General features: G+C 60.4%; 53 protein-coding genes (2 of these 53 running past the window's edge). 25 read left to right on the plus strand and 28 right to left on the minus strand.

Annotated elements, in window-relative coordinates:
• The 6 genes from dinG to L8I05_RS09840 all read left to right on the plus strand — a co-directional run.
• Positions 1-438: the 3' portion of an ATP-dependent DNA helicase DinG gene (gene dinG / locus L8I05_RS09815; RefSeq protein ID WP_159954700.1), read on the plus strand. 1707 nt of this gene lie to the left of the window's left edge; the window shows 438 of its 2145 coding nt (coding positions 1708-2145); its start codon lies off the left edge, out of view; its stop codon occupies positions 436-438.
• A 98-nt stretch (positions 439-536) separates the two neighbouring features.
• The gene (locus L8I05_RS09820; RefSeq protein ID WP_242168609.1) at positions 537-2834 is read left to right on the plus strand and encodes a beta-galactosidase; all 2298 of its coding nucleotides are present in this window, start codon (positions 537-539) and stop codon (positions 2832-2834) included.
• A gap of 82 nt (positions 2835-2916) precedes the next feature.
• Positions 2917-4062, plus strand: coding sequence for a serine hydrolase domain-containing protein (locus L8I05_RS09825; RefSeq protein WP_159954702.1), 1146 nt, complete (start codon positions 2917-2919; stop codon positions 4060-4062).
• Positions 4063-4217: 155 nt separating this feature from the next.
• Complete coding sequence (locus L8I05_RS09830) at positions 4218-5393, plus strand: OmpA family protein (protein ID WP_242168611.1); 1176 nt, start codon at positions 4218-4220, stop codon at positions 5391-5393.
• A gap of 27 nt (positions 5394-5420) precedes the next feature.
• Positions 5421-6068 carry a pyridoxamine 5'-phosphate oxidase gene (gene pdxH, locus L8I05_RS09835; RefSeq protein WP_242168613.1) on the plus strand — a complete coding sequence of 216 codons (648 nt, stop codon included), beginning with the start codon at positions 5421-5423 and terminating at the stop codon, positions 6066-6068.
• 261 nt (positions 6069-6329) lie between these two features.
• Positions 6330-6794 (plus strand): glycine zipper 2TM domain-containing protein, encoded by a 465-nt coding sequence (locus tag L8I05_RS09840; RefSeq protein ID WP_056857494.1) that lies wholly within the window; start codon positions 6330-6332, stop codon positions 6792-6794.
• A gap of 91 nt (positions 6795-6885) precedes the next feature.
• Here L8I05_RS09840 and L8I05_RS09845 read toward each other — a convergent pair whose 3' ends face one another.
• The 3 genes from L8I05_RS09845 to nhaA all read right to left on the minus strand — a co-directional run bounded on the left by L8I05_RS09845 (position 6886) and on the right by nhaA (position 10719).
• A complete protein-coding gene (locus tag L8I05_RS09845) occupies positions 6886-7095 on the minus strand; it encodes a DUF6124 family protein (RefSeq protein ID WP_347341218.1) in 210 nt (69 codons plus the stop codon).
• Between the two features lie 628 nt (positions 7096-7723).
• Positions 7724-9346: a methyl-accepting chemotaxis protein gene (locus tag L8I05_RS09850; RefSeq protein ID WP_242168615.1), complete on the minus strand. Its 1623-nt coding sequence runs from the start codon at positions 9344-9346 to the stop codon at positions 7724-7726.
• Between the two features lie 197 nt (positions 9347-9543).
• Entirely contained in the window at positions 9544-10719 is a 1176-nt protein-coding gene (nhaA, locus tag L8I05_RS09855; protein ID WP_242168617.1) for a Na+/H+ antiporter NhaA, read from the minus strand.
• 216 nt (positions 10720-10935) lie between these two features.
• Between nhaA and L8I05_RS09860 the strand changes: the two genes are divergently transcribed.
• On the plus strand, positions 10936-12030 hold the full coding sequence (locus L8I05_RS09860) for a PLP-dependent cysteine synthase family protein (protein WP_242168620.1): 1095 nt from the start codon (positions 10936-10938) through the stop codon (positions 12028-12030).
• A 135-nt stretch (positions 12031-12165) separates the two neighbouring features.
• Here L8I05_RS09860 and L8I05_RS09865 read toward each other — a convergent pair whose 3' ends face one another.
• Together L8I05_RS09865 and L8I05_RS09870 are read right to left on the minus strand one after the other, a co-directional pair.
• Entirely contained in the window at positions 12166-13779 is a 1614-nt protein-coding gene (locus tag L8I05_RS09865) for an NAD(P)/FAD-dependent oxidoreductase (protein WP_242168621.1), read from the minus strand.
• A gap of 106 nt (positions 13780-13885) precedes the next feature.
• A complete protein-coding gene (locus L8I05_RS09870) occupies positions 13886-14557 on the minus strand; it encodes a hypothetical protein (protein ID WP_242168624.1) in 672 nt (223 codons plus the stop codon).
• 184 nt (positions 14558-14741) lie between these two features.
• Between L8I05_RS09870 and L8I05_RS09875 the strand changes: the two genes are divergently transcribed.
• Positions 14742-15122 carry a hypothetical protein gene (locus L8I05_RS09875; protein ID WP_242168626.1) on the plus strand — a complete coding sequence of 127 codons (381 nt, stop codon included), beginning with the start codon at positions 14742-14744 and terminating at the stop codon, positions 15120-15122.
• On the opposite strand, the gene L8I05_RS09880 is transcribed toward L8I05_RS09875, so the two are convergent.
• Positions 15107-15706, minus strand: a complete 600-nt coding sequence (locus tag L8I05_RS09880; RefSeq protein WP_242169347.1) for a short chain dehydrogenase — start codon at positions 15704-15706, stop codon at positions 15107-15109. The two genes, L8I05_RS09875 and L8I05_RS09880, sit on opposite strands and share 16 nt — an antisense overlap.
• A 103-nt stretch (positions 15707-15809) precedes the next feature.
• Here L8I05_RS09880 and L8I05_RS09885 point away from each other — a divergent pair, with 103 nt between their 5' ends.
• Positions 15810-16724 (plus strand): LysR family transcriptional regulator, encoded by a 915-nt coding sequence (locus L8I05_RS09885; RefSeq protein WP_177016223.1) that lies wholly within the window; start codon positions 15810-15812, stop codon positions 16722-16724.
• Here L8I05_RS09885 and L8I05_RS09890 read toward each other — a convergent pair.
• From L8I05_RS09890 to L8I05_RS09930, 9 genes are all read right to left on the minus strand, one after another.
• Positions 16715-17200, minus strand: coding sequence for a DoxX family protein (locus L8I05_RS09890; RefSeq protein WP_159954713.1), 486 nt, complete (start codon positions 17198-17200; stop codon positions 16715-16717). The two genes, L8I05_RS09885 and L8I05_RS09890, sit on opposite strands and share 10 nt — an antisense overlap.
• A complete protein-coding gene (locus L8I05_RS09895) occupies positions 17197-17973 on the minus strand; it encodes a DNA-binding domain-containing protein (RefSeq protein ID WP_242168628.1) in 777 nt (258 codons plus the stop codon). The genes L8I05_RS09890 and L8I05_RS09895 overlap by 4 nt, the downstream gene beginning before the upstream one ends.
• Entirely contained in the window at positions 17970-18848 is an 879-nt protein-coding gene (locus tag L8I05_RS09900) for a DUF692 domain-containing protein (RefSeq protein ID WP_242168630.1), read from the minus strand. Before L8I05_RS09900 ends, L8I05_RS09895 begins: the two co-directional genes overlap by 4 nt.
• 22 nt (positions 18849-18870) lie before the next feature.
• Entirely contained in the window at positions 18871-19170 is a 300-nt protein-coding gene (locus tag L8I05_RS09905) for a DUF2282 domain-containing protein (RefSeq protein WP_242168632.1), read from the minus strand.
• 287 nt (positions 19171-19457) lie between these two features.
• Complete coding sequence (locus tag L8I05_RS09910) at positions 19458-20159, minus strand: ABC transporter ATP-binding protein (RefSeq protein ID WP_017844798.1); 702 nt, start codon at positions 20157-20159, stop codon at positions 19458-19460.
• 1 nt (position 20160) lies between these two features.
• Complete coding sequence (gene livG, locus L8I05_RS09915; protein WP_003193538.1) at positions 20161-20928, minus strand: high-affinity branched-chain amino acid ABC transporter ATP-binding protein LivG; 768 nt, start codon at positions 20926-20928, stop codon at positions 20161-20163.
• Positions 20925-22178 carry a high-affinity branched-chain amino acid ABC transporter permease LivM gene (locus tag L8I05_RS09920; protein ID WP_159954718.1) on the minus strand — a complete coding sequence of 418 codons (1254 nt, stop codon included), beginning with the start codon at positions 22176-22178 and terminating at the stop codon, positions 20925-20927. The genes livG and L8I05_RS09920 overlap by 4 nt, the downstream gene beginning before the upstream one ends.
• Complete coding sequence (livH, locus tag L8I05_RS09925; RefSeq protein WP_159954719.1) at positions 22175-23098, minus strand: high-affinity branched-chain amino acid ABC transporter permease LivH; 924 nt, start codon at positions 23096-23098, stop codon at positions 22175-22177. The genes L8I05_RS09920 and livH overlap by 4 nt, the downstream gene beginning before the upstream one ends.
• Before the next feature lie 229 nt (positions 23099-23327).
• Entirely contained in the window at positions 23328-24455 is a 1128-nt protein-coding gene (locus L8I05_RS09930) for a branched-chain amino acid ABC transporter substrate-binding protein (RefSeq protein ID WP_242168634.1), read from the minus strand.
• Between the two features lie 340 nt (positions 24456-24795).
• Between L8I05_RS09930 and L8I05_RS09935 the strand changes: the two genes are divergently transcribed.
• Positions 24796-25104: a DUF2288 domain-containing protein gene (locus tag L8I05_RS09935; protein WP_242168637.1), complete on the plus strand. Its 309-nt coding sequence runs from the start codon at positions 24796-24798 to the stop codon at positions 25102-25104.
• 292 nt (positions 25105-25396) lie between these two features.
• Here the strand turns inward: L8I05_RS09935 and L8I05_RS09940 are convergent, their stop codons facing one another.
• From L8I05_RS09940 to L8I05_RS09950, 3 genes are all read right to left on the minus strand, one after another.
• On the minus strand, positions 25397-27574 hold the full coding sequence (locus L8I05_RS09940; RefSeq protein ID WP_242168639.1) for a hypothetical protein: 2178 nt from the start codon (positions 27572-27574) through the stop codon (positions 25397-25399).
• Positions 27575-27777: 203 nt separating this feature from the next.
• Positions 27778-30042: a bifunctional diguanylate cyclase/phosphodiesterase gene (locus L8I05_RS09945; RefSeq protein WP_242168641.1), complete on the minus strand. Its 2265-nt coding sequence runs from the start codon at positions 30040-30042 to the stop codon at positions 27778-27780.
• A gap of 139 nt (positions 30043-30181) precedes the next feature.
• Positions 30182-30547, minus strand: coding sequence for a YkgJ family cysteine cluster protein (locus L8I05_RS09950; RefSeq protein ID WP_159954723.1), 366 nt, complete (start codon positions 30545-30547; stop codon positions 30182-30184).
• Positions 30548-30798: 251 nt separating this feature from the next.
• On the opposite strand from L8I05_RS09950, the gene L8I05_RS09955 reads away from it, so the two are divergent.
• Positions 30799-32145 carry an MFS transporter gene (locus tag L8I05_RS09955; protein WP_159954724.1) on the plus strand — a complete coding sequence of 449 codons (1347 nt, stop codon included), beginning with the start codon at positions 30799-30801 and terminating at the stop codon, positions 32143-32145.
• Between the two features lie 56 nt (positions 32146-32201).
• Here the strand turns inward: L8I05_RS09955 and rapA are convergent, their stop codons facing one another.
• A complete protein-coding gene (gene rapA / locus L8I05_RS09960; protein WP_177016215.1) occupies positions 32202-35048 on the minus strand; it encodes an RNA polymerase-associated protein RapA in 2847 nt (948 codons plus the stop codon).
• Positions 35049-35342: 294 nt separating this feature from the next.
• Here rapA and L8I05_RS09965 point away from each other — a divergent pair, with 294 nt between their 5' ends.
• Positions 35343-35684, plus strand: a complete 342-nt coding sequence (locus tag L8I05_RS09965; RefSeq protein ID WP_159954726.1) for an aspartate-semialdehyde dehydrogenase — start codon at positions 35343-35345, stop codon at positions 35682-35684.
• Here the strand turns inward: L8I05_RS09965 and L8I05_RS09970 are convergent.
• The 3 genes from L8I05_RS09970 to L8I05_RS09980 all read right to left on the minus strand — a co-directional run bounded on the left by L8I05_RS09970 (position 35681) and on the right by L8I05_RS09980 (position 38293).
• Complete coding sequence (locus L8I05_RS09970; RefSeq protein ID WP_242168643.1) at positions 35681-36862, minus strand: aminotransferase class V-fold PLP-dependent enzyme; 1182 nt, start codon at positions 36860-36862, stop codon at positions 35681-35683. The two genes, L8I05_RS09965 and L8I05_RS09970, sit on opposite strands and share 4 nt — an antisense overlap.
• Entirely contained in the window at positions 36859-37329 is a 471-nt protein-coding gene (locus L8I05_RS09975; RefSeq protein WP_242168645.1) for a RidA family protein, read from the minus strand. The genes L8I05_RS09970 and L8I05_RS09975 overlap by 4 nt, the downstream gene beginning before the upstream one ends.
• Before the next feature lie 91 nt (positions 37330-37420).
• A complete protein-coding gene (locus L8I05_RS09980) occupies positions 37421-38293 on the minus strand; it encodes a LysR substrate-binding domain-containing protein (RefSeq protein ID WP_242168647.1) in 873 nt (290 codons plus the stop codon).
• A gap of 22 nt (positions 38294-38315) precedes the next feature.
• On the opposite strand from L8I05_RS09980, the gene L8I05_RS09985 reads away from it, so the two are divergent.
• Complete coding sequence (locus L8I05_RS09985; protein ID WP_242169374.1) at positions 38316-38588, plus strand: hypothetical protein; 273 nt, start codon at positions 38316-38318, stop codon at positions 38586-38588.
• A 143-nt stretch (positions 38589-38731) separates the two neighbouring features.
• A complete protein-coding gene (ccoM, locus tag L8I05_RS29515; protein ID WP_017137226.1) occupies positions 38732-38848 on the plus strand; it encodes a cytochrome c oxidase subunit CcoM in 117 nt (38 codons plus the stop codon).
• 252 nt (positions 38849-39100) lie between these two features.
• On the opposite strand, the gene L8I05_RS09990 is transcribed toward ccoM, so the two are convergent.
• Entirely contained in the window at positions 39101-40576 is a 1476-nt protein-coding gene (locus L8I05_RS09990) for an inorganic phosphate transporter (RefSeq protein WP_159954731.1), read from the minus strand.
• A 323-nt stretch (positions 40577-40899) separates the two neighbouring features.
• Entirely contained in the window at positions 40900-41100 is a 201-nt protein-coding gene (locus L8I05_RS09995; RefSeq protein ID WP_003189295.1) for a hypothetical protein, read from the minus strand.
• Between the two features lie 547 nt (positions 41101-41647).
• Between L8I05_RS09995 and pcaR the strand changes: the two genes are divergently transcribed.
• The 11 genes from pcaR to pcaC all read left to right on the plus strand — a co-directional run bounded on the left by pcaR (position 41648) and on the right by pcaC (position 52563).
• Entirely contained in the window at positions 41648-42490 is an 843-nt protein-coding gene (pcaR, locus tag L8I05_RS10000; protein ID WP_025855315.1) for a pca regulon transcriptional regulator PcaR, read from the plus strand.
• 144 nt (positions 42491-42634) lie between these two features.
• Positions 42635-43975, plus strand: a complete 1341-nt coding sequence (locus L8I05_RS10005; RefSeq protein ID WP_242168650.1) for an MFS transporter — start codon at positions 42635-42637, stop codon at positions 43973-43975.
• A gap of 300 nt (positions 43976-44275) precedes the next feature.
• Entirely contained in the window at positions 44276-45133 is an 858-nt protein-coding gene (locus L8I05_RS10010) for a CoA transferase subunit A (protein ID WP_242168652.1), read from the plus strand.
• Complete coding sequence (locus tag L8I05_RS10015) at positions 45133-45912, plus strand: CoA-transferase subunit beta (RefSeq protein ID WP_242168654.1); 780 nt, start codon at positions 45133-45135, stop codon at positions 45910-45912. Before L8I05_RS10010 ends, L8I05_RS10015 begins: the two co-directional genes overlap by 1 nt.
• On the plus strand, positions 45909-47111 hold the full coding sequence (pcaF, locus tag L8I05_RS10020) for a 3-oxoadipyl-CoA thiolase (RefSeq protein WP_174245669.1): 1203 nt from the start codon (positions 45909-45911) through the stop codon (positions 47109-47111). Before L8I05_RS10015 ends, pcaF begins: the two co-directional genes overlap by 4 nt.
• 17 nt (positions 47112-47128) lie before the next feature.
• Positions 47129-47833 (plus strand): protocatechuate 3,4-dioxygenase subunit beta, encoded by a 705-nt coding sequence (pcaH, locus tag L8I05_RS10025; RefSeq protein WP_159954736.1) that lies wholly within the window; start codon positions 47129-47131, stop codon positions 47831-47833.
• Position 47834: 1 nt separating this feature from the next.
• On the plus strand, positions 47835-48401 hold the full coding sequence (pcaG, locus tag L8I05_RS10030) for a protocatechuate 3,4-dioxygenase subunit alpha (RefSeq protein ID WP_242168656.1): 567 nt from the start codon (positions 47835-47837) through the stop codon (positions 48399-48401).
• 189 nt (positions 48402-48590) lie between these two features.
• A complete protein-coding gene (locus L8I05_RS10035; RefSeq protein ID WP_159954738.1) occupies positions 48591-49886 on the plus strand; it encodes an MFS family transporter in 1296 nt (431 codons plus the stop codon).
• A gap of 10 nt (positions 49887-49896) precedes the next feature.
• Positions 49897-51261: a 3-carboxy-cis,cis-muconate cycloisomerase gene (locus tag L8I05_RS10040; RefSeq protein WP_242168658.1), complete on the plus strand. Its 1365-nt coding sequence runs from the start codon at positions 49897-49899 to the stop codon at positions 51259-51261.
• 10 nt (positions 51262-51271) lie between these two features.
• Entirely contained in the window at positions 51272-52063 is a 792-nt protein-coding gene (pcaD, locus tag L8I05_RS10045; RefSeq protein WP_242168661.1) for a 3-oxoadipate enol-lactonase, read from the plus strand.
• A 104-nt stretch (positions 52064-52167) separates the two neighbouring features.
• Positions 52168-52563 (plus strand): 4-carboxymuconolactone decarboxylase, encoded by a 396-nt coding sequence (gene pcaC / locus L8I05_RS10050; RefSeq protein WP_242168663.1) that lies wholly within the window; start codon positions 52168-52170, stop codon positions 52561-52563.
• Positions 52564-52620: 57 nt separating this feature from the next.
• Here pcaC and L8I05_RS10055 read toward each other — a convergent pair whose 3' ends face one another.
• The 4 genes from L8I05_RS10055 to L8I05_RS10070 form a co-directional block, all read right to left on the minus strand.
• Positions 52621-53505, minus strand: coding sequence for a polysaccharide deacetylase family protein (locus tag L8I05_RS10055; protein WP_242168665.1), 885 nt, complete (start codon positions 53503-53505; stop codon positions 52621-52623).
• Positions 53506-53714: 209 nt separating this feature from the next.
• Positions 53715-54965 carry an OprD family porin gene (locus L8I05_RS10060; protein WP_242168667.1) on the minus strand — a complete coding sequence of 417 codons (1251 nt, stop codon included), beginning with the start codon at positions 54963-54965 and terminating at the stop codon, positions 53715-53717.
• A 179-nt stretch (positions 54966-55144) separates the two neighbouring features.
• On the minus strand, positions 55145-56767 hold the full coding sequence (locus L8I05_RS10065) for a J domain-containing protein (RefSeq protein WP_242168670.1): 1623 nt from the start codon (positions 56765-56767) through the stop codon (positions 55145-55147).
• Between the two features lie 11 nt (positions 56768-56778).
• Positions 56779-57671, minus strand: partial view of a molecular chaperone HscC gene (locus tag L8I05_RS10070; RefSeq protein ID WP_242168672.1) — the 3' portion only. The gene runs 805 nt beyond the window's last position; only the last 893 of its 1698 coding nucleotides appear in the window; the start codon falls outside the window, past its right edge — the gene reads right to left on this strand; its stop codon occupies positions 56779-56781.

Genomic DNA, 57671 nt, shown 5'->3' on the forward strand with positions numbered 1-57671 from the left:
GACGGCCTCGACCGCGACTGGCGCAAGCAGGTGTTTATCCAGGGCAACCTGTCCAAGCAGGAAACCCTCAACAAGCACAAGGCGCGCGTCGATGGCGGCGATTCCAGCGTGTTGTTCGGCCTGGCCAGTTTTGCCGAAGGCGTGGACTTGCCGGGTGCCTACTGCGAACACGTGGTGATCGCCAAGATCCCCTTCTCGGTGCCGGATGATCCGGTCGAGGCGGCTTTGGCCGAGTGGATCGAAGCCCGTGGCGGTAACCCGTTCATGGAAATCTCGGTGCCGGATGCTTCCTTGAAGCTGGTCCAGGCCTGCGGTCGCTTGCTGCGCACCGAAGAAGACCGGGGCACCATCACCTTGCTCGACCGCCGTTTGGTCACGCAGCGCTATGGCAAAGCTATCCTGAATGCTTTGCCGCCTTTCAGGCGCGAAATTTCTTAAGCCACCGTGGGCGAATTTGCCCACTTCGTGGTCTATCTCACTGCCAACGCTTTACGTCATCAGGCCAGTCACCGGCCGTTTGGGAGAACCTTGTTCGTATGATTCGCACGCTGCCCGCTCTTTTTGCCTTGTTGTTCGCCGCACCCTTGATGGCCGCGCCTGCCGGGCAACAAACGCTGTTCAACTTCGTCCGGCCTGCCGATGTGGTCAAGGTGGCGACCCAGGACGCCAGCCTGCCGCAATACAACGCCGAACAAACCCCTGAAGGTGAGGTGCTGCGCCGCATCACGTTCAACCCGGCGGCTGAACCGAGCCTGGTGCTCAGCCCGCAGGCCGGCGTGTGGGACTGGTCGCAGTCCGGCGCCATGAGCCTGCGTATCCAGAGTGCCATGGACTGGGCGTTGACCCTCTACGTCAAGGTGCAGAGCACCGACGGCAAAACCCTGGTCAGCCGCATCGACCTGCCGGCCGGCCCGGCCCAGACCCTGGTGATTCCGTTGCAAGCCAACTCGCCGCTGAGCCAGGGCATGAAGGCCGGCCCGCCGATGCCGATCACCGTGGATGGCCAGCGCGTATTGCTGGCCGGCAGCGCCGGGGAAATCGACCGCAGCCAGGTGGCGTCTGTGACGCTGTCAATGCTCAAGCCGAACGCCGCCCAAAGCATTTTGCTGGAGCGGTTTGGCGTGCAGGACAGCGAGCCGGTGCTGAAAGCGGCCTACAGCGAACTGGTGGATGCCTATGGCCAGTCCACCCGCGCGCGCTGGCCGGAAAAAGTCAGCAGCGACGACCAACTCAAAGCCGCCGCCGCCAAGGAGCAACAGCAGCTCAAAGGCTGGTTGGCTGAGCGCAACAAATCATCCCTGGACCAATATGGCGGCTGGAACAAAGGGCCGGCGTTCGAAGCCAGCGGCTTTTTCCGTACCGAGAAACGCGACGGCCGCTGGTACTTGGTGACGCCGGAAGGCCATCCGTTCTATTCCTTGGGGGTTAACACGGTTGCGCCGGATAACAACCAGACCTATGTGGCCGGGCGCGAGTGGATGTTCGCCGCGTTGCCCAAAGCGGGTGAGCCGTTCGACAAGTATTACGGCAGCAGCGACAACCGAGGCGGCAACGGCGCCGATCAGGGCCGGGGCTTCAATGTGGGGCGTTGGTACGACTTCTATGGCGCCAACCTGCAGCGCACGTATGGCACCGAAGGTTTCGACCAGAAACGCTGGGTCACACACACCCTCGACCGCCTCCAGGCCTGGGGTTTCAACACCGTTGGCAACTGGAGCGACGAGAGCCTCGCCCGCGCCGACCGCGTGCCGTACACCTTGCCGCTGTCGATTGTCGGCGACTACGCCAGCATCAGCACCGGCACCGACTGGTGGGGCGGCATGCCTGACCCGTTCGATCCGCGTTTCGCCATGGCCACCGAGCGCGCCGTGGCGATTGCTGCCCGCGATCACCGCGATGACCCGTGGCTGATCGGCTTCTTTGCCGACAACGAGCTGGCCTGGGCCGGCCCTGGCGACGATGCAAAATCCCGCTACGCCTTGGCCTACGGCACGCTGCGCATGACCACCGACGTACCGGCCAAGCGCGCGTTTCTCAAGCAACTGCGCGACAAGTACCGCAACGAAGAAGGCCTGTCGAAGGCCTGGGGCATTCACTTGGCAGGTTGGGAGCTGATGGAAGACCCAGGTTTCGAGCCGCCAATGCCAAGCCCCGAACACCCGGAAATCGAAGCTGACTTCAAATACTTCCAGAAGACCTTCGCCGATGCCTATTTCAAGACCATTTCCGACTCCTTGAAGTGGCACGCGCCCAACCAGCTGTTGCTGGGCGGTCGTTATGCCGTGAGCACCCCGGAAGCCGTGGCCTCCTGCGCGCAGTATTGCGATGTGCTGAGCTTCAACATGTACACCCTCAAGCCCCAGGACGGTTATGACTTCGCCGCCCTGCGCGCGCTGGATAAGCCGGTGCTGATCACCGAGTTCAATTTCGGCTCCGCCGACCGTGGCCCGTTCTGGGGCGGCGTGACGCAGTTGGCCAAGGAAGACGACCGTGGCGTGGCCTACGGCAACTTCCTCAAGCAGGCCATGGCTGAGCCGTCGATTGTCGGCGTGCACTGGTTCCAGTACCTGGACCAGCCGGTGACCGGCCGTTTGCTGGACGGTGAGAACGGTCACTTCGGCCTTGTCGGCATTACCGACGTACCGTTCCAGGGCTTTGTCGACAGCGTGCGTAAAAGCAACCTGGCGACAGTCGACCAGTTGGGTAAAGAGGCGGAAAAGGCCAAGGCGGCCAGCGTGGTTCGCGAGAACGAAGCCGGCAAGGGCGGGCATGAAGGCAAAGGCGCAGGCCAGGGCGCCGGACACGCCGGTGGGCACTCTGGAAATGGCCATTGATTCATCGTTGACGGGTTCACAAAACCCCTAATGACTGGAACAATGTCGGCCACTTCCTACAGTGTTGTTCAAGGCGGATCAGGTGCAGATTCAGGGTCATTACGAGCTCCAGTTCGAAGCGGTACGTGAAGCGTTTGCCGCGCTGTTCGATGACCCGCAGGAGCGTGGTGCCGGGCTGTGTATCCAGATCGGCGGCGAAACCGTCGTCGACCTGTGGGCCGGCACTGCGGACAAGGACGGCGCCGAGGCCTGGCACAGCGACACCATCGTCAACCTGTTCTCCTGCACCAAGACCTTCACCGCCGTCACGGCCCTGCAATTGGTGGCCGAGGGCAAGCTGAAACTCGATGCGCCTGTGGCTGACTACTGGCCCGAGTTCGCGGCAGCCGGTAAAGAAGCCATCACCCTGCGTCAGTTGCTCTGCCACCAGGCCGGGCTGCCGGCAATCCGCGAGATGCTGCCGACTGAAGCCCTGTACGACTGGCAATTGATGGTCGACACCCTGGCAGCCGAGGCACCATGGTGGACGCCGGGCCAAGGGCATGGCTACGAGGCCATCACTTACGGCTGGCTGGTCGGTGAATTGCTGCGCCGCGCCGATGGGCGCGGGCCGGGGGAGTCGATCGTCGCACGGGTCGCGCGGCCGTTGGGCCTGGACTTTCACGTGGGGCTGGCAGATGAAGAGTTTTATCGTGTTGCCCATATAGCGCGCAGCAAAGGCAATATGGGCGACGAAGCCGCGCAACGCTTATTGCAAGTAATGATGCGTGAACCTGCCGCGATGACTACACGTGCATTTGCCAATCCGCCGTCTATTCTGACCAGCACTAATAAGCCCGAATGGCGGCGCATGCAGCAGCCGGCGGCAAATGGTCACGGTAATGCGCGCAGCCTGGCGGGTTTTTATAGCGGATTGTTGGACGGTAGTTTGCTGGAAAGCGACATGCTGGAACAATTGACCCGCGAACACAGTATCGGGCCGGATAAAACCTTATTGACCCAAACCCGCTTCGGCTTGGGCTGCATGTTGGATCAACCGCAATTGCCCAATGCCACGTTCGGCCTTGGCCCACGTGCGTTTGGTCACCCTGGCGCCGGTGGTTCGGTGGGGTTTGCCGACCCGGAACATGATGTAGCATTCGGTTTCGTGACTAATACACTGGGGCCTTACGTACTTATGGACCCGCGTGCGCAGAAGTTGGTCGGAATATTGGCCGGTTGTCTGTAAAGAGCTTGCTGTTTTGCGTTTTTTTGTTACAAAGGCGGCTATACAAAATCTAAGCAGAAGGCGCTGAACGAAATTTTGTAACTTTAATGTTCTGTAAGCGTCTGTTTAACGGGTCAACCAGGCCCTCCGGTTTTTTCTCATTTTGTGGATATCTCATGTTATCGAACAAGTCCTTGGCACTGGCGCTGTGCCTCACAATTACTGGCTGCGCACAAACTCCACAAAATGATGCCGAGGGTGGGCATTGGTGGCAATTTGGGGCTGATAAGGCTGCTACCAAGGACGCAGTGACCCAAACCGACGCCAAGCCTGATGCAAAACCTGCCGCTGGCGCTAAGCCCGCCGCGCCGGTAACTGCTGCTGCGCCTGCTCCTGCCGCTGCCGCCGCCGCACCTGCCCCGGTCGCCAAGGCTGACACCGGCTTCAACTGGTGGCCGTTCTCCTCCAAGACCGCCGACGAAAAGGCGGCGGATGCCAAGGCTGACCTGAAAGCCGACCTCAAGGCGGCAACCCCTGCTTCCACACCTGACGCTGCGCCTGCTGTGGCCAAGACCGACACCGAGACCAAATGGTGGTGGCCGTTCGAAAGCAAGCCAAAGCCATTGGCCAAGGTCGACGTGACCAATGTGCCGATGCCCGATCCGAAAATCACCCAAGCCTGGCTGGATGACTATGAGCCGCGCCTGCGCGCCGCCATCAAGGACAGCAACCTGCAGCTGGAGCGTCGCGAGAACGTACTGGTCGTCATCGCACCGGTTGATGGCTCCTACAACCCAAAACGTCCAGGGATGCTGCTGCCAGTGACCCTGGGCCCGTTTACCCGCGTTGCCAAGGCGGTTGAAGGCGATCCGAAAACCGCCGTGCTGGTACTCGGCCACGTCGACACCAATGGTGCCGAACCTGCGAGCCAGGCGTTGACGCGTGAGCGTGCGCAGTCCATCGCGTCGATTTTCAGCCTCAGTGGCTTGAAGCAGGATCGCCTGATGATGCGTGGCATGGGCGACCTTATGCCGCGTGCCGCCAACGACAGCAATCAGGGGCGTGCGCTGAACCGTCGCATGGAAATCATGTTCACTCAGCGTACAACGATGTTGGCCCTGCTGAGCAAGTACAACTCGGGCAAGCCACCGGTTGCTGAAATGGTCGCCGTGCAAACAGCACCAGCCCCCGTTCCGGCGCCGGCTGCGAAAAAGGCAGTACCTGCGAAAAAGGCCCCGGCCAAGAAAGCCGCTGCCAAGCCTGTTGCGAAAAAAGCCGCCGCCAAACCGGCTGCGAAAAAAGCCGCACCTAAGGCTGACGCAGCCGCTGCAAACGACCAGGCGAAAAACTGATCTGCTGAACCAGAAGGATAAAGCCGCATGACCCAGGCACTGGCCGATATGCGCCGTGACTACACACGGGACGGTTTGAGCGAGGCCCAGGCCCCGGGCGAGCCGTTTGCGTTGTTCCACCAGTGGTTTGCCGACGCGGTGAAGACCGAGCAGCCCCCGGTGGAGGCCAATGCCATGACCTTGGCCACGGTCGACCAGGACGGTCGTCCGCACTGTCGCATCCTGCTGCTCAAAGGCTTGGATACACAGGGCTTTACCTTCTTCACCAATTATCAGAGTGCCAAGGGCGAACAGCTCGCGGCACAGCCCTTTGCAGCCATGACGTTCTTCTGGCCGACCCTGGAGCGCCAGGTGCGCATCGAAGGGCGGGTGGTCAAGGTCACGCCGGAGGAGTCGGACGCTTATTATCAGGTCCGTCCTTTGGGCAGCCGCCTTGGGGCTTGGGCATCACCGCAGAGCCAGGTCATTCGTGACCGCGAAGAGCTGCAGGACTTGCTCAAGGCTACTGAGCAGCGTTTCAGCGACACGCAACCCGACTGCCCTGAGCATTGGGGCGGTTATCGCCTGCTGCCTGAGCGCATGGAGTTCTGGCAAGGCCGCGCCAGCCGCCTGCATGACCGCCTGAACTATCGCCTGCAAAACGGCGAGTGGACCCGCGAGCGCCTGGCGCCCTGAGTTTCACCTTTCGTCACTTCTCCTGAATGTTGCCAGTCACACTGAAGTCTCTACCCAAGAGGCTTCGGCGTGCGCTGCTGGACGACTACAATCAACGGGTACGTGACATTCTTTGGAACAAGAATTCAGCTACCGTTCGTCGAGTTTTCTGGTGCTGGTAGTCTGTACTAAGGCTGAATGAAAGGAATTTTCTGACGTGCTTGCCGTGACAGGCGCCAAGCTGCGGCGTCTAATGAACACCTGTCCTTTGGAGTTGATGCTATGCGTAAGTCCGTTTTACTAGTTGCCTGCTTTACCACCCTGTCGTTGCTGTTGGGTGGCTGCGCCTCGAGTCTGACCGGCGACTCGTACTCCCGTGACGAGGCGCGCCGTGTACAGACCGTTCGCATGGGCACCATTGAATCCCTGCGTCCGGTGAAAATCGAAGGCACCAAGACCCCAATCGGCGGCGCTGCCGGCGCAGTTATCGGCGGTGTTGGCGGCAGCGCCATCGGCGGCGGCCGTGGCAGTATCGTCACCGCTGTGATCGGCGCCGTAGCCGGCGGCCTGCTGGGCTCGGCCACCGAAGAAGGCCTGACCCGTACCCAAGGCGTGGAAATCACCGTTCGCGAAGACGACGGCAGCATGCGCGCCTACGTCCAGGCGGTTGAAGAGAACGAAATCTTCCGCATCGGCGACCGCGTCCGCATCATGACCGTTAACGGCACCAGCCGCGTTACGCGTTAAGCAACGGTTGTAGAAACACAAAACCCCAACCGGGTGACCGGTTGGGGTTTTTTGGTTTTTACCGTTTGGGAGTGCCTATAAATTTCTAGCTCTATTCTGTCGGACACCGCTGTTCCATTGCACGATCCACTAACAGTTCCGCCAGTTCGAGTAGCTGCCCAATGGCTAGCAATTGGCTGCGTAGTTTTCCGTCCGTTGTTTCTGCTAAATCAGAAGTCAGCCCGCTTGCGCCTGTCAGGGTCTCGTATGCATTTACCAACAAAGCCTGGGGTTCTCCGGTGGCGCAAAAAGCGCAGGCAATAAAAAACCGCCTTAGTAGGGCGGTTTTTTATTGCAAGCTTGATTTCGACTGGGCTTGCATACTCACAGGACGCAATGACATGAGCCAAATACTACTGTCGCTTGAGGTGGCACGCAAGGTACCGCGATGAGCGGTGACCATTATTTCTGAAGCATCATGTGTCAGCTTTTACAGCAAAAAATGGAAATAACTGTAATCGCTTTTCCTAGCGCTTACTTGTGTTTGGTCACACCTTCACCTGGATGCTCGGTTAGTATCGAGCCCGTTCTTCGCTCGTCATTTTTTGAGTTGGTTGGGTCACTGAACAAGGTTTTGGACCCACCGCCACGGACTAGTAATCCGTGCCGGATTCATGCGGAAGGCCCATCAACCCCGCCACCTCATAGGACGCAATGACAGCATCCGAAGGCTCACATGTTCCGGTAAGTGCGCTGGAGGTAAGGCCCAACTCATGGAGGGCCGAGTATGTCGAAGTTTGTACGACGTACGTGGAACCTCGTAGTGAATGCCCTGCGTGTTTATCACGTATGGGTATTCCTGCGGGATAGCTTCGATGACCTTTAAGGTCTGAGAAGTGGAGCCGCCTCGGCTTGAACCGAGGCGGCTTTTTGGTTTTTAACCTTTCACCTCAAACCTGAAAGTGCTTCACCATCGTGTTCAACTCATGCGCCAGGCTGGCCAGCGATTGCGAGGCCGCAGTCGTTTGGGTCGAGCCTTCCGCCGACTGAATCGACAACTGCTGGATGTTCAGCAAGTTCCGATCAACCGCCCGGGCAACGTCGGCTTGTTCAGCTGCCGCTGTGGTGATCACCAGGTTGCGGCCGTTGATCTCATCGTTGGCCGCCAGTATGTCCGCCAATGCCTGTTGCGCCAGCTCGGCCAGGCCCAGGGTTTGCTGGGTCATGGAACTGCTGTCGAGCATGGTGTTGACGGTGCTGGCGGTGTTGGTCTGGATGCTGCCGATCATCTCCTCGATTTCTTGCGTTGACTGGGCAGTGCGATGGGCCAGTGCACGCACCTCGTCAGCGACCACCGCAAAACCTCGCCCGGCTTCACCGGCGCGTGCAGCTTCGATGGCGGCGTTCAGTGCCAACAGGTTGGTTTGCTCGGCAATGGTACGGATCACATCGAGTACTTTGCCGATCCCTTTGGCCTGCTCGGCAAGGCCGCCGACTTGACCCGAGCTGACTTCAACCCCACGGGTCAGCGCCTGGATCGAATTCAACGCCTCGACCATTCGCTGCTGGCCTTTCAAGGCGATGCTGCGCGACTCTTGGGAAAGGTCGGAGGTCGATGCCGCGTTCCGTGCGACCTCTTCAATCGCAGTGGTCATTTCAGTGACGGCGGTGGCGGCTTGTTCAATCTCGGCGTGCTGCTGTTGCAAGTCCCGGCTACCCTCGGCGGTTACCGCATTCAGTTGTTCTGCCGCCGCGGCCAATTGGCTGGATGAACCGGTAATTTGCCGCAGGGTCTGCACCAGGTTGTTACGCATGGTTTCTTGCGCCCGCAGCAGGCGCGTGGCTTCGTCGTTGCCCGTCGGGTTGATGGGCTGAGTGAGGTCGCCCCTGGCAATGGTTTCGGCCACCTGCACCGCTTCAATGATGGGAACGGTAATGCTGCGGGTCAGCAGCCAGGCCACCAGCACCGTGCCACCGCTCACCAGCAGAATAACGAGGGTGATACCGCCCACGGCATGTTGGTAAGCGGCGTCCGAGGTCTGGCCGGCTTGCTCGGCGCCTTTGTTGGCCAGATCTATCAGCTGGTCGAAGTTCTTGGTCATCTGCTCATAGCTTTCTCGAATACTGTTGAGAAAGTCGCGGGCGCCGGCCTTGTCGCCTGAGCGCGAGCGTTTGAGCATTTCGGTGTGGTTCTTCGCGTACCCCTCGAGGCTTTGGTTGAACACATCGAGGCGCGATTTTTCCTCCGGCGTGCGCAGTAGCGCAGCATATTGAGCCAGCTGTTCCTTGACACTTTTCAGGCGGCCTGCGGATTTGTCTTCGTAGGTTTGCATGTCGGCATCGCTGGACGACAGGATATGCGCCATCTCGCCCAGGCGAAAACGGTCCAGCGAAGCATTGGCCAGGGCCAGGATCCTGACGCGCTGCATCCAGTTATTCTGAATGTCGGCCGCCTGGGACTGGACTTCACCAATCTGCTTCAGGGCGAACAGCCCGAGAAACACACTCAGCGACGCAATAGCGGCGAAGCCGATGAAGGCTCTGGCTGCGATTCTTATATTTCTCAGGAACATGGGATTTTCGCTCGGGCTGGAAACGCGTTGGGGAGCAGTGTCGGGCGGGTGTTCCTGGCGGGAACAGATGGCTCGCCACACTCACTAGTCGGCGGCTGGCAGAAAGTCTTTAGGCAATTGCGGTAAGTGTCATCTTAAGCAAAAGAAAACCCCCAACCAGGCGACCAGTTGGGGGTTGTTGTGGGGCCTTCAGCGCGTCAGGCTTTCTTGCGACTGGCCATCGCCGTCACCGCATAACCAATACACGCCGCCAGGATCGACCCGGTTAGAATCCCCATTCGATCCTCGCCGGCGAACTCACTGGCACCTGGCACAAATGCCAGCGAGCCGACAAACAAGCTCATGGTGAAGCCGATGCCGCACAGGATCGCCACACCAAACACCTGGCCCCAGTTCGCGCCGCCGGGCAGCGCGGCAAGGCCGGTCTTGATCGCAAGCCAGGTGAAACCGAACACGCCGACGGTCTTGCCGATCAGCAGGCCGGCGGCGATGCCCATGGGCACATGGTGGGTGAAGCTTTCCAGGCTTACGCCGGTCAGGGACACGCCCGCATTGGCAAACGCGAACAACGGCAGAATGGCATAGGCCACCCACGGGTGCAGGGCGTGTTCCAGCGTCATCAGCGGCGACGGCTCGGCATTCTTGGTGCGCATCGGAATGCAGAAGGCCAGTGTCACGCCGGCCAGCGTGGCGTGCACGCCACTCTTGAGCACACACACCCACAGGATCAGGCCGATGATCAAATACGGCCCCAGCTTGATCACGCCCAGGCGGTTCATCGCGATCAAGGCAACCAAACAGGCGCCTGCACCCGCGAGTGCGGCACCCGACAAGTCGGCTGAATAGAACACGGCGATGACGATGATCGCACCAAGGTCATCGATGATGGCCAGGGTCATCAGGAACAGTTTCAGCGACACCGGCACGCGCTTGCCCAGCAGGGCCAGAACGCCGAGCGCAAAGGCAATATCGGTGGCCATGGGGATCGCCCAGCCGGAAAGCGCGGCAGGGTAGTCCTTGTTGATCGCCCAATAGATCAGCGCTGGCACCACCATGCCGCCAATCGCTGCGGCGCCCGGCAAGACCACTTGCGAGGGCTTGGACAGGTGGCCATCGAGCAGCTCGCGTTTCACCTCCAGGCCAATCAACAGGAAGAACAGGGCCATCAGGCCGTCGTTGATCCACAGCAGGGCGGGCTTGGCGATTTTCACCGCGCCGATCTGTGCTACCACCGGTACGTCGAGAAATGCGTTGTACAGGTGCGACAACGGTGAGTTGTTGATAATCAGCGCCAAGGCCGCAGCGGCGATCAACAACAGACCGCTGGCGGCTTCCAGCTGGAAGAAACGGGTGAAAGTGCTACGCAGAGGCAAGGGATGCTCTCCAATCAAGGTTCAATAGGTGGCTACCCTAACCCGTACCGTTAGTTGTTAAAACAAAAGTTATATTCTTATTTGTTATAAGCAACTGGCAGAGTTGGCGTCGCGCTTGAGCCTAGCAATTGTGTGTCTAATTGAGACGTCACTGTATCTGTGTGCAGTGTAGGAAACCCCCTAAAATCGGGGCTGAAATCTTCAGAGACGCACCTCATGAGCGACCACCGTACCTGGGCCCGCGAAGCCATTCGTATCATTGAAGCGGACTTTCAGCGCAGCGCCGACACGCACCTCATCCCTTTGCCATTACCGGGGCTGCCGGGTATCGAGTTGTACTTCAAGGATGAGTCCAGCCACCCGACAGGCAGCCTCAAGCATCGCCTTGCCCGTTCACTGTTCCTGTACGCCTTGTGTAACGGCTGGCTCAAACCGGGTGCCCCGGTGATCGAGGCGTCCAGCGGTTCCACAGCGGTCTCGGAGGCGTACTTTGCGCGTTTGCTCGGCCTGCCGTTTATTGCGGTGATGCCGGCCACGACGTCCCAGGCGAAGATCGACCAGATCGCTTTCTACGGCGGCAAAAGCCATCTGGTAAAGGATCCGACGCAGATCTACACCGAATCCGAACGGCTGGCGAAGGAAAGTGGCGGCCACTTCATGGACCAATTCACCTACGCCGAGCGTGCGACGGACTGGCGGGCGAACAACAACATTGCCGAGTCGATCTTCCAGCAAATGCGTTTTGAGCATTACCCCGAGCCAAGCTGGCTGATTTCCAGCCCCGGCACTGGCGGCACCACGGCAACCTTGGGCCGCTATGTGCGTTATCGCCAGCATTGCACCCGCGTGTTGTGTGTCGATGCCGAGCGTTCGGTGTTCTTCGATTACTACCAGACCGGCGACGCCAGCCTGCGCCTGGATTGCGGCTCGCGGATCGAAGGAATCGGCCGGCCTCGGGTTGAGGCATCTTTTTTACCCAAGGTGATCGATGCGATGGTCAAGGTGCCGGACGCGCTGTCACTGGCGGCCATGCATTACTTGGCCGAACGGCTGGGGCGGCGGGTTGGCGGGTCCAGCGGGACCAACCTGATTGGTGCCTTGGTGGCGGCGCAGCAGATGAAAGCGGCCGGGGAGTCGGGGTCGATCGTGGCGATTTTGTGTGATGGGGGCGAGCGGTATGCCAGCACTTACTATGATCAGGCGTGGTTGGCGGGGCAGGGCTATCAGTTGGACGGTTTGATCGCCGCGGTTGCGGCCAGTGTGGAGCGAGGCGAGCCGTTGCCGGAAACGGTCTTGCGCGCCAACATCTGACACAATCCAAAAACCAATGTGGGAGCTGGCTTGCCAGCGATAGCGCAGTGTCAGTCGCCGAATTTATCGACTGAATCACCGCCATCGCAGGCAAGCCAGCTCCCACATTTGATTGGGTTGGCTGTAATAGCCTGATTACGCCTCGATGCCCAACATATCCCGCGCCAACGCCTCGGCAATCCGAATCCCGTCCACACCCGCCGACAGAATCCCACCGGCATAACCGGCGCCTTCGCCGGCCGGGAACAGGCCTTTCACGTTCAAGCTTTGCATCGACTCGTTGCGGGTAATCCGCAGCGGCGACGAGGTGCGTGTCTCGATACCGGTGAGCACCGCATCGTGCAGCGAGTAGCCCTTGATCTGCTTCTCGAACGCCGGCAGCGCTTCACGAATGGCTTCGATGGCGAAGTCCGGCAACGCGAGAGCCAGGTCGCCCAGCGACACACCTGGTTTGTAGGACGGTTCCACACTGCCGATGGCCGTGGACGGCTTGCCGGCGATGAAATCACCCACCAGTTGGGCCGGCGCCTCGTAGTTGCTGCCGCCGAGGATGTAGGCGTGGGACTCCAGGCGTTCCTGCAACTCGATACCCGCCAGCGGGCCGCCTGGGTAATCCACTTCAGGCGTGATGCCGACCACGATGCCGGAGTTGGCATTGCGTTCGTTACGCGAGTACTGGCTCATGCCGTTGGTGACTACGCGGTTTGGCTCGGAAGTCGCCGCCACCACCGTGCCGCCTGGGCACATGCAGAAGCTGTAGACCGAGCGGCCGTTCTTGGCGTGGTGCACCAGTTTGTAGTCGGCCGCGCCGAGTTTCGGGTGCCCGGCGTATTTGCCCAGGCGCGCGGCGTCGATCAGCGACTGCGGGTGTTCGATACGGAAACCCACCGAGAACGGCTTGGCCTCCATGTACACACCACGGCTGTGCAGCATGCGGAAGGTGTCGCGGGCGCTGTGGCCCAGCGCCAGGATCACGTGCTTGGAGAGGATTTGCTCGCCGCCGTCGATGACCACGCCGTTCAGTTGCCCGTCTTCGATCAGCACATCGGTGACGCGCTGTTCGAAACGCACTTCACCGCCCAGGGCGATGATCTGCTGGCGCATGTTTTCGACCACGCCGGTCAGGCGGAAGGTGCCGATGTGCGGCTTGCTGACGTAGAGGATTTCTTCCGGCGCACCGGCCTTGACGAACTCGTGCAGGACTTTGCGGCCGTGGAATTTCGGGTCCTTGATCTGGCTGTACAGCTTGCCGTCGGAGAAAGTCCCGGCGCCGCCCTCACCGAACTGCACATTGGACTCGGGGTTGAGCACGCTTTTGCGCCACAGGCCCCAGGTATCCTTGGTGCGCTGGCGCACTTCCTTGCCGCGTTCGAGGATGATCGGCTTGAAGCCCATCTGCGCGAGCAATAGCCCGGCGAAAATCCCGCAGGGGCCAAAACCCACCACGATCGGGCGCTCGACCAGGCCTTGTGGCGCCTGGCCCACCACTTTGTAGCTGACGTCCGGCGCCGGGTTGATGTTGCGATCATCGGCGAACTTGAGCAGCAGGGCGGCTTCGCCCTTCACGTTCAGGTCGATGGTGTAGATGAAGCACAGCTCCGACGATTTTTTGCGGGCGTCGTAGCTGCGCTTGAACAGGGTGAAATCGAGCAGGTCATCACTGGCGATGCCCAGGCGCTGCACGATGGCAGGGCGCAGGTCTTCTTCGGGATGGTCGATGGGCAGCTTGAGTTCGGTGATTCGTAACATGACGGGATCCGGTAGGCGGCGGACAAAAAGGCCGGCTGTTTTGCAAACCGGCGATTATAAGCCCCAATGGCGGTTTTCCGTCAGGTTAAAACAGCGCAGGGCTGAATCAGTCGTCGCGTGAGCCGCCAAATGCCGCGCAACCACGCTGTACCTGGCCGTTGACGCGCAACTCGGCGGTCATGTGCTGGAGGCTGCCGCTGACCGAGTCGATGCAGCGCTGCGGGGCTACCCACAGTTCGATGTGCTGGTTATTGGCTTCGGTCATCAGGTTGAAACGCCCGTCACCCAGTTGCTCTTCCACAAACGGCACGGCAAGTGGCGGCTGGCCTTCGCGCTCCAGCACCATGCCCTTGGCGGTGACGTTCATTGCCCAGGCGGGTTTATGGCCGTTGGCCCGCAGGACCATGCGCTTGAAGTCCGGGTCGTTGCAGGCTGAGGTCGAACGCTCCATGCGATAGAGCTGTTGCAGGTCCACCGAACCCTGGGTGCCGCTGGCGACCCCGGAGAACTTGCCGCGCAGGTCGGCGAACAGCGCGCCTTGCTGGCCAGCCAGGGAGGCGGCTTCCTGCAGCACGCTGGTGCCACCGGTGTCGTTGACCACGTAGTTGCGTTTGTCGCCGCAAGGCTGGAACAGCAGCTTGCCGCCGACGGCGGTCAACTCACCCTGCATCCGGGTCAAACCTGCGGTAGAGGGTTTGGCCGGCTCGCTTTCAAACATCTGACAAGCGGTGAACAGGGGCAACAGGGCAAACAGAGCAAGGGTACGGACGGCGCGCATTTATCGGGTCTCCAAACAAGTGCCGCCACGTTACGCAGGCTGACGCTGCATCACAAGTGCAGGACCCGGTTTGAACGATGTGTTCGGAACACGCTGGGAAATGACGCGTTGCTAATTGAGATATTTCCTACAGTGAGTGTTGGGGAATCGTAAGAGTGTCGACGTTTTTGGAGGGGGGATTTCAATGAATATCAAATGGAGCCTGTGCGCCTTTCTGCTCTGGGCAAGTGCGGCCTGTTCGGACGAACCTGCCCGGCTCGTCTTTTCGTCAGTTACAGACTTCACAGACATCTGGGTGTCGCTGAAACGGGCCGAGAACCCGGATCCGGACTACGTTGAGGTAAACGTCACGTTGAGTCCTGAAGCCAGGGCAAGGACAAAATCCATCACGCTGCTTACCATCAACAAATACCTGACACTCTACGTAGACGGTTACCCGCTAAGTACTTCAATGGTTCACAGCGAGCTGGGCGGGGAGTTCAGGCTTTTGGTCCCCCGCGCCCTGGTGATTGAATGGATGTCTCAGTTCTCGCGTGAGGCAATTGCCTCTCAACCCACGATGTAGGTCTGGCCGGTCTGCAAGCCCTCGACGCTTTTCGCGTAGGCCAATGCCACTTCGGCGCCAGCAGCCGGTTTGAAACCACGGAAGTAGGGGGCGTAGCTGCCCATGGCTTCCAGCAGCACGGTCGGGCTTACGGAGTTGACGCGCAAGCCGCGTGGCAATTCGATAGCCGCCGCTTTGACGAAGGCGTCAATCGCGCCGTTGACCAGTGCCGCCGAGGCGCCGGTGCGGATCGGGTCGCGGTTGAGGATGCCGCTGGTAAAGGTGAACGAGGCGCCGTCGTTGGCGTACTCACGGCCGATCAGCAGCAGGTTGACCTGCCCCATCAGCTTGTCGCGCAGGCCCAGTTCGAAATCGCTTTCACTCATGTCGCCCAACGCCACGAAGTTCACGCTGCCGGCGGCGCAGACCAGGGCGTCGAACTTGCCGGTCTGTTCGAACAGCTTGCGGATCGAGGCGCTGTCGCTGATATCCACCTGGAAGTCGCCGCTGGTGCGGCCGATGCTGATCACCTCGTGACGTTGGGCGAGTTCTGCCTTGACTGCCGAGCCGACCGTGCCGCTGGCACCAATCAATAGGATTTTCATCATGCTGTTCCTCCAGGGGTAAGTGAAGGTTCAGTCTAGTGTGGCTTTTAAGGTGGATAAACGTGCTAATAGGCAACCTTTGGTTTTCAAATGGAAACAGTCCATGAGCGAGATGGATGACTTGGCGGCGTTTGCCGTATTGATCGAAGCCGGCAGTTTCACCGTAGCCGCCGAACAACTGGGGTGCAGCAAAGGCCAGCTGTCCAAGCGCATCAGCCAATTGGAGGCGCAGTTTTCCGTGGTGTTGCTGCATCGCACCACCCGCAAGCTCAGCCTTACAGCAGCCGGTGCGGCGTTGTTGCCCCAGGCTCAGGCACTGGTGGTACAGGTGGAGCGCGCCCGTCAGGCATTGGCACGACTCAAGGACGATTTGGCCGGACCGGTGCGTATGACGGTTCCGGTGTCGCTGGGGGAAACCTTCTTCGACGGCTTGCTGCTGGAGTTTTCCAAGCAGTATCCGCAGGTGCAGATCGAGCTGGAATTGAATAACAGCTACCGAGACCTGGCGCGCGATGGTTTTGATTTGGGCGTGCGCTCGGGGGCTATCGAAAATGAGCGCCTGGTGGCCAAGCCGCTGCTGGCCTGGCACGAGATGACCTGCGCCAGCCCCGCTTACCTGGAACAGCACGGTGAACCGCTGACCCCGGCGGATTTGGCCACGCATACCTGCTTGCTCAACAGCCACTACAGCGGCCGTGAAGAATGGCTGTATCACCAGCAGCATGAACTGCTGCGTGTGCGGGTCAGCGGCACGTTTGCTTCCAACCACTACAACCTGTTGAAAAAAGCCGCGCTGGTGGGCGCCGGCATCGCCCGCCTGCCGTCCTACGTTTTACCTGCGGAATTGGCTGATGGCCGATTGCGCTGGCTCCTGCGTGATTATCAGACGCGAAGCATGCCGATGTATTTGGTTCACCCTTACCAGGGCGGCTTGCCGCGCCGTACTCAGGTACTGGCCGATTACCTGGTGGACTGGTTCAAGCGCAGCGGCGAAGCCCTGGACCGTCTTCAGCGGTAGCGGCGCGCGATCAGATGGTCGATGGACAGGCAGCCCGGGCCTTTGGCGACCAACAGCAGCAACAAGGCGATCCAGGTGCCGTGGGTCGGGTAGGCTTCCGGGTAGACGAACAATTGAATGGTCAGGGTCATGCCGATCAGGGCCAGGGCCGAGAACCGCGTGGCAAAACCCACCAGGATCAGCACCGGGAAAAAGTGCTCGGCAAATGCCGCCATGTGCGCGGCCACTTCCGGTGACAGCAAGGGCACGTGGTATTCACTGCGAAACAACGGCAGCGTCGAGGCGGCGAGTTTGGGTTCGCCAAGTTGGAATGTGCCGTTGATGATATCGATGGCAAAGCCTTCGACCTTGGTTTGCCCGGACTTCCAGAACACCGCCGCGATGGAAAACCGCGCGAGAAAGGCGATCAGGCTGTAGGGGATTTTCTCGAACAATGCGATGGCCCGTTTAACCAGGCATGAAGGGGATGCGTTCATGGCGATACCTTTTGTTCTGGATGCAAATGAGTGATGGCGTCGTGGCTGATCAGCAGGGTCAGGCATTGGTTCAGGTCGAATTCGGCGGACGCTTCGAGGGCGTGCTGCACCGCGGTTTCCAACGCTGTGCAGTGGTTCAGGCTGTGGATGAACGCGGCCGAACCACTGTCGATGGCGAACACCTTCACTGCCAGGCCTTGGCGCAACACCAGCGCGCTTTGGGCGTGCCAGGGATTCAAGGTGGCCACGCCGCCGTCGGTCTGGTGCGCAGCCCAAACGGCCACGACCGCGTAGGTGGAGTTCAATATGGCTACGGACGGATGCAGTTGCAGGCGCAGTTTTCCTAGGTCGGTCTGGCCTTGCAGCGCTTGAAGAATGCTGTGCTGCTCCAGCGGCTCGGCATCTGCCGCGTGATAGGCGCGCACCCGCAGGCGCTCAAGCCTGGCAACATCGGCCAGGTAAGGCACGCTGGCGGCGGGTTCGAAGTCCTGGATGAACGCTGAGAATGCGCTGCCGTACTCGCTGATCAGCGGGCTGGTGGGCGGGCACGCCTGAATAAACAGGCCAGCCATGGCACGAAAGAACTCATCGCCGACTAACTGCAGCGTCACTGGGTAAGCCGTCGCCAGTGCGTTGACCAATGAGCTGTGGACGTTGTTGCGGTACACCGCAAAGCGGCTGGCCGGGTCGGCGCCGTTGCTGCTGAAAAGGCCTTCGGGGCACGCCTGGCCAGGGTCGACCAAGGCATTGGCAAACGCGGTGTGATGGCTCATACGTTCACCTGCGACAGGTGCCAGTCGGCGTGTTGGGCTTCGGCTTGCAATACATTGAAGGCCGGCACCTGGTTATCGCGCTCGATCAGCGTGGCCACCGGGCCGGTGCGCGTGAGGACCTGTTCGTACAACTGCCACACGGCGTTATCGATGGGCGCACCGTGGTCATCAATCAACAGGCGGTCACCCAGGTTGTCGGTGTCTTCGGCAAAACCGGCCAGATGAATCTCACCGACTGCGCGCAAAGGCAGTGCGTCGATGTAGGAAAGTGGGTCGCGTTGGTGGTTGATGCACGATACGTAGACGTTATTGACGTCCAGCAGCAGGCCACAACCGGTACGGCGGATGATCTCGCTGATGAAGTCTGTTTCGTCCAGGGTGGAGCGTTGGAACTGCAGATACGTCGAAGGGTTCTCCAGCAGCATCGGCCGCTTGAGGGTGCTTTGTACCTGATCGATGTGTTCGCACACCCGGTTGAGGGTGGCGGCATCGTAGGCCAGGGGCAGCAGGTCATTGAGAAACACCGGGCCGTGGCTGGACCAGGCCAGGTGTTCGGAAAAGGAGTGGGGTTGATAGCGGTTGATCAGCGTGGCCAACCGTGCCAGGTGCTCACGGTTCAACGGGCCTTCGCCGCCTATGGACAGGCCCACGCCGTGCAGCGACAGCGGGTACTGCTCGCGGATCAAACCCAGGTAGTGATGGAAAGGGCCGCCGGCCACCATGTAGTTTTCGGCGTGCACTTCAAAAAAACCGATGTCGGGCGAGGTCTCGAGCACTTCGATGAAGTGCTCGTTCTTCAGCCCCAGCCCGGCCCTCTTGGGGAGGCCGGGCACCTGAGCCGGTGAGACCGTGTGTTGAGGTAAAAGCGTCATCATCAGTACTCAGGCGGCGCAGGGATCAGGACTTGGCGGTGAAGGCAGCTTCCTGGCCGAAACCGGTCGGCGAGGTGGAGCTGGTGGTTTTGCCGCAGGTGCCGGCTGGGACCAGTTTCCAGGCATTGGCCTGGTCTTTGACTTTCGAGGTGCCGGCGCAGGTAGTGCCGGCGCCTGCGGCGCAATCGTTCTTGCCGGCTTCAGCGACGCCGTAGCATTTGTCCATTTTGGCGTCGTCGGCGTGGGCCATGTTGGACATTGCGGACAGGCTCAGAGCAGAACCGAGGGCCAGGATCAGGGTAGCGGCGGACAGTTTAGTGGTCATGGTGTATCTCCAGCAGTGGGTTGAGGTAGCGAGCTTGATTGCCTGCTTACTCCACTAGAGGCAGCAGGGTGAATTTCGTTACAAGCGCGACGAAAATAATTTCAACACATGCAAAATTTAAGGACGCCACAAAGCAAATGTGGGAGCTGGCGTGTGTGGGAGCCGGGCTTGCCCGCGATGCAGTCACCGCTGTGTGTCAGACACACCGCAGTGATGCAATCGCAGGCAAGCCAGCTCCCACACACGCCAGCTCCCACATTTAGATCCGGTTCCTACAGCAACCGTTTTTAACCGCCTAAGTAAGCCTCCCGTACCTTCGGATCCGTCAGCAACTGCTCGCCCGTGCCCTGCATCACTACCCGGCCGTTTTCCAGCACGTAGGCGCGGTCAGCAATCTTCAAGGCCTGGTTGGCGTTCTGCTCCACCAGGAACACCGTCACACCGTCCTTGCGCAGCTGTTCGATGATGTCGAAGATCTGCTGGATGATGATCGGTGCCAGGCCCAGGGACGGTTCGTCCAGGAGCAGCAGCTTGGGCTTGCTCATCAGCGCGCGGCCGATGGCGAGCATTTGCTGTTCGCCGCCGGACATGGTGCCGCCACGTTGGCTGAAGCGCTCCTTGAGCCGTGGGAACAGGTGCAACACCTTGTCCATCTGCTCCTGGTAGTCGCCCTTGTCGGTGAAAAAACCGCCCATGGCCAGGTTTTCCTCGACGGTCAGGCGCGAGAACACGCGACGGCCTTCCGGCACCACCGCAATGCTTTTGCGCATGATGTGCGAGGACTGCTGGCCCACCAGCTCTTCACCCATGTAGCGGATGCTGCCGCTGTGGGCCTGAGGCGAACCGCACAGGGTCATCAGCAAGGTCGATTTACCGGCACCGTTGGCGCCGATCAGCGTGACGATTTCACCTTGGCGCACTTCCACGTTGACGCTGTGCAGGGCCTGGATCTTGCCGTAGAAAGTGGAAACGTTTTCGAATTGCAGCATTTTACGCTTCCCCCAAATAGGCTTTGATCACTTCAGGATTGTCGCGGATCTGCTCCGGCGTCCCGTTGGCCAGCGGCGTGCCCTGGTTGATCACCACGATATGGTCGGAAATGCTCATGACCAGTTTCATGTCGTGTTCGATCAACAGCACCGTGGCGTTGTTTTCCTCACGTAACACGCTGATCAGCGCCTTGAGGTCTTCGGTTTCCTTGGGGTTCAGGCCGGCCGCCGGCTCGTCGAGCATGAGGATCCGCGGGCGGGTCATCATGCAACGGGCGATTTCCAGGCGACGTTGCTGCCCGTAGGCCAGGGTGCCGGCAGGGCGGTTGGCAAACTCGGTGAGGTTGACCTTGTCCAGCCAGTACGCCGCGTATTCCATGGCCTCGCGTTCGCTCTTGCGGAACGCCGGAGTCTTGAACAAGCCCGCAAAGAAGTTGGTGTTCAAGTGACGGTGCTGGGCGATCAGCAGGTTCTCGACCGCCGTCATGTCCTTGAACAGCCGCACGTTCTGGAAGGTGCGCACCACGCCCTTGCGGGCGATTTCGTGGCCGGCCAGGCCCTGGATCGGCTGGCCGTCCAGCAGGATGCTGCCACCGCTCGGCTTGTAGAAACCGGTGAGGCAGTTGAACACCGTGGTCTTGCCGGCGCCGTTCGGGCCGATCAGCGCCACGACCTGTTTCTCTTTCACGGTCAGGGCCACGCCGTTGACCGCCAGCAAGCCGCCGAAGCGCATGCTCAAATTTTCGACTTTCAGGATCTCGCGGCTCATTTGCGCAGCTCCATGTGTGGGCGTTGCATCGGCAGCAGACCTTGAGGACGCCAAATCATCATCAGCACCATCATGGCGCCGAACATCAACATGCGGTATTCGCTGAACTCACGCATCATTTCCGGCAGCAGGATCATCACGATCGCGGCCAGGATCACGCCCAGTTGCGAGCCCATGCCGCCCAATACCACGATGGCGAGGATGATCGCCGACTCGATAAAGGTGAACGACTCCGGGGTCACCAGGCCTTGGCGCGCGGCGAAGAAGCTGCCGGCGAAACCGGCGAAGGTTGCCCCGAGGGTGAAGGCCGAAAGTTTGATGACTGTCGGGTTCATGCCCAGCGCACGGCAAGCGATCTCATCTTCGCGCAATGCTTCCCACGCGCGGCCGATCGGCATGCGCAGCAGGCGGTTGATCACGAACAGCGCGGCCAGTGCCAGCAACAGCGCCACCAGGTACAGGAACACCACTTTGCTCACCGGGTTGTAGTCGATCCCGAAGTACTCGTGGAAGGTCTGCATGCCTTCGGCGGCGGTGCGGTCGAACGACAGCCCGAAGAACGTCGGCTTGGGGATGCTGCTGATGCCGTTGGGTCCACCGGTGATATCGGTGAGGTTACGCAGGAACAGACGGATGATTTCACCGAAGCCCAGGGTCACGATCGCCAAATAGTCACCGCGCAAGCGCAGCACCGGGAAGCCCAGCAGGAAGCCGAACGTGGCCGCCATCAAGCCGGCCAGCGGCAGGCAAACCCAGAAACTCCAGCCCAGGTAGTGCGAGAGCAGTGCGTAGGTGTAGGCACCCACGGCATAGAAGCCCACATAACCCAGGTCGAGCAGCCCGGCCAGGCCCACCACGATGTTCAGGCCCAGGCCCAGCAACACGTAGATGAGGATCAGGGTGGCGATGTCGACCGCGCCGCGCGAGCCGAAGAACGGCCAGATCAACGCGGCCACGATCAGGCCGATGATGATGTAGCGCTGGGTACGCGGCAGGGTCAGGAATTGGCTGACCTTGGGCGAAACCAGCGGGCCACGGTTACCCTTCAATAGGGCGCCGACTTGCTGGCTGAACAGCACGCGCAGGAACATCAGCACCGAGCACAAGGCGATGATGGTCAGGGTCACGGGACCGGTGCCATGTACTTCCAGGTTGATGCCGACAATGCTCAGCTTGAGGCCAAGTACCGGAAAGGCCACGGCCCATACCAGCAAAGCGCTGAAAAACGCTGATTTAAGATATCTGCTCATACTTTCTCAACCTCCGGACGGCCCAGAATGCCGGTCGGACGGAACAACAGCACCAGAACCAACAGGCCGAACGCCACCACATCCTTGTATTGGTCACCGAACACGTCGGCGCCGAAGGCTTCGGCCACACCCAGTACCAGCCCGCCGAGCATGGCGCCCGGAATACTGCCGATACCGCCCAATACCGCTGCGGTGAAGGCCTTGAGGCCCACCAGGAAACCGGCGTTGGGGTTGATCACGCCGTACTGCATGCTCAGCAGCACCGCCGCAACGGCCGCCAGCGCAGCACCGATGACGAAGGTCAGGGCGATGATGTTGTTGGTGTTGATGCCCAGCAGGTTGGCCATCTTGATGTCTTCGGCGCAGGCCCGGCAGGCGCGCCCCAGACGGGAGCGGGAGATGAACAGGGTCAGGCCCAGCATGGCCACCAGCGTGACCACGAAGACCAGGATCTGCATGTACGAAATCAGCACTTCTTGTGCGCCACCTGGGCCGAAGGAGAAGCTCCCCGGGATCAGGTTGGGAATGGACTTATCCTTGGAGTCCTGGGACAGCAGTACGGTGTTCTGCAGGAAAATCGACATGCCGATGGCGGAAATCAGCGGGATCAAACGGTTGCTGCCACGCAAGGGACGGTAGGCAACCCGCTCGATACTGTAGCCATAGGCACTGGTCACGACGATCGATGCAAGGAATGCAGCGGTCATCAACAGCGGCAGGGAATGGATACCCAGCATGGCCAGCCCGGCAAGGGCGATGAAGGCCACGTAGGAACCAATCATGTACACCTCGCCATGGGCGAAGTTAATCATTCCAATGATGCCGTAAACCATTGTGTAGCCAATGGCTATCAAGGCATAGGTGCTGCCAACGGTCATGCCGTTAACCAGCGTTTGGAAAAAATGATAGATCTCAGGCATTACAGCGCTCCTAAAAACCCGATACGCATTTCACTGGTGGAGTCATGTTCCGGCCCTGCGCTGTGTTCTGTGAGCACATTTGCGCAAAGCGTTTGCCAGCGAACCGCTGGTGACGGTTTTAAGATTTTCAGGTGAGCCAGCGCCCGGATCGCGGGTGACAGGCTCATAAACCTCGTAAAACAAAGCCCACTGCTTTCACAGTGGGCTTGTTGGACCAGTAACGCCTGGCTTACTGAGGGGAAACTTCGGTTTTTGGTTTACCGAAGTGCCATTCGTAGACCACGAACTTGAAGTCCTTCAGGTCGCCCTTGGCGTCGTAGCTCAGGTCGCCGGTAGGGGTCTTGAAGGTGCCCGCGTGGATGGCGGCAGCCACTTTGGCGGTGTCTTCGCTTTTCGCGGCAGTGATACCGCCGGCGATCACTTCCACAGCCGAGTAGGCCGGGAACACGAACGGGCCGGATGGGTCTTTGCCGTCAGCCTTGAGCGCGTCCACGATTGCCTTGTTGGCAGGGTCTGCATCGAACGATTTAGGCAGGGTTACCAGCAGGCCTTCGGAAGCGTCCTGGGCAATTTGCGAGATGGAGTCGTTACCCACACCTTCCGGGCCCATGAACTTGGCGTTCACGCCTTTTTCCTTGGCTTGGCGCAGGATCAGGCCCAGTTCAGGGTGGTAGCCGCCGTAGTAAACGAAGTCGACGTTGGCTTGCTTGAGCTTCTGGATCAGCGAGCCGAAGTCTTTGTCGCCAGCGTTGATGCCTTCGAACAGAGCGACTTTGACGCCTTTCTTCTCAAGGGTCTGTTTAACGGCAGTGGCGATGCCTTCACCGTATTGCTGTTTGTCGTGAATAACGGCAACAACTTTCGGCTTCACGTGGTCGGCGATGTAGTTACCGGCGGCAGGCCCTTGAGCGCTGTCCAGGCCGATGGTACGGAAGACCATCTTGTAGCCACGGGAAGTGATTTCAGGGCTGGTAGCGGCTGGGGTAATCATGATCACGCCTTCATCTTCATAGATGTCGGACGCGGGTTGAGTGGAGCTGGAGCAGAGGTGACCGACCACGAACTTGACGCCGTCGTTGACCACTTTGTTGGCAACGGCAACCGCTTGTTTCGGATCGCAAGCGTCGTCGTATTCCTTGGCCTCAAGCATCTTGCCGTCTACGCCGCCCTTGGCGTTGATGTCTTTGATGGCTTGTTTGGCACCCATGAATTGCATGTCGCCGTATTGCGTCACTGGACCTGTCTTAGGCCCGGCGATGCCGATCTTGATGGTGTCGGCTGCGAACGAATGGCCGGCAACCCCAGCCAGGACCATAGCGGCAAACAGTTTGGAAATCTGCTTAGTAGCCTTATTCATAGTGCTCCACTCTTACTGTTGTATTTTTTATAGTTCTAGCGGCCTTGTGAGCTGCAGAACCGGATCAGATATCTCGGATATCCCCCCGGCATGCCCTGGCAACTGTACCGGTACAGTGTAGAGCGCCGGTTGATCGCTTGAAAAGCTGGCTGCTGGGGGCAAAACCCGGGGGTGTCGCTTTAATGAAAGAAAAAGACAGAATTGCGGCGGGGTGATGCCAGACTTTCGGGCAATCCTTGGCTTTCCTGACACTTTCGATCGTTGACTCATTTGCAACTGGGTTTTTCTGCCTGGCTCACGACGTTATGATTGCGCCGATTTTTTCTTCAGGTGAATTCCCATGACGCAAGAACCTAGCACCCTCTATGCCAAGCTGCTCGGTGAAACCGCCGAAATATCCTGGAAGGAGCTTGAGCCGTTCTTCGCCAAGGGTGCCCTATTGTGGGTCGACGCCGGCCTGGATTTGATCGAGGCGGCCGAGGGAATGGCCGAGGATAACCGCGACAAAGTCGCTGCATGGCTGGCTGCGGGGAGCCTTGGCGAGGTGTCTGCAACGCGGGCATTGGACTTGGTTGAGCGTGATCCGAGCTTGTGGGCAGTGGTGGTTTCACCGTGGATTCTGATCCAGGAAAGGGCAGTGCAAGAATAGAGCGCACAAAAAAGGTGCGTGATTTTTGTCGGCGCAAGTGTGTAGCGGAGTAACCGCTGGCGCCGTGATGGCACCTTGCCGTAGAGAAAGGTCACAGGTGAGGGTGACGTGCGCGTCACGGGAACAGTTTGGCGCGGGGCTGAAGGCTCGGGGAATTGTTTCTGGGTGTGGCAAAGATGCAGGTATGCAGTGGCTGACAGGCCGCTATCGCAGGCAAGCCAGCTCCCACATTTGATCGGGGTCCACCGTTCGAATGTGGGAGCTGGCTTGCCTGCGATGGCCGCGACTCGGTTTAAGCCGTCTTGCCGGTATGGTTATTCAACGAAATCACCTTGGTCTTGCCAATCCGATGACGATAAATCTCACGCAGATACTTGATCGCCTTCTTCACGCAATCCCGTGACAGGCGAATATCGTTAATCGACACAAACTTCTCCTTGTCGTTGATCAGTTCGCGATACTTCTTCTCGTACATCGGCTTGATCGCATACCAGTTGGTATCCAGGATTTTTGCCGGGTTCTCGAACTCATTGAGCAGCTCATCAATCCGGCCTTCGTCGAAATCCTCATGGATGATGAAATCCAGAATCGAATTATCCAGCGTGTCATCAAACCGGTACGGGTTGCGCGCAAAGCAGCGTTTGATAAACGCCACGATCAACGTGAGGAAATCATCCGACAAGCATGGGCTCTTGGCGATCAAGGTGGTCAGCGACAAGTTGGCCGACGCGCCGATCACCAACGCATAGCGCTTGAGCGTCGTGTTGGGAAACAGGCTGTTAAGGTGGGTCTTGAGACGGTTCAAGTCCATGTACGACAGCTTGTAATCCTTGGGCAAAGACACAATCGACACCACCGACGAGCAGTTCTTGAAGAAGTGCAGGTCATGCAGCGCCGCCGCGTCATACCCGGAATTCTTGTATTGCTCCAAAGACGCCTTGTAGCGCTTGGACTCAATGGGCAACAGGCTGATGCCCTCGATGGCCTGGGTCACCTTGTTGAAGTGCGGCAAATCAATCGAGCGGAAAAACAGGTCATCGATATTGAGCCGCTGTGGCTCTTTATCAAACACCTTGAACTTGTCGTTCGACGGCGCCGGCGTTTCCGGCACCACGGACTCGGCATAAGCAATCGCCACCGGCCCGGCCAGGCTCATAAACAGGTCGTTGGCATCCAGGCGGATGGTTTCGCCGATGTCGATGCCGGCGCGACGGAAGTAGTTCTGGTCGTAGTCAGTGGTCACCGCCTGGGCGGTGAGGATGTTGAAGATCTGCTGTGAGATGTATTGGTTGGCGTGTTTTTCCATGGCATTGACGTCAATGTTCTGGATATTGCCGTCATCGCTCTCTTCGGCGTAACGCATGATGTCGTTGGAGATCAGCATCATCGCGTTCCACGGGCGGATGCGGCCTTTCACGCTGGCCTCGCTGCTGTCTTCGTTGTCGAAGTTGTATGAGAAATCCCATTCTTCCGACAGGTATTTGCACAACAGCCGCCCGGCGTTGATGTGCAACGCCTCGGACATTTCGCTGCGGTGATCGGAAATATTCGGCAGCACGCAAATGCCGCTGGTGAAGATCGGCTCGAACACAAAGGCATGGCCGCTCTTGCTGTCGTGCTCGTCGGCCGGTTTGGTGTCGAACGTCTTGTTCATATACGAGTGCTGCTGGGCCAGGCCGAATTCCGAGGCCATGCCCGAACCCGTGCCGCCGCCGGCGCTGAAGATCGAAAAGTACAGGCGCGACTGGTTGGCCTTGATGCCACAGGAGTCGATCAGGTACGAGTGGATCATCTTCCAGTCAGGGCTGGAAAAACGCTGGGTGTCTTTGTTGAGGATGATCTTGGCCAGGTACTGGCCGAGGATCGGCGCGTTACCGGCGCCACCGGCATGCACCTCCGACAGGTCCATGATCTTCATTTTGCTGTAGTCGCGCAGGAACCCGCTTTTTTCGCCCTTGCGCGAGAAACGGATGCGCCCGGCGATGTCCTTGTCCAAATCGCCCAGCATCACCAATGGCTCCACCAGGAACACCGGCTTGGTGGCCTTGCCGCCGCCCAGGCGCAGGTTGTTGCGAATCCACTGGGCGGGGCTGTAGCCCTTGTCTGTCGACTTGTCTTCAGTGCTGAACTCGTTGAGGTAAAACTTGCGCGCGTTGTACACCAGCTCCGCCACGTCCAAGGCAATGTTGGAGCCGCAGCGGCCCAGGCCGATCAGGCACACCGACGGAAACTCTTGCTCACTGCGCGCATCACCATCGCCTTCCTGCTGGGGCAGGCTGGGGAACACCATGTCGCGCAGGCCGTCGAGGTTGTCGAGGATGCGGTCGGTGTTGGTTTCGGTGAAGTACAGGTACTGCTGGGTGGCCAGCGGGCGGGCGTTGCTCAATGACTTGGAGCCTGAGGGTTTTTGCGCAGGAACGGTGGGCAACACGTCGGATACCACGGTGGCAGAGTTATTTTTGGAAGTCATTGGGCGCCATGTACCTGGACGGATGGCCAAAAAAATCAGGGAGCCATCACTGAATGAGAGTTCGCGACTTTACAGTGCGTCTGAGTCCGGGCCGGTCGGGTTTAACCCCAGTTGTGCTAGGGGAATACTGGCCGGACTCCGATGAATCGGCCGTTCGTCGGCGTTCTTTAGGCAAATGATGGCTAAATGCCAAATATTCGGCGTCAGCGAATTGGCCTGACGGTAGAAGGGGGACCGATACGGCCTGGATTGGCCTCTTTCGGCGCAGGGGCGTCCTTGTTGCCTTCCACGCTGAAGGGATAGAGCGGGTTGCGCATCTGAATGCCCTGCATCACGCCAACGATGTCACTGAAGGGCACCGCCGGGCTCAGCAAGTAGCCTTGAATGAAATCGCAGTCGTGCTTGAGCAGCAGCTCAAATTGCGCCTGGGTTTCCACGCCCTCGGTCACAACCTGCAAATGCAGGGTGTGGGCCATGCCAATAATCGCCTGGACGATCTCGATATCGGCGGTGGACTTGGGAATGTCCTGGATAAATGAACGGTCGATCTTCAAGGTATTGAGCGGCAGGCGCTTGAGGTAAGCCAACGATGAGTAACCGGTGCCGAAATCATCAATGGCCAGCGATACGCCCAAGGCGCGGATTTGCCGCAACAGCGCCAGGGTACTGCTGATATTGCCCATCAGCGCGTTTTCGGTCACCTCCAGCTCAAGGCGGTTGGCGGCAATCCCGGCGAAGCGCAGGGCGGCTTCGATTTCATCCGCCAGCTCGTCACGGGCCAGGTTCAGCGCCGAGCAGTTCACGGCCATGGTCAACTCGGTGTAGCCGCGGTCGGACAACAGGCTCAAATCGTGGCATGCCTGGCGCAACACCCAGTGGTCCAGGTCGGCAATCAACCCGTTGTTTTCGGCAATTCCGATAAACCGGTCCGGGGCCAGCAGCCCGTGTTGCGGGTGCTGCCAGCGTACCAGGGCTTCCAGCCGAGTGACCTTGCCGAGCTTCATGTCGAAGATCGGCTGATAAAACAACACCAACTGATTGCGGCCACGCAGGGCCGCGCGCAATTCCTCTTCCAGTTGCAGTTCGAGGAACGCACGGGTTTTCAGGTTGGAGCTGAAAAAGTTGAGGCTGTTGCGCCCGGTGTCCTTGGACTGGTAAAGCGCCAGGTCGGCCGTTTTCAGCAGTTCTTCGCAACTCAAGCCGTCCTCGGGAAACAGGCTGATGCCGATGCTGGTGGTCATCACCATGCGCCGGCCGGCCAGTTCGATCGGTTCTTTCATCTTCTGCATGATGCGCTGCGCCAAGTGCCGCGCTTCGTCGCGATGGTGAATGCTGATCAGGATGCAGAACTCATCGCCGCCAAACCGCGCGACCACATCCTCGTGGCTGCGTACCGAGCCTTTGATATGCGCGGCCAGCACGGTGAGCAACTGGTCGCCGGCGTCATGCCCCAGGCTGTCGTTGATGCGCTTGAAATGGTCGATATCGAGGAAGATCACCGCCATCATGCCGTGAGTGGCGGTTTTTTCTGCAACTTTCTCTGCAAAGATCTGGTTGAAGCCGCGACGGTTGAGCAGGCTGGTCAGCGCGTCAAAGTGTGCCACCTGTTGCAGCGAGGCGCGGGCTTGGTCGAGTTCGCTGAGCAGGGCGTTGACCCGGCGCAGGTCGCGTTCCTTGTGCTGCAGCTTTTTGTCCGCCAGGGCCGCGCTGACGCTGCTGCCGATTACCAGCAAGGTAATCACGGCCACCGACAGGCCGAGTTGAATCGGGTTGTTGTCCAGTGGCAACGACAGGTCAGCACCGGTCGGCACCAGCATTCGCATGGCGGCCATGCCGGTGAAGTGCATGCTCAAGATCCCGGCGCCCAGCACCAGGCTGGCGGCGTATTTGAGCAATTGATGGAACACGCCCGCGCCGTTGCGCAGGTAGCACGACAGCAACAACGCGGCCAGGCTGGCGCCAATCGCGATGCCGACCGACGCCATGAACAGCCCCGAGTCGAAGTACACCTGCGCCTGGGAGTGCATGGCCGACATGCCGACGTAGTGCATCAACGCAATGCCCAGGCCCATCCAGATGGAGGCCAGCAGGTACTGATGAAAGCGCAGTTGGGCATGACTGAGGGTTTGCATGGCAAACAGCGAGGCAATCAATGCGATCACCAGCGAGGCGAACGTCATGAGCAATTCGTAATGAATGGCGATAGGCGCCTGGAACGCCAGCATGCTGATGAAGTGGGTCGACCAGATGCCGCCTGCCAGGCAACCGGCGCCGAGCCAGCGCCAATGGCGACGGGCGGTGGGGTCTTCGACATGCCCGACGCGTTCAGCCATGTCCAACGTGCCGAACCCGGCCGCGCAAGCGACCAGGTAAGCCAACAACACCAGAAAGGGGTTATGACTGCAATTGAGTAATAAGTGCCCGCTGTCCGGAAGGTCGGTAAAAAAATGCATACCTAGCCATTCCATAGCATGTCCCGTCGAAGTCAGTACGTCATTGCCTTCAGCAATGGCCTATGACCTCGAGTATAGAAGCCTCGCGGGATTTGCCAGGAATAATGGCACTTTGCTCTGAATGATTTTGGCATGCCTGCCATAGCGTTTGATGCTAAGCGCTGATCGGCAACTCCAACTCAAAAGGCGCTTGCAGTGGCGGCAGGCCAAAGGCAGCACGTGCCGTATCGCAATCGACGTTCTGTTCGCCCTGGCTCCAGGACGCGTCGAACTCGCGGCACGGGCTCGACCGTTGTTCATAAATGGTGCAACGGGTGCCCTTGCCGACTTCACCCTCAAGGCTGCAGCAGCGTGCAGGTTTCTGGTCGGTGCCGATCATCGCCACGCGCGTGGGGTTGATCTGCACCACCAGATCATCGGGCACCGTGCCCCCCGATGAGGCGCACTCACCCCAGAAGAAAGACACACGAAAGTGTGAACAGCAGGCACCGCAACTCAGACACGGACTGGCTTCGGACATGGGCGTCATCGATAAGAAAAGTAGGATTGGGTATTACAGGAAGGCTCGCCATTCTATCCGTGGCGTTGCCGTTGGGAAGGGGGGCGTGAACTTATATTTTCGTAGGTAAAGTCCCGTGAAGCCGGGTGAAATCATGCCCTATCAGCTTTACGAATCATTACAGACAACCGGCCGCTGCCTGACTATGTTGCAGACACCGGGCAGGATGCATCGGGCATCGCAGCTCTCATAACAATAAAAGAGACGGACCCATGCAGAACTCGACCCAAGCGGCGAATGCCTGGCGCATTCTGTTCCTGCTGTTCCTCGCCAACCTGTTCAATTTCTTCGACCGCACCATTCCCGCGATCATCATCGAGCCAATCCGCATGGAATGGCACCTGAGCGACTTCCAGCTTGGCATCATCGGCACCGCCTTCACCATTGTCTACGCCATCGCCGGCCTGCCGCTCGGGCGGCTGGCCGACACCGGTTCGCGCAGCAAACTGATGGGCTGGGGCTTGTTTGCCTGGAGCGGGCTGACGGCGATCAACGGCATGGTCGGCAGCTTCTGGACCTTTTTGCTGGTGCGCATGGGCATTGGCATTGGCGAAGCCAGCTATGCGCCGGCGGCCAACTCGCTGATTGGCGACCTGTTTCCGGCGCACCGCCGCGCCCGCGCCATGGGCATTTTCATGCTCGGTTTGCCATTGGGTCTGCTGCTGGCGTTCTTCACCATCGGCGCGATGGTCAAGGCGTTCGACAGCTGGCGCGCGCCATTCTTTATCGCCGCCGTGCCGGGGATGATCCTCGCGGTGTTCATGTTCTATATCAAGGAACCCAAGCGCGGCGCGGCCGAAACCGTGCAGGTTTCCCAGGAACGCGTCGACCGCCCGATCCGCCGCGTGCTGGCGGTGCCGACCTTTCTATGGCTGGTGCTGGCCGGGCTGTGCTTCAACTTCGCCACCTACGCGTGTAACTCGTTCCTGGTGCCGATGTTGCAGCGCTACTTCCTCATGCCGTTGCAGGAAGCGGCCGTTGCCACTGGCGTGATCGTGGGTATTACCGGGCTCGTCGGGCTGACCTTGGGCGGCTGGATTGCCGACAAGATTCATCAGCGTGTCGCCAATGGCCGGCTGCTGTTTGCGGCGTGCAGCTTGATCATCTCCACTGTCACTACCGCCTGGGCATTGCACGCCGGGCGCATCGAGATTGGCGTGTTTGTGGCGCTGTTCAGTGTGGGCTGGCTGTTTGCCTATAACTTCTACACCTGCGTGTACACGGCGATTCAAGACGTGGTTGAGCCACGCTTGCGGGCCACGGCGATGGCGCTGTTCTTTGCCGGGTTGTATTTGCTCGGTGGTGGCATGGGGCCAATTGTCGTCGGCGGGTTGTCGGATCACTTTGCCCATTCGGCGATGTACGCCGATGGCGCGGCGCAGATGACTGAAGCGTACAAGGCGGTCGGGTTGCATGACGCCATGTACCTGATCCCGGTGGCGCTGTTCTTGACCATGCTGTTTCTGTTCCAGGCCTCGCGCAGCTTTGTGCGCGATGCCAAGCGCATGAAGGATGGGTTGGGGGCGGTGGAGGTTCCGGCTGCGGCGGCTGTAGCTTGATCAACAAAAAAGGCCCGCAGTGTGCGGGCCTTCTTCTTAACGGGGCAGGGCGGTTATCAACCCGCCACCAACACCCGAATCGCTTCCAGTCGCAGCGCCGCCTTGTCGAGCATGGCCAGGCCTTGCTCGCGTTGCTGACGCAGGGCCACCAGCTCGCTGTCGCGCACGGTCGGGTTGACCGCTTGCAACGCGGTCAGGCGCGCCAGTTCTTCGTCGGTGTCCGCCGCCAGACGGCGCTTGGCCTCGGCCACACGCTCGGCGTGGCGCGGGGTGATCTTCTCTTCGCCGGCATTGATGCGCGGCGTGAGTTGGTCGCGCTGGGCCTGCACGAACTTGTTGGCGCTGGCGCGTGGCACGCTTTCCAGCTGGTCGTTCAGGGTTTCAAACGACACGCGGCCGGACAGGTCATTGCCATTCGCATCCAGCAGGCAGCGCAGGGCGGCCGGTGGCAAGTAACGGCCCAGTTGCAAGGAGCGCGGTGCAACCACTTCACTGACGTAGAGCAATTCCAGCAACACGGTGCCCGGCTTGAGCGCCTTGTTCTTGATCAGCGCCACGGCGGTGTTGCCCATCGAGCCGGACAGCACCAGGTCCATGCCGCCCTGCACCATCGGGTGTTCCCAGGTGATGAACTGCATGTCTTCGCGCGACAGCGCCTGGTTGCGGTCGTAGGTGATGGTCACACCTTCGTCGTCGCCCAGCGGGAAGCTGGCGTCGAGCATTTTTTCGCTGGGCTTGAGGATCAGCGCGTTTTCCGAATGGTCTTCGCTGTCGATGCCGAAGGCGTCGAACAGGGTTTCCATGTAGATCGGCAGGGCAAACTGGTCGTCTTGCTCAAGAATGTCTTCCACCAGTGCATCGCCTTCACCCGCGCCGCCGGAGTTGAGTTCCAGCAGGCGGTCACGACCGGTGTGCAGCTCCTGTTCCAGACGCTCGCGCTCGGCACGGGCTTCGTCGATCAGGGCTTGCCACTCGCCATCGTCGGCGTTTTCCAGCAACGGCAGCAGGCGTGGGCCGAACTGATGCTGCAAGGCGTTGCCGGTCGGGCAGGTGTTGAGGAATGCGTTCAGCGCTTCGTGATACCACTGGAACAGGCGCTCTTGCGGGCTGGTTTCCAGGTAGGGCACGTGCAGCTCGATCACATGTTTCTGGCCGATCCGGTCCAGACGCCCGATCCGCTGTTCCAGCAAGTCAGGGTGGGACGGCAGATCGAACAGCACCAAGTGGTGAGAGAACTGGAAGTTGCGGCCTTCACTGCCGATTTCCGAGCAGATCAACACCTGGGCGCCAAACTCTTCATCGGCAAAGTAGGCGGCGGCGCGGTCACGCTCGAGGATGTTCATGCCCTCGTGGAACACCGTGGCCGGGATGCCGGAACGCACGCGCAGGGCGTCTTCCAGGTCCATGGCGGTTTCGGCGTGGGCGCAGATCACCAGCACTTTGGTGCGCTTGAGCATCTTCAGCTGGTCGATCAGCCACTCGACGCGCGGGTCGAAGCGCCACCAGCGGTTCTCTTCCTCGACATCCGGCTGCGACTGGAAGCTGACTTCCGGGTACAGCTCGGCGTGTTCGCCCAGCGGCAACTCGAGGTATTCGTCCGGGTTCGGCAGCGGGTAGGCGTGCAGCTTGCGCTCCGGGAAACCCTGCACCGCGGCGCGGGTGTTACGGAACAGCACGCGGCCGGTGCCGTGGCGGTCGAGCAGCTCACGCACCAGGCGCGCGCTGGCTTCGGTGTCGCCATCGTTGACGGCAGTGAGCAGCGCTTCACCTTCGTCGCCGAGGAAACCCTGGATGGTCTTGTGCGCGGTTGGCGACAGGCGGCCTTTATCCAGCAGCTCCTGCACGGCTTCGGCCACCGGGCGATAGTTCTCGCTCTCGGCGCGGAAGGCGTGCAGGTCGTGGAAACGGTTCGGGTCCAGCAGGCGCAGGCGCGCGAAGTGGCTGTCCTGGCCCAGTTGTTCCGGGGTGGCGGTGAGCAGCAGCACGCCGGGAATCACCTCGGCAAGCTGTTCGACCAGCGAATACTCCGGGCTGGCTTTGTCTTCATGCCAGACCAGGTGGTGGGCTTCGTCGACCACGAGCAAGTCCCAGCCGGCAGCGAACAGCGCGTCCTGGGCCTTCTCGTCGTCCACCAGCCATTCCAGGGCCACGAGGGCCAACTGGGTGTCTTCGAACGGGTTGGTGGCATCGCTTTCGATGAAACGTTCTTCGTCGAACAGCGCGACTTGCAGGTTGAAGCGGCGACGCATTTCCACCAGCCACTGGTGCTGCAGGTTTTCCGGCACCAGGATCAGCACGCGGCTGGCGCGGCCCGACAGCAGTTGGCGATGGATCACCAGGCCGGCTTCGATGGTCTTGCCCAGGCCCACTTCGTCCGCCAGCAAAACCCGCGGCGCGATACGGTCGGCGACTTCACGGGCGATGTGCAGTTGGTGAGCAATAGGTTGCGCGCGCACGCCGCCCAGGCCCCACAGCGAAGACTGCAATTGGCGGCTGGTGTGTTCCAGCGTGTGGTAGCGCAGCGAGAACCAGGCCAGCGGGTCGATCTGCCCGGCGAACAGGCGGTCGCTGGCCAGGCGGAACTGGATGAAGTTGGACAGTTGGGTTTCCGGCAGGGTGACCTGCTCGTTCTGCCCATTGAGGCCGTGGTAGACCAGCAGGCCGTCGACGTCGTCGACTTCCTGTACGGTCATTTTCCAGCCTTCGAAATGGGTGATGCTGTCACCCGGCGAAAACCTCACGCGAGTGAGGGGCGCATTCCGTAGCGCATACTGACGAGTGTCGCCAGTGGCCGGATAGAGCACGGTCAACAAGCGCCCGTCCTGTGCCAGAACGGTGCCTAACCCCAGCTCTGCTTCGCTGTCACTAATCCAGCGTTGCCCCGGTTGATACTGCTGCGCCATGCTGCCTGACTCCCGCCGTGAAAAAGCCGACTATCTTAACGGAACAAGCGTCTGAGCCAAAGGACTCTGATAAAAGGGGCTCTGATAAAAAGGGCTTTGATAAAAAGGGCTCTGATAAAAAAGCGCTCTGATAAAAAGGACTCTGACAAAAGCTACTCCGTTAGCAGCAGGCTTCGGAAGCTGGATCGACGGGTGGCAGGCACTTGCGAGTGTCGACTGGGTCACAGCTTGGCGTGCTTGCGCTCAAGTCGCCCTGCCACCCGCCGACAGCCTGTTGATCAGGAGAATAAAATTATGCTGCCACCCATGCTGCCCGTCAGCGTTGTGCCGGTCACGTCACAACTTGACCCGGTGCGCCAGAAGCCGGATATCCCGCCCGTGGTGCCAGTCCAGGCGGGCTCCAGCGAAAGCACCATCGACCTGAAAAAGGGCGATGCCGAGCAGTCGACCTTGCTGCTGCGTGAAGAACAGCGCCGCCAGCAGGAGCAGCAGAAACGTCGCCGCGAAGCCGACGAAGACCCCGACGCACACCTGGCGATCCCCGGCGATGTGCTCAACGCCGATAACACCGTGCCGGTAGTGCCGCTGATCGAAGATGCGCCGCGCCAGGGCCTGTGGGTGGACGTCGAGGTTTAGTCGCGCAATTCGCGCAGCGCGGCGATCAGCTGTTCGATGTCGTGTTCGGTGTTGAGCGGGCTGACGGAAATGCGCGCGATGCTCGTAAGATTTCGCGCCTGCATATCCAACGGGGTGTAGGCCACGCCATTGGCGCCGATGTTGATGCGTTTCAACCCCAGCCGCCGTTTGAGTTCGAACGCATCCCAGCCGGCGAGGTTGAAGGCGATCAAGCCTGAGTGGCTCGCGCCCAGGTCGTGCAAGGAAACGCCCGGAATCTGACGCAATGCTTCACGGATTCGCCCGCTGAGCTGCAAAACCCTTTCCCACGTGTGTTCCACGCCCAGTCGATTGACCTCCTGCAACGCATTGCCCAAGCCGGCGAGCAAGGCGTAGGACACTTCGCTGGTCTCAAAGCGCCGGGCGTCATCGCGCAGGTCGTACCCGTCGGCGGTCCAGGGCGCCGAGAACACATCGCGCTGAGCGGGGTTGAGCTGCTGGAGAAAATCCGGCCGCACATACAGCAACGCCGTGCCGCGTGGCCCGCGCAAGTGTTTGCGCCCGGCCGACTTGAGCACATCGCAGTGCAGCGCCTGCAAGTCCACCGGCAACTGGCCGACGGCCTGACCAGCGTCGATGAAGTAGGCGATGTTGTGCCGCCTGGCCACTTCGCCGATTGCCTGGGCCGGGTTGATCAGGCCGCCGTTGGCCGGCAGCCAGGTCAGGTCGATCAACTTGACGCTGGCATCGATCATCGACTCCAGCGCCTTCGGGCAGACCGCGCCGGTTGCATCGCACGGGATCACTTCAATTCGAGCACCGGCTTGCACCGCCAGTTGCATGCTCGCCAGGTTGCCACCCCATTCATGGCGGCCGACCAGAATACGCTCGCCCGGCTGCCACGGGCCCAGCGCCTGAAACGCCATGCTCCAGGCGGTGGAGCCGCTGCTGGCAAAGGCGATCGAAGCGGTCGGCGCATTCAGCAATTGCGCGGCTGCACGCCGGGCTTTTTCCACCAGGATGGCGCCATGTTCACCGGCTTCCATCGGGCCGTCGCGGGCTTCGCGTTGCAACTGGTCGATGATCGCATCCAGGGTGGCCTGGCTGGGCAGCGAGGCACCGGCGTGGTTGAAGTGCACGATGCCCGACTGACAGCCGGGCGTGCCATCGCGCAGGTGCTGGACGTCGAGCGGGCTCACGGCTGCAGCTCGAAAATCGCGTCTACCTCCACGGCCACGCCGGCTGGCAGGCTGGATACACCGACGGCGGTGCGTACATGCCGCCCCTTGTCGCCCAGGGCGTTCACCACCAGGTTTGACGCGCCGTTGGCGACCACGCTCTGGCGCTGGAAGTCGCCGCTGCTGGCGATGAACACGCCCAGGCGCAGAATGCGCACCACGCGCGACAGGTCATCACCGACCGCATCGCTCAGCTGCCCCAACAGGCCCAGCGCCGCCAGCTCTGCCGCCTGGGCACCTTCTGCATCGCTGAGGGACTCGCCCAACCGGCCGATGTAGGCAGGCTTGCCGTCGACCATGGGAATTTGCCCGGAGATAAACAACTGGTTCTGGCTGATCACATAATTGATGTAATTGGCCGCCGGCTGGCTGGGCGTTGGCAGTGTCAGGCCAAGGGCGTGTACGCGTTGGCGGATAGAGTCGCTCATGGTGGAACCTCTTGAGTGAAGTAGGTTTCAGCATGTTGGCTGCGACAATGGGCGACAAACGGATAGAACTCACTCGACGTATCGAAATAACTCACGCGTCGCTGCAGGTTTCCTTCAACCACTGGCTGAAGCATTCGGCCGCCTCACTGGCGGGGCCTTGGGGCGCGATCAGCCAGTAGCCAATTTCGCTGTGATAGGGCGGCCAGTCAAAGGCTTGCACCAGGCTGCCGTCCTGCAATTTGCGCTCGATCAAACGGTGCCGACCCATGGCGATGCCCTGGCCGGCCACGGCAGCTTCGACCACGATGTTGTAGTCGTGCAACATCACGCGGGGGTGGCGCTCGAGGTCGATTTGATAATGCGCGGACCAATCGGTCCACTCAAAAGGCCGGTGCGAGGTGGCCATCAACAGCGCGCCGTTGTGCACGTGGCTGGCCTTGAAAGCCGGGCTGCACACCGGCGAGATCACTTCAGGCATCAACCGCGTGGCGTGTACATCGGGCCAGTCGCCCTTGCCATAACGGATGGCCAGGTCGACCTCGGCGGCGGCGACGTTGGCCAATTGAATCGACGGCAGCAACTCCACCTGGATATGCGGGTAACGGTTAAGAAACCCCGCCAGGCGCGGAGCCAGCCACAGGGTGGCGAAGGAGGCGAGCAGGCCGACGCGCAGCACGGTGGAACTGGGCGCGGTCTTTTGCGCGCGGGTGGCGGCGGCGATGGCGTCGAGGGCGGGGCGTATTTCGTCGTAGTAGCGTTGACCGTCGGCGGTCAGATCAATCGCACGGGTGCGTCGGATAAACAGTGGTTTACCCAAATGCTGTTCGAGCTTCTGCACTTGGTGGCTCAGGGCACTTTGGGTCACCGATAACTCGTTCGCCGCCTTGATAAAACTCAAATGCCGCGCAACGGCCTCGAAGGCGCGCAGGGCCAGCAGCGGCGGAAGGTCCTTGTGCAATGCCACCTGAAGGCTCCTGCAGGGTAGGGTGGAAAGTGCCGATTTTGAGCGACGACCTGCATTTTGTCGCCCGCTGATTTGCCGTCGGGCGGACGAGGCCGCATTATTGAGCTATTCCCGCCACGACGTAAGCCAAGCCATGAGTGATGACGACAAGCTGATCGACCTGAATGCCGAACGTGCCAAGCGTGTGCATGACTTGAATGACAAGCGCCTGAATGAAGTTCGTCAGGCGTTTGAACAAGCGATGCCACTGGGCAACGTTAAGAAAAAGCCAAAGAAAAAGCCGAAAAAGCGTTGAAACAACCTGCATCTGTTGATGCAGGTCAGTTATTGCCCTTCTTTACGCCCCGTTGCGGGCGACATTGATCCCCGTCAATTTTCCAATCCGCCTTCTCCGTTAACTTAGCCCTATCGCAACAGGGCACGAGCAGGAGGCCGGTCATGTTTTTCGATAATGTGGTGTTTGCCGGGGTGCTGACTGTCAGCCTCATGGTGCTGTTTTTTGTAGGATTCGGGATTTTTATCTGGAAGGACGCTAATAAGCGTAAAGAACCGTAAGTTCTTCCGGGTTACATGAGCACGCAAGGCATTTTGGGCGACTTCGGTCGCCCTTTTTTTTGTCTGCTATTTAATGTGATCGCTCCCACGCTCCGCATGGGAATGCCGCCGAGGACGCTCTGCGTCCCGCACCTGTAGTTGTGACGCTGAGCGTCACCCGATGCATTCCCACGCAGAGCGTGGGAACGATCTGCGGAGATAAAAAAAGGCGTGATCCTTATCGGATCACGCCTTTTTTTCAACAGCAGCTTATCAGCTGCCCAGCGCCTTGGACGCCAGCCAGAACAACCCGGCCGACAGGCCCACGGTTGCCGGCAAGGTCAACACCCAAGCCATCAGAATGGTCTTCACGGTGCCACCTTGCAGGCCGCTTTTGTTGGCAACCATGGTCCCGGCAACACCGGACGACAGCACATGGGTGGTGGAAACCGGCAGGCTGAAGATGTTCGCCAGGCCAATCATGCTCGCCGTGGTGATCTGCGCCGACATGCCCTGAGCATAGGTCATGCCCTGCTTGCCGATCTTCTCACCGATGGTCAGCACTACGCGCTTCCAACCCACCATGGTGCCCAGGCCCAGGGCCAGCGCGACCGCCAGAATCACCCAGAACGGCGCGTACTCGGTGGTGGCCGTCAGGTCTTTACGCAGCTTGTCCAGGTCGGACTTCTCACGCGCATCCAGGCCTGGCAGCTTGCCGACTTTCTTCGCGGTGTCGTCCAGGCACAGCAGGTAGCGGCGCACTTCAATACGGTGTTCGGAGGTCAGCGAGTGGTAGTCCGAGACACCTTTCAAGGTCTCCATCAGCGCGCTGATAGTGGGCTCGGTCTGCTGCGGGTTGCACTGGAACTTGCCCGGCAGGTCATCCTTCACACTTTTGCCCAGTGCCAGGAACTCGCCGAGGGTGGCGTTGTTACGCTGGTAGAACTGGCTCAAGTGCACGGTGGCGTCACGGGTGCGCTCGATCTGATAGGTGGTGCTGCCCAGGTCGAGTACGAACTGTGCCGGCACGATGCCGATCAGCACCAGCATGATCAGGCCGATACCTTTCTGGCCATCGTTGGAGCCGTGCACGAAGCTCACGGCCATGGCCGAAATCACCAGCACCAGACGATTCCAGAACGGCGGGTGTTTCTTGTCGTCGAGCTTGCGGCGCTGGTCTGGGGTCTTGTGCATTTTCGACAGTGGGCGCCACCATTTCAGGCCGATCAGCACCAAGGCTGCGACCAGGAAACCGGCCATCGGCGAGAACACCAGGGACGCGCCGATATCGATCGCTTTCTGCCAGTTCACACCGTCAGCCAGGGGAATATCGTTGATCAGGGCGTTCGCCAGGCCGACACCGAGGATCGAGCCGATCAACGTGTGGGAACTGGAGGCCGGGATACCGAAGTACCAGGTGCCCAGGTTCCAGGTAATCGCCGCTGCCAATAATGAGAAGACCATTGCCAAACCATGGCCGGTGTTCACATTGATCAGCAACTCCACCGGCAGCAAATGCACGATGGCATAGGCAACACCCACACCGCCGAGCAACACGCCGAGGAAGTTGAACACCCCGGAGAAGAACACGGCCAGGTGCGGCGGCATGGCTTTGGTATAGATGACTGTGGCCACCGCGTTAGCGGTGTCATGAAAGCCATTGATGAACTCGAAGGCGAGGACAAAGGCCAGGGCGAGCAACAGGCTCACTAGAACCCAAGCATCCAGTCCGCTGAATAAATCGATCATGAAGGTTTTCTGACCCGGTCGTAAGGGGGCGCGATTATGCCAGAAAACCTCAGTAATCGATGCACTAGCTGCTCATCGGTCGCAATCTTCACTGAAAAAACTTCGCGCAAAGGGGCGCATCCCAGGGTTTTCGGGGCTTTGGCAAGTCTTTGATTTATAAAGCGCGCGGCCCGAAAGGCGGGTTTTTTTGACCGAAATGTCACGTTTGAAACATTTGTACGAAATTTCGCTCAAGGCTGTAGGTGCCTGATGAAAATCAGGTCGCCCACCGCTGGCAATGCGCCAGCGGTGGTGGCAAAACCTTGGCGCTCAAATCGAAGTGCTTATGGCTCTTCGGTTTTGAGTTCCTGTTCAATCTTTTGGATTTCCTGGGCAAATGCCTGATCCAGCAAGCTGGCTCGCTTGCGCCACGGCTTGCGCTCGGGCTCAGGCTGGGCGGCGTAGGTGGTGACTTCCCCGCCGTAAACGTCCTTGTAACGTTGCTCCTGGCGCTCAAGTTCCGCGCGCAGTTCGTCTTTCGTCACAGTGTTACCTAATTGAGTTGAGTTATTGATTGTGCAGCGTTAGGCCTGAAAGTCGTCCTCGGGTTATTTCAAATTGAACAACGTAGCCGTTCAAGTTTGAAAGAGGAACCAAGGGCCTATCTTTTAAGCGGTTACTTGTGACCGGTGATGCACATTGCGCAACGCCTGGCGAGCTCCAATCCCGATATCGATACCGGGCTGACCTCTGCACAAGCTGCATTATAGCGGCGCATTTGAATAACACTATCACCATGAAGTTAAAAAGCGTCAACGTCGTGTGAGGGTTTTGTTACATGCTCGCGTCAGTAATTGTGAAAAGCGGGCGTCATAAAGTCTGCACTCAACTAAATGTCACGTATGAGTACGTCAACTGTATGGATCCCTCGTGCAGTATCGGTGCTCGGCGTGTCGGACAAATTGCGATTATCGAATGATCGTCCGATAATCGCCCAATGATGCGGCCCCAGCCTTGTACATCAAGGTCAGCGCGGCTTGTAATAGCGGCCAACCCTCCCAGCGGTTGAAAAATAAGAGAAAGGACCCTGAAATGAACGATCAATTGCGCAACTCCTTCGCGTCAGTGGCGCCGCCGATCGTGGCTTCTCCGGCCAAGCGCATCCAGGCGTTTACCGGTGATCCGGATTTCATGACCTCGCTGGCCCGTGGCTTGGCGGTGGTGCAGGCGTTTCAGGAGCGCAAACGCCACCTGACCATCGCCCAAATCAGCCACCGCACAGAAATCCCGCGCGCTGCCGTGCGCCGTTGCCTGCATACGTTGATCAAGCTCGGCTACGCCACCACCGACGGACGCACTTACTCGCTGCTGCCCAAAGTCCTGACACTGGGCCATGCCTATTTATCCTCTACACCCCTGGCGGTCTCCGCCCAGCCGTACCTGGACCGCATGAGCGAGCAACTGCACGAAGCCTGCAACATGGCGACCCTGGAAGGCGACGACATCCTCTATATCGCCCGTTCCGCCACCACCCAACGCTTGATTTCGGTGGACCTGTCGGTGGGCGGGCGCCTGCCGGCGTATTGCACGTCCATGGGCCGCATCCTGCTCGCGGCGTTGGATGATGCCTCGCTGCAGGACTACCTCGATCACGCCGACCTGCAAACCAAAACCAGCCGCACCCTGACGACCCCCGAAGCCTTGTTCGAATGCCTGCAACAGGTGCGTCAGCAAGGTTGGTGCATCGTCGACCAGGAACTGGAGCAGGGCTTGCGCTCTATTGCGGTGCCGGTGTACGACGCGTCCGGCCAGGTGCTGGCTGCGTTGAATGTCAGCACCCATGCCGGACGGGTCAGCCGCAGTGAGTTGGAACAGCGTTTCCTGCCGAGCATGCTCAGCGCCAGTCGTGAGTTGAGTGCCCAGCTATTTGCCTAAGTGTTCGGTCACCGCACAGAACCCGGCCTGATCAATTGACGGTGTTTCCCCAGGCTTATTACTGTGCGGCAGCGCTCTAGCGCGCCCCAATAATAATGACGGCCCCAGGCCGTTCGCCCGCCCATCGGTGTGGAAATAACAATAATGAACCAGCCCTCTGTCGGTACTAACCTGGACGTGCAGTCCTTTATCAACGCCCAGCCGCTGTCACGTTATCAGTGGCGTGTGGTGATCCTGTGTTTCCTTATCGTTTTCCTCGACGGCCTCGACACCGCCGCCATGGGCTTTATTGCGCCCGCGCTGTCCCAGGATTGGGGCATCGACCGCGCCAGCCTCGGCCCGGTGATGAGCGCTGCGTTGATCGGCATGGTGTTTGGCGCGTTGGGTTCAGGCCCGCTGGCCGACCGCTTCGGGCGCAAAGTGGTGCTGGTGAGTGCGGTGCTGGTGTTTGGCGCGTTCAGCCTGGCGTCGGCCTACAGCACCAACGTCGACCAGTTGCTGGTGTTGCGCTTCCTCACGGGGCTGGGCCTGGGGGCGGGCATGCCGAATGCCACTACTTTGCTCTCCGAATACACCCCAGAGCGCCACAAGTCGCTGCTGGTGACCAGCATGTTCTGCGGATTCAACCTGGGCATGGCCGGTGGCGGGTTTATCTCGGCCAAGCTGATTCCTGCGTTCGGCTGGCACAGCCTGTTGATGATCGGCGGCATCCTGCCGTTGATCCTGGCGGTGGTGCTGTTGGTGTGGCTGCCAGAATCGGCACGCTATCTCGTGGTGCGCAATCGCGGCACTGACAAAGTGCGCAAGACCTTGTCGCCCATCGAGCCCAACCTCGTCGCCCAGGCCACCAGCTTCAGCGTGCCGGAGCAAAAAACCGTCAAGGCGCGCAACGTGTTTGCGGTGATCTTCTCCGGCACTTACAGCGCCGGCACCTTGTTGCTGTGGCTCACTTACTTCATGGGTCTGGTGATTGTTTACCTGCTGACCAGTTGGCTGCCGACCTTGATGCGTGACAGTGGCGCCAGCATGGAACAGGCCGCGTTTATCGGCGCATTGTTCCAGTTTGGTGGCGTATTGAGTGCGGTCGGCGTGGGCTGGGCGATGGACCGGTTCAACCCTCACAAGGTCATCGGTACTTTTTACCTGCTGGCCGGGGTGTTTGCCTACGCGGTGGGGCAGAGCCTGGGCAACATCACCTTACTGGCGACCTTGGTGCTGGTGGCCGGCATGTGCGTCAACGGTGCGCAATCGGCAATGCCCTCATTAGCCGCACGCTTTTACCCCACCCAAGGCCGCGCGACCGGTGTGTCGTGGATGCTCGGCATCGGCCGCTTCGGCGCGATTCTCGGCGCGTGGATGGGCGCGACGTTGCTGGGGCTGGGCTGGAACTTCGAGCAGGTACTCACCGCGCTGGTGATTCCAGCGGCATTGGCCACGGCTGCCGTGCTGATCAAGGGCATCGTCAGCCATGCGGACGCGACCTGAGGTCTGACACGATTTTGTAGCAGCCACGAGGCGATGTGGGAGCTGGCTTGCCTGCGATGCAGACGACTCGGTCCAGCAGGCAAATTGAGTTGATGCAATCGCAGGCAAGCCAGCTCCCACATTGACGGTTGGCAGTTGAACTGGCTGCTTTGCACGAAAGATTAGCTAGGCAACAATTCGTTCGATAATCGAACACTCCGTCGATTATCGGATTGTTCGGCCCCATGCCCCGGCTTAATCTTCAAGCACTTCGGCGCCACCTCAGCGCCTTTTTCGATCAACACCGGGAGCCCGAACCCCATGGCTGAAATTCTTGCGCTGCGTGACGCGGTGAAGCAATTCGTGAACGATGGCGACACCGTCGCACTGGAAGGCTTCACCCATCTGATCCCTACGGCGGCGGGTCATGAAATCATCCGTCAGGGCAAGAAAGACCTGACGCTGGTGCGTATGACGCCTGACCTGATCTACGACCAGTTGATCGGTGCCGGCTGCGCCCGCAAGTTGATTTTCTCCTGGGGCGGCAACCCGGGTGTGGGCTCCTTGCATCGCCTGCGCGACGCGGTCGAGAAACAATGGCCGCAGCCGCTGGAGATCGAAGAACACAGCCACGCCGACCTGGCGAATGCCTACGTCGCCGGTGCATCGGGCCTGCCGTTCGCGGTGTTGCGTGCCTACGCCGGTTCCGACTTGCCTAAGGTCAACCCGCTGATCAAAACCGTGACCTGCCCGTTCACCGGCGAAGTGCTGGCGGCCGTGCCGTCGGTACGCCCGGACGTCACTGTGATCCACGCGCAAAAGGCCGATCGCAAGGGCAATGTGTTGCTCTGGGGCATTCTCGGTGTGCAAAAGGAAGCGGCGCTGGCCGCCAAGCGTTGCATCGTCACCGTCGAAGAAATCGTCGACGACCTGAATGCACCGATGAACAGCTGTGTGTTGCCGACCTGGGCCCTGACCGCGGTGTGTCATGTACCGGGTGGCGCGCATCCGTCCTACGCTCACGGTTACAACGAACGTGACAACCGCTTCTATCAGGCGTGGGACCCGATCGCCCGCGACCGTGGGACTTTTACCGCCTGGATCGACGAATACATCCACGGCACCGCCGACTTCCGTGAATTCCAGGCCAAGCTGGCCAACGCGCAGGAGGCCAAGTAATGGCTTACTCGACCAATGAAATGATGACCGTCGCCGCCGCGCGTCGCCTCAAGAACGGCTCGGTGTGCTTTGTCGGCATCGGCTTGCCCTCTAAAGCCGCCAACCTGGCGCGCCTGACCTCGTCGCCCGACGTGGTGCTGATCTACGAGTCCGGCCCGATTGGCGCCAAGCCTAGCGTGTTGCCACTGTCCATCGGCGACGGCGAGCTGGCCGAAACCGCCGACACCGTGGTGCCGACCGGTGAAATTTTTCGCTACTGGCTGCAAGGCGGACGCATCGACGTCGGTTTTCTCGGCGCCGCCCAGGTCGACCGCTTCGGCAATATCAACACCACCGTGGTCGGCGATTATCACCAGCCCAAAGTGCGCCTGCCGGGTGCCGGTGGTGCGCCGGAGATTGCCGGTTCGGCCAAGAGCGTGCTGATCATCCTCAAGCAGTCGGCGCGTTCGTTTGTCGACAAGCTCGACTTCATCACCTCGGTCGGCCACGGCGAAGGCGGCGATTCACGTAAACGCCTGGGCCTGCCGGGCGCCGGTCCCGTAGGGATTATTACCGACCTGTGCATCATGGAACCGGAAGCGGGCAGCCATGAGTTTGTGGTCACCGCGCTGCACCCTGGCGTAACCCGTGAGCAAGTGGTCGCGGCCACCGGCTGGGCGATTCGGTTTGCCGATCACGTGGAAACGACCGACGAACCGACTGAGGTCGAACTGACCGCCCTGCGTGACCTTGAAGCCCGCACCGCGGCCGCCCATGGCCAAGCGCCAGGAGAAGCCTGATGCGCGAGGTATTTATCTGTGATGCCATCCGCACGCCTATCGGCCGGTTTGGCGGGGGCCTGTCCACGGTGCGCGCCGATGACTTGGCGGCCTTGCCGATCAAGGCACTGATCGAGCGCAACCCGTCGGTGGACTGGTCGGCCGTCGACGAAGTGTTCCTCGGTTGCGCCAACCAGGCCGGCGAAGACAACCGCAACGTTGCGCGCATGGCGCTGTTGCTGGCGGGCCTGCCAGAGAGCATTCCCGGCGTGACCCTCAACCGCCTGTGCGCCTCGGGCATGGACGCCATCGGCACGGCCTTCCGCGCCATTGCCAGCGGCGAAATGGAGCTGGCGATTGCCGGTGGCGTTGAGTCGATGTCCCGCGCGCCATTCGTGATGGGCAAGGCCGATGCGGCGTTTTCACGCAACATGAAGCTGGAAGACACCACCATCGGCTGGCGTTTTATCAACCCGTTGATGAAGGCCCAGTACGGCGTGGACGCGATGCCGCAGACCGCCGATAACGTCGCCGATGATTACAACGTGTCTCGCGCCGACCAGGACGCCTTCGCCCTGCGCAGCCAGCAACGCACTGCCGCCGCGCAGGCTGCCGGATTCTTCGCTGAAGAAATCGTTGCGGTGCGGGTTGCGCACAAGAAGGGCGAGACCGTGGTGGAACACGATGAGCATCCACGGGACACCACCCTGGAAGCCCTGGCCAAACTCAAGCCAGTGAATGGCCCGGACAAGACCGTAACCGCCGGTAATGCTTCTGGCGTGAACGATGGCGCGGCGGCACTGATACTCGCCTCCGCCGACGCGGTGAAAAAACACGGCCTGACCGCCCGCGCGCGCGTACTGGGTATGGCCAGCGCCGGTGTCGCACCACGTGTGATGGGGATTGGCCCGGTGCCGGCGGTGCGCAAGCTGGTGGAGCGCCTCGGTTTGGCGGTCACTGACTTTGACGTCATTGAACTCAATGAAGCCTTCGCCAGCCAAGGCCTGGCGGTGCTGCGTGAGTTGGGCATTGCCGACGACGCCCCCCAGGTGAACCCGAACGGCGGCGCCATCGCCCTCGGCCATCCGTTGGGCATGAGCGGCGCGCGGTTGGTGTTGACCGCGCTGCACCAGTTGGAAAAAACCGGTGGCAGCAAAGGCCTGGCGACCATGTGTGTGGGCGTCGGCCAAGGCTTGGCCCTGGCGATTGAACGCATCTAAAAAGAGAGGATTGCTCCATGAGTGACAAGCCCGGATACCGGCGCCCGCAAGCGGGCACTCAACCTGATTACCTGCACCCGGCCTACCAGTCGACGAACCTGCGTTCGCCGTCCCAGCCGTTGGTGTTTCTGCCGCATTCGCTGTCGGAAATTACCGGCCCGACCATCGGCGCCGAGCGGGTCAATGAGAAGGACAATGACCTGACGGCCCAGCACGAGGGCGAGCCTCAAGGTGAGCGCATCATCATTCATGGCCGCGTGCTGGATGAAAATGGCTTGCCGGTGCCAGGCATTCTGGTGGAGATCTGGCAGGCGAACGCCGCTGGTCGCTACAACCACAAGCGCGACCTGCACGATGCGCCACTGGACCCGAACTTCACCGGCACCGGTCGCACCGTTACCGACGCCGATGGCTGGTATCAGTTCCAGACCATCAAGCCCGGTGCGTACCCGTGGGGCAACCACCACAATGCGTGGCGCCCGGCGCATATCCACTTTTCCCTGTTCGGCCCGAGCGTGCTGACGCGCCTGGTCACACAGATGTATTTCCCCGGCGACCCGCTGCTGGAATACGACCCGATCTACAACTGCGTGCCGGACACCTCGGCCAAACAGCGCCTGATCGCCCGTTTTGACCTGGAAAAAACCATTCCTTCCTATGCCCTCGGCTACCGCTGGGACATCGTCCTGCGCGGCCGCGACGCCACGCCGATGGAGAAATGAGATGACACTCAATGCGACCACGTCCCACACCGTCGGACCGTATTACCACATCGGCCTGACCTGGCTGAACCGCGAAGACCTGACCGTGCCGGCCACCCTTGGCGAACGCGTGGCCATCAGCGGGCAAGTGGTGGACGGCAACGGTGATGTCGTCAACGACGCCATGCTCGAAGTCTGGCAGGCCAATGCGGCGGGTAAATACGACCATCCCGAAGATGAGCAGGACAAAGCCGTCGACCCTCACTTCGAAGGTTTTGGCCGAGTGCCGGTGGATGCCGAAGGGCGCTTTCGCTTTACCACTATCAAGCCCGGCAGCGTGCCGGGGCTGAAAGGCACGACTCAGGCGCCGCACCTGGTGGTGCTGGTGTTTGCGCGTGGGTTGGTGAAGCACTTGCTGACGCGGATTTATTTTGACGGCGAGGCGTTGAATGGTGATGACCCGTTGCTCGCGTGCGTGCCTGCCGAGCGGCGCGGCACGTTGATTGCCGAGCAGGATGGGGTAGGTGTGTATCAGTGGAATGTGATATTGCAGGGCACAGATAAGGAAACGGTGTTTTTCGACTATTGAGACCCGATCGTTCCCACGCTCTGCGTGGGCATGCAGCCAGGGACGCTCTGCGTCCCAAAGCCTGACGCAGAGCGTCACAAAATGCATTCCCGCGCAGAGCGTGGGAACGATCACCAAAAGTCTGCTTGCGGAACATGGTTGTTGCAAAGTATGTCTAGGCTATAACCGTTCCCATTGAGTGAAAAAAACATGACAACAACAACGAGTCACTACACCGGAGAAGAACGCAGCAAACGGATTTTTGCGATTGTCGGTGCTTCCTCCGGCAACCTTGTCGAATGGTTCGACTTCTACGTTTATGCCTTCTGCGCCATCTATTTTGCCCCGGCGTTTTTTCCGTCGGACGACCCCACGGTCCAACTGCTGAACACCGCCGGCGTATTCGCTGCCGGGTTCCTGATGCGACCGATTGGCGGCTGGTTGTTTGGCCGCGTGGCCGACAAGCATGGCCGTAAAAACTCGATGATGATTTCGGTGCTGATGATGTGCGCCGGCTCCCTGGTCATCGCCTTCTTGCCCACTTACAAAGACATCGGCGCCTGGGCGCCGGCCTTGCTGCTGGTGGCGCGTCTGTTCCAGGGCTTGTCGGTGGGCGGCGAATACGGCACCACCGCGACCTACATGAGTGAAATTGCCCTCAAGGGCCAGCGTGGCTTTTTCGCCTCGTTCCAGTATGTAACCTTGATCGGCGGGCAACTGCTGGCGGTACTGGTCGTGGTGATCCTGCAACAGTTTCTCAGCGAAGACGAACTGCGTGCCTGGGGCTGGCGGATTCCGTTTGTGATCGGCGCCATTGCGGCGGTGATCTCTCTGCTGCTGCGTCGCACCTTGAAAGAAACCACCAGCAAGGAAATGCGCGAAGACAAGGACGCCGGCAGCATCGTTGCGCTGTTACGCGACCACGGCAAAGCGTTCGTTACCGTGCTGGGCTACACCGCCGGCGGCTCGCTGATTTTCTACACCTTCACCACTTACATGCAGAAGTACCTGGTGAACACCGTCGGCATGCACGCCAAGACGTCGAGCTACATCATGACGGGCGCACTGTTCCTCTACATGTGCATGCAGCCGCTGTTCGGCATGTTGGCGGACAAGATCGGCCGCCGCAATTCGATGCTGTGGTTTGCTGGTCTTGGCACGCTGTTCACCGTGCCGATTCTGCTGACCTTGAAAACCGTCAGCAGCCCGTTCCTGGCCTTTGTGTTGATCACCCTGGCGTTGGCGATTGTCAGCTTCTACACCTCGATCAGCGGCCTGGTTAAAGCGGAAATGTTTCCGCCCCAGGTGCGTGCCTTGGGTGTGGGCCTGGCCTATGCGGTGGCGAATGCGATTTTTGGTGGTTCGGCGGAAGTCGTCGCGTTGAGCCTTAAATCCATCGGTATGGAAAACGCCTTCTACTGGTATGTCACCGCGATGATGGCGATCGCCTTCCTGTTCAGCTTGCGCCTGCCGAAAGAGGCGGCGTACCTGCACCACGATCTATAAGGGACGCGTTATGACACTGCGCACGAGCAACCAATTGTTCGACGCTTACTTCACCGCTGACAGCATGGCCGAAGTGTTCTGCGATCAGGGGCGTTTGCAGGGCATGCTGGATTTTGAAGCGGCTCTGGCCCGGGCGCAGGCCCAGGTCGGGCTGATTCCGCAGGCCGCCGTTGCACCGATTGCCCAGGCTTGCCTGGCGTCTTTGTACGATGTGGATGCGCTCGGCGTGGCGATTGCCACGGCGGGCAATTCGGCGATTCCGTTGGTAAAGGCGCTGGGCAAGTTGATTGCCAGTGAAGATGCCGACGCCGAACGTTACGTGCATCTGGGCGCGACCAGCCAGGACGTGATGGACACCGGCCTGGTCCTGCAAATGCGCCGCGCGCTGGTGTTGATCGAAGCCGATTTGGCGCAATTGGGTGAAGTCCTTGCCCAGCAGGCCCAGCGTTATGCCAGCGTGCCGTTGGCCGGGCGCACGTGGTTGCAACACGCGACGCCGGTCACCCTGGGGATGAAAATCGCCGGTTGGCTGGGGGCGGTGACGCGCAGTCGCCAGCGCCTTGCCGAGCTGAAGCCGCGCCTGTTGGTGCTGCAATTCGGCGGCGCGTCCGGCACCCTGGCGGCGCTGGGTGAGCAGGCCATGCCCGTGGCCGAAGCCTTGGCGGCGGAATTGCAGCTGAGCTTGCCCGAGCAACCCTGGCACACCCAACGCGATCGGCTGGTGGAGTTCGCCAGCGTGCTCGGCCTGATTGCCGGCAGCCTGGGTAAGTTGGGCCGTGATATCAGCCTGTTGATGCAGACCGAAACGGCAGAGGTGTTTGAACCTTCGGCGCCCGGAAAAGGCGGTTCGTCGACCATGCCGCACAAACGCAACCCGGTGGGTGCCGCCGTGCTGATCAGCACGGCGACCCGTGTGCCGGGGTTGGTCGCGACAATGTTCAGCGCCATGCCCCAGGAACACGAGCGCAGCCTGGGGCTGTGGCACGCCGAATGGGAAACCTTGCCCGAGATTTGTCGGTTGGTATCCGGCGCCTTGAAGCAGGCGTTGCTGGTGAGCGAGGGGTTGGAAGTCGCCCGTGAGCGCATGGCGCACAACCTCGATTTGACTCAAGGCCTGGTGCTGGCAGAAGCCGTCAGCATCGTGCTGGCCCAGCGCTTGGGCCGCGACACCGCGCATCATCTGCTGGAGCAATGTTGCAAGCGCGCCGTCGCGCAAGGGCGCCATCTGCGCGCGGTGCTTGCGGACGAACCGCAGGTGACCGCCGAGTTATCAGCGGTTGAACTGGACCGCCTGCTCGACCCGGCTCACTACCTGGGCCAGGCCCGCACCTGGGTCACCCGCGCGGTGGCCGACCATTTTGCATTGACCGCGTAAGGAGACCGCTGTGGCCTTTGTACAACTCGCCGAGGGCGAACTGCATTACAAACTGGATGGGCCAGTGGAAGCGCCGGTGTTGGTTCTGTCCAACTCCCTGGGCACTGACCTGCATATGTGGGACATCCAGATCCCGGCTTTTACCGAGCATTTTCGTGTGCTGCGTTTCGACACCCGTGGCCACGGCAAGTCCTTGGTCACCGAGGGGCCGTATAGCATTGAGCAACTGGGCCGCGATGTGATCGCGCTGCTGGATGCATTGGATATCCAGCGTGCGCATTTCTGTGGTTTATCCATGGGCGGCCTGATTGGGCAATGGTTGGGCATCCATGCCGGTGAGCGTTTGCAGCGCCTGGTGGTGTGCAACACCGCCGCCAGGATCGGCACACCGGAGGTATGGAACCCGCGTATCGAAATGGTCTTGCGTGAGGGCCCGGCAGCCATGGTGGCATTACGCGATGCGTCGATTGCACGCTGGTTCACCGCCGATTTTGCCGCCGCCAACCCGCACCAGGCCAAGCAGATTACCGACATGCTCGCGGCGACTTCGCCCGAGGGTTATGCCGCCAACTGCGCAGCGGTGCGTGATGCGGATTTCCGTGGGCAGGTGGCCTCGATCAAAGCGCCGACCTTGGTGATTGCCGGTACTGAAGACGCGGTCACACCGCCTGCCGGTAGCCACTTTATCCAGAACCATGTGAAGGGCGCCGAATACGCCGAGTTCTATGCGGCCCACCTTTCCAACGTCCAGGCCGGGGCTGATTTCAGCAACCGAGTGCTGAAGTTCTTGCTGGCCGATTAAACCCTGTGGCTTGCGGGCTTGTTGTGGCAAGTGGGCTCGCCACGACAGGCCCGGTCACCACCCCAGGTGATTGAGCTGACACCTAATTGAAACAGGAGCTTTTTGTGGACGAGAAACAACGTTACGCCGACGGCCTGCAAGTGCGCCGCGAAGTGCTGGGCGACGCGCATGTCGACCGCAGCCTGAATGCCTTGACCGAGTTCAACAGCGAGTTCCAGGAAATGATCACCCGCCACGCCTGGGGTGATATCTGGACCCGCCCCGGCCTGCCGCGGCACACCCGCAGCCTGATCACCATCGCCATGCTGATCGGCATGAACCGCAGTGAAGAGTTGAAGTTGCACCTGCGTGCGGCCGCGAGCAATGGCGTGACCCGCGCCGAGATAAAGGAAGTGCTGATGCAGAGCGCGATTTATTGCGGGATTCCGGCGGCGAATGCGACCTTCCATCTCGCCGAGTCGGTCTGGGATGAGCTCGGCGTGGATTCGCGGCAGGACTGAATTGAAACACACGTACCTGTGGGAGCCAGCTCCCACAGGAGATCTGTGTTTGCTGGATCAGTGGGAATCGGCATCCCATATCCAGTTCCACACCCCCGGCAAATGCACCTCTTCATTCACATCCTTCACCGTACGTGCCAGCGCCGCGCGTTCCAGCGTGGCGTGGTCGGTGTAGAACGGCTCGGCGGCGGTCTTCATGCCGTTGATTCGGGCGCTGTCCATCAGGATCTGCAAGTACTCCTGCATGTGTCGCGCGGTGTAGCGATTGATGTCATGAAAGGTCACCACCACCGGTATCACGCCATCCACCGTCGGCAGTTCGCCCAAAGCGATGCGCTCGCGCACCACTGATAGTTGCCGATACAAATTCGCCCGCCGCCGTGGGCTGCCGTTGAAACCCCAGATCTTGCCGTCATTGGCACTCAGGTCCGTCAACAATACGTGCATGCCGTGGCGCTGGTAGGCGGCGAAAGTGCGCTTGTCGTAGTTCCAGAACGGGGGACGCACCAGCAGGGGCGATGCGCCGGTGATCGAGGCAATGTCCGCTGCGCCTTGGCTGAGGGTGCGTTCAAGCTCGGCGTCACTTAGCCAGCGGTGGTTGGTGTGAAACCCCGTTGCGGTGTGGAAGGCCAGGACGTGACCGGCTGCGTATTCACGCACCATGGTCTTGCGACCTCGAGGGCTGCCACCGGAGCGCGACGCCTCGGTCTGCAGGAAGAACACCGCCTTGATGCCCGGCAGTACCGGGTTGTGCGCCAGGTCGGCTATCACTGAACGGCTCGGGTTGTTGTAGCCTGAAGCGCTGGGGCCGTCATCGAAGGTCAGCAGGAAGCGGATCGGGGCCTGGGCCTGCAAACGCTGTTCGGTCTGCGGCGTCAGGGCGATGGGCGCGCCGATGCAGCCGCTGAGCAGGATCGACAGAATGACAATGAGATAGTTCATGGCGGCCTGGGTTAAGAGGGTGATCCGTGTCGATGACCTCCATGTGTCGACTCAAGGGCGCGTGCACGATACAGCATGATCGCGCCGGCTATAACGGGTAAATGCTGCCGCTGGTCTTAAGGATAGCGGGCTGTTGTCTCAGCCCGCTTTTCAGGTGTCAGCCGCGAACAGTTAACGCGCGCGGCTGGAGCATGGCCTGACCGGGGCGCTTACAAAAGGCTGATTGGATAGCTGACGATCAACCGATTCTCATCAAACTCATTGTTGCTGTAGTCCCTGCGCATGCTCGAATTACGCCACCGCACGTTGAGATCCCTGAAGGTGCCGCTCTGCACCGTGTAGCCCAGTTCGCTCTCGCGGCCCCACTCTTTGCCATCGGTGATGGTGCCGGTGTGCACATTGCTGCCGCTGAGGTAGCGGTTCATCAAGGTCAGGCCCGGGATGCCGAGGGCGGCGAAGTTGTAGTCGTGGCGCACTTGCCAGGATTTCTCTTCGGCGTTGTCGTAGCTGGAATTGTAACTGTCGTTGGCCAGGGTGCCGCCGCTGGTGCCGTTGACGCGCATCCACGCGCTGTTGCCGGTGAGTTTTTGCAGGCCGACATAGAATGTGTTGCCGCCGTATTTGGCCGAGAACAGGCCGGACCAGGTTTTGTTGTCCAGGCTGCCGGCGCGGGCGCTGCCGTCGTCCTTGCCGTAGAAGAACCCGAGGTTGGCGCCCAGGGTCCAGTCACCCACGGGCTGGCTGTGGATCAGGTTGACGTATTGCTGGCGGTAGATGTCCTTGAGTTGGGCATTCCACACGCCGACCTGCGTGCGCTTGTCGTTGAAAGCGTATTCGGCCCCCTGGAAATTGAAGCGGTCGGAGGTGAAGGCGGCTTTCCCGAACATCGACATGTCCGTCATGCTGCTGTCGTCGCGCGGGCTGTTGGCGCGGAACTGGCCGCCGTAAAGGGTCAGGCCGTCGATTTCCTTGGAAGTAATCTGCCCGCCGCGCAGGGTTTGCGGCAGCGAACGGCCATCGTCGGAGCGCAGGATCGGCAGCACCGGCATCCACTCGCCCACCTTCAGTTCGGTCTTGGAAATCCGCGCCTTGAACGCCACGCCCAGGCGTCCGAAGTTATCTGCCGGGCGGCCGTCGTGGTCCAGCGGCAACAGCTGGGTGCCGCCGGTGCCGCGCCCGCCATCGAGTTTTTGCGAGTACATGCCCAACACATCCACACCGAAACCTACCGTGCCCTGGGTGAAGCCGGACCGCGCGTCGAGAATGAAACTTTGCGTCCACTCCTGCGCGCCGCCCTGGGTTTTGGTCGGGTTGGTGAAGTTGCGGTTGAAGAAGAAATTGCGCAGGTTGAGGTTGGCGCTGGCGTCTTCAAGGAAGCCGTGTTCTTCAGCGAAGACAGGCAGGGCAAAACTGGCGACAGCGGTTGCCAGCCACAGCTGGCGCGGTTGGAAAATGCTCATGGTGTTGGACCTGTTGTTATTGGGGTTATGCAGGTGCCGGCCATGGTGCTTGGCGGGGTGGGCGGGATGAAAGTGGGGTAGGGCGGGTTGTGGGCGATGATCGAACGCAAGTTGGCGGGCCGGACTCAGGAGGTCCGGCCCGGTTCACGGGGCTTTTTTCGAAGGCCTTTTTCGAAGGGCTAGCGCAGCGAGTTCAAACTGGTCCACGGGATGGCCGGCAGATATTTCTGGCAAGCGAGGGTTACAGCCACCATTGCCACCAGAAACACCACTTGCAGCGGGCTCCAATAGGCCCAGTGCAACCCTTTGATCCAAGGGATCCTGGCATTGAAATTTTCGTTGACCTTGCCGATTCGCCGCGAGTGAAACAGGCTGATCAGGATCATGCCCAGGTGGGTCAGCATGCCCATGATCCCGAGGATGTAGCCAAACACCAGTAGCAACACCAATTGCGGAATACCATGGCGTAGCACCAGCCTGAACTGGTCGATGCTCAGCCGCTTGGGCAGCAGGCGTTCGCTGAGCCACAGGTCCTGGACGATCAGGCGAGAGGCGAAATCTGCCCATATTTGGGCACCGCGCAGGGCGAAGATTGCGGGAACGGCCGTCAGCAGGATAAACAAAAAGAATTTGGCCGGCAGCGAGGTGTCGAGGAGTGGATGAAAGGCCAGGCCGCTGGCCAGGGCCAATCCGGCCCAGACTCTGATCCAGCTATCAAGGGTCACCCCGCGCGGCAGGAATTTGCGCCAAAAAAAAACGTTCGGATCCGGCAGGCGTTCGAGCAAGGCCGGGTAGCGCCAGTTCAGCACTTCAGCCAGGTGTTGAGTGGCATTCCACGCAGGGTCATCAAAGCCTTCGACCAAGCGTTTCTGTTCCTTCACGCTCATCGCCGTAACCAGCAGGCGCGCCGCCAGGGCATCGGCGCAGGTGCGGCGGGTGTCGTGGGCCTTGTCTAGCAGGTTGTCGAAGAAGCTTTCCTGCTCGCAGCGTGAGACCAGCTGGCGCCACATCCACGTCGGTTCCGGGTGTACGCCTTTCTGGTCATCCCAGCCAAACGCCTGGCACACCCGCTCGAACAGCGGCACGCTCCATTGGGTGTCGTGCAGCAGTTGCAGGAGGATGCGCTGCCACTGTTGCTGCAGGTCAAACACCCGCAGCCAGGGTCGCTGGTTGTAGGCGTTGAGCTGGTTGACGAACTCGCGCTCGGCCTTTTGCTCCAGCTGTTCCTGCAGCGTCTGGCGATAGGCCTGCAGCAGCTCGCCGCTGAGCGCCTCGTGTTGCCAGGGGCTCATCGCCACACCTTGCCAGGGCGTCAGCCATTCCAGGTGCTGCACCGCCCAGGCGGCAATCGCTGCGCGCTCACCCGGGGCCTCGAAACAGTGACGCAGCAAGGCTGCCTGGAACGCGTCGGCGCAGCGTTGATGCTGGGCCTGTTCCCAGCGCTCGCCGAGGTTATGAGCGCCCAGCCCGTTGATCAGCGCTTGCGCGCGCGTCTGCTCGGGCGGCAGGTCGAACGGGGCAGGGCTGACGGGGCGTATGTCGGCGAATTCCGCGTACTCATGCGGGTTGCCTTCGGCCAGTTCGGCCACTGGCGCGTTGATGACCTGGACGTCTTCGTCCTCGTCCTCATGCTCGGCCCGCCAGCGCGCGATATTCAGCGCGTTTTCGTACGCTTCGCGCAGGCGCTGGAAACCCTCGGCATCATCGTCCGGGCGACAGCTTTTCAGCAGCCGCGCGTAGGTACGCTTGATGGTGCGCTCGTCGGCATCGTCCGCCAGTTGCAACACTGTCCAACAGTCCATGTCGATTTCTCTCAGCGCCAGAAGCCGTTGTCGAGTTGCTCAAGTTGACGGATCAGCTCGCTGCGGGCCTCACGGATGCGGCGTTCGTCCTGGGTGTCGAGCACTTGCTGGAACTGCGCGGCCCAGTGCCCGAGCTGCTCGCGCAACTCGCCGAGGTTTTCCTGGTAGAGCCGTTCGAGGCGGGCGGTCAACACGGTGTTGACCTGCTGGTCGCGCGGGTGAATCTTCAGCAGCGCCAGGGCTTGCAGGCGTTGTTGGATCTCCTGGGGGCTCAGCACGCCGGGGTTGTTCTCGATCACCAGTGAGTGCTGCTCGCCGGTCAGCGGGATGTTTACCTGGGCTTCGAGCAGGCCGTTGTTGTCGTAGGTGAAGCGCACGTCCAGCGAGACTTCGCCGGCCTTGCGCTTGGGCACGGGGATTTCCAGCTGGCCCAGTTCGATGTTGTCGCGCACCAGGCGGCTTTCGCCTTGATAGATTTTCAACAGCACGTAACTCTGGTTGTCGTGCAGGGTGACCACGCTCTTGACCCGGCTGACCGGCACGCTGCTGTTGCGCTCGATCAGCGGCAGGTAATGCCCGCTTTCGATATGGCCGCCGTACTGGTTCGAGGTTTCGATGCCCAGGGTGTAAGGGCAGACGTCGGTCAGCACGATCTCTTCCAGCGCCGCTGAACGGGCCTTGAGCGCGGCCTGGATCGCCGCGCCGTGGGCGACCACTTGGTCGGGGTCGAGGCTGATGGACGGGAAGCGCCCGAACAGACCAGCCGCCAGTTTGCGCACCAATGGCATGCGCGTGGTGCCGCCGACCAGCAGGATTTCATCGAGGTCGCCGACGCGAATCCGCGCGTCGCGCAGGGCCCGTTCAATCGGCGCGCGCAGGCGCTCCAGCAAGGGCGTGTAGAGCT

Source organism: Pseudomonas sp. MONT-RG-20F-20-E-7-02 (genome assembly GCF_022662395.1).
Lineage (GTDB): Bacteria > Pseudomonadota > Gammaproteobacteria > Pseudomonadales > Pseudomonadaceae > Aquipseudomonas.

Coding starts and splice junctions, on each gene's coding strand:
- L8I05_RS09820 (WP_242168609.1), top strand. CDS start 537: ATGATTCGCACGCTGCCCGCTCTTTTTGCCTTGTTGTTCGCCGCACCC.
- L8I05_RS09830 (WP_242168611.1), top strand. CDS start 4,218: ATGTTATCGAACAAGTCCTTGGCACTGGCGCTGTGCCTCACAATTACT.
- pdxH (WP_242168613.1), top strand. CDS start 5,421: ATGACCCAGGCACTGGCCGATATGCGCCGTGACTACACACGGGACGGT.
- L8I05_RS09840 (WP_056857494.1), top strand. CDS start 6,330: ATGCGTAAGTCCGTTTTACTAGTTGCCTGCTTTACCACCCTGTCGTTG.
- L8I05_RS09850 (WP_242168615.1), bottom strand. CDS start 9,346: ATGTTCCTGAGAAATATAAGAATCGCAGCCAGAGCCTTCATCGGCTTC.
- L8I05_RS09860 (WP_242168620.1), top strand. CDS start 10,936: ATGAGCGACCACCGTACCTGGGCCCGCGAAGCCATTCGTATCATTGAA.
- L8I05_RS09865 (WP_242168621.1), bottom strand. CDS start 13,779: ATGTTACGAATCACCGAACTCAAGCTGCCCATCGACCATCCCGAAGAA.
- L8I05_RS09870 (WP_242168624.1), bottom strand. CDS start 14,557: ATGCGCGCCGTCCGTACCCTTGCTCTGTTTGCCCTGTTGCCCCTGTTC.
- L8I05_RS09875 (WP_242168626.1), top strand. CDS start 14,742: ATGAATATCAAATGGAGCCTGTGCGCCTTTCTGCTCTGGGCAAGTGCG.
- L8I05_RS09880 (WP_242169347.1), bottom strand. CDS start 15,706: ATGAAAATCCTATTGATTGGTGCCAGCGGCACGGTCGGCTCGGCAGTC.
- L8I05_RS09885 (WP_177016223.1), top strand. CDS start 15,810: ATGAGCGAGATGGATGACTTGGCGGCGTTTGCCGTATTGATCGAAGCC.
- L8I05_RS09890 (WP_159954713.1), bottom strand. CDS start 17,200: ATGAACGCATCCCCTTCATGCCTGGTTAAACGGGCCATCGCATTGTTC.
- L8I05_RS09895 (WP_242168628.1), bottom strand. CDS start 17,973: ATGAGCCATCACACCGCGTTTGCCAATGCCTTGGTCGACCCTGGCCAG.
- L8I05_RS09900 (WP_242168630.1), bottom strand. CDS start 18,848: ATGATGACGCTTTTACCTCAACACACGGTCTCACCGGCTCAGGTGCCC.
- L8I05_RS09905 (WP_242168632.1), bottom strand. CDS start 19,170: ATGACCACTAAACTGTCCGCCGCTACCCTGATCCTGGCCCTCGGTTCT.
- L8I05_RS09910 (WP_017844798.1), bottom strand. CDS start 20,159: ATGCTGCAATTCGAAAACGTTTCCACTTTCTACGGCAAGATCCAGGCC.
- livG (WP_003193538.1), bottom strand. CDS start 20,928: ATGAGCCGCGAGATCCTGAAAGTCGAAAATTTGAGCATGCGCTTCGGC.
- L8I05_RS09920 (WP_159954718.1), bottom strand. CDS start 22,178: ATGAGCAGATATCTTAAATCAGCGTTTTTCAGCGCTTTGCTGGTATGG.
- livH (WP_159954719.1), bottom strand. CDS start 23,098: ATGCCTGAGATCTATCATTTTTTCCAAACGCTGGTTAACGGCATGACC.
- L8I05_RS09930 (WP_242168634.1), bottom strand. CDS start 24,455: ATGAATAAGGCTACTAAGCAGATTTCCAAACTGTTTGCCGCTATGGTC.
- L8I05_RS09935 (WP_242168637.1), top strand. CDS start 24,796: ATGACGCAAGAACCTAGCACCCTCTATGCCAAGCTGCTCGGTGAAACC.
- L8I05_RS09940 (WP_242168639.1), bottom strand. CDS start 27,574: ATGACTTCCAAAAATAACTCTGCCACCGTGGTATCCGACGTGTTGCCC.
- L8I05_RS09945 (WP_242168641.1), bottom strand. CDS start 30,042: ATGGAATGGCTAGGTATGCATTTTTTTACCGACCTTCCGGACAGCGGG.
- L8I05_RS09950 (WP_159954723.1), bottom strand. CDS start 30,547: ATGTCCGAAGCCAGTCCGTGTCTGAGTTGCGGTGCCTGCTGTTCACAC.
- L8I05_RS09955 (WP_159954724.1), top strand. CDS start 30,799: ATGCAGAACTCGACCCAAGCGGCGAATGCCTGGCGCATTCTGTTCCTG.
- rapA (WP_177016215.1), bottom strand. CDS start 35,048: ATGGCGCAGCAGTATCAACCGGGGCAACGCTGGATTAGTGACAGCGAA.
- L8I05_RS09965 (WP_159954726.1), top strand. CDS start 35,343: ATGCTGCCACCCATGCTGCCCGTCAGCGTTGTGCCGGTCACGTCACAA.
- L8I05_RS09975 (WP_242168645.1), bottom strand. CDS start 37,329: ATGAGCGACTCTATCCGCCAACGCGTACACGCCCTTGGCCTGACACTG.
- ccoM (WP_017137226.1), top strand. CDS start 38,732: ATGTTTTTCGATAATGTGGTGTTTGCCGGGGTGCTGACTGTCAGCCTC.
- L8I05_RS09990 (WP_159954731.1), bottom strand. CDS start 40,576: ATGATCGATTTATTCAGCGGACTGGATGCTTGGGTTCTAGTGAGCCTG.
- pcaR (WP_025855315.1), top strand. CDS start 41,648: ATGAACGATCAATTGCGCAACTCCTTCGCGTCAGTGGCGCCGCCGATC.
- L8I05_RS10005 (WP_242168650.1), top strand. CDS start 42,635: ATGAACCAGCCCTCTGTCGGTACTAACCTGGACGTGCAGTCCTTTATC.
- L8I05_RS10010 (WP_242168652.1), top strand. CDS start 44,276: ATGGCTGAAATTCTTGCGCTGCGTGACGCGGTGAAGCAATTCGTGAAC.
- L8I05_RS10015 (WP_242168654.1), top strand. CDS start 45,133: ATGGCTTACTCGACCAATGAAATGATGACCGTCGCCGCCGCGCGTCGC.
- pcaH (WP_159954736.1), top strand. CDS start 47,129: ATGAGTGACAAGCCCGGATACCGGCGCCCGCAAGCGGGCACTCAACCT.
- pcaG (WP_242168656.1), top strand. CDS start 47,835: ATGACACTCAATGCGACCACGTCCCACACCGTCGGACCGTATTACCAC.
- L8I05_RS10035 (WP_159954738.1), top strand. CDS start 48,591: ATGACAACAACAACGAGTCACTACACCGGAGAAGAACGCAGCAAACGG.
- L8I05_RS10040 (WP_242168658.1), top strand. CDS start 49,897: ATGACACTGCGCACGAGCAACCAATTGTTCGACGCTTACTTCACCGCT.
- L8I05_RS10055 (WP_242168665.1), bottom strand. CDS start 53,505: ATGAACTATCTCATTGTCATTCTGTCGATCCTGCTCAGCGGCTGCATC.
- L8I05_RS10060 (WP_242168667.1), bottom strand. CDS start 54,965: ATGAGCATTTTCCAACCGCGCCAGCTGTGGCTGGCAACCGCTGTCGCC.
- L8I05_RS10065 (WP_242168670.1), bottom strand. CDS start 56,767: ATGGACTGTTGGACAGTGTTGCAACTGGCGGACGATGCCGACGAGCGC.